Genomic DNA, 57,671 nt, shown 5'->3' with positions numbered 1-57,671 from the left:
TCGGCAGGATCGACCACCAGGTCAAGATCCGCGGCTTCCGCCTGGAGCTCGGCGAGATCGAGGCCACGCTCAGGCAGCACCCCGCCCTCGACGACGCCGTCGTCCTCGCGACGGACGACGCCCACGGCGACAGGCGCCTCGTCGCCTACGTGGTGCCGGGCAGCGGCGGGCAGCGCGCGGCGCACGACGCGGGCCTCCAGGCGGGCCACGTCACGGAGTGGCGCGCGCTGTACGACGATACCTACGCGAAGGACATCGCCGCCGCCGATCCGGATCTCGACACGACGGGCTGGAACAGCAGCTACACGGGCGCGCCCATCGAGGCGGCGGAGATGCGCGCGTGGCGCGATTTCACGGTCGAGCGGATCCTGTCCTTCCAGCCGAAGCGGGTCTGGGAGATCGGCTGCGGGACAGGCCTCCTGCTCCTGAAGACGGCGCCCCGCTGCGAAGCCTACCTGGGGACCGACTTCTCCGAGCAGGCCATCTCCCTGCTCCGCCCCAGGCTCGCCGCCAGGGGGTATACCCACGTGACGCTGGCGCGCCGCGAGGCCAACGACTTCAGCGACGTCGAGCCCGGGAGCTTCGACGCGATCGTCCTCAACTCGATCGTGCAGTACTTCCCCGGCGCCGACTACCTGCGATCGGTGATCGAAGGCGCCGTCCGCTCGGTCGCCCCCGGCGGGCTCGTGTTCATCGGCGACGTGCGGAGCCTCCCCCTGCTCGAGGCGTTCCACGCGTCGGTGCAGCTCCACCGTGCGGCGCCGGACACCGCGGCCGAGGAGCTGCGTGGCCGGGTGCGGCGGGCGATCTCGACCGAGGAAGAGCTCGTCGTCGCGCCCGACTACTTCCGCGCCCTGCGCGGCCAGATCCCGGGCGTGAGCCAGGTGGAGATCTGGCTCAAGCGCGGCCACGGCGCCGAGGAGATGACCCGCTACCGGTACGACGTCGTGCTGTTCGTGGGCGAGGCGACGGAGCCGGCCGCGATCGCTCGATCGATCGGCGGGCCGGCGCCGGCGGACATCGACGAGATCGAGCGATCGCTGCGGGAGGACCGCCCCGAGGCGCTGGAGGTGCTGGGCATCCCGAACGCGCGCGTGCACGCGGACGTCGCCCTGGCAGCGGCGCTCTCGACGGCGAGCGGGACCAAGGAGGACCTCTGCGCCGCGGGCCCCGAGCGCGCCGGCGCCGCGATCCAGCCGGAGGCGCTCTGGGAGCTCGGCGGCAGGCTGGGCTACGCGGTCCGCGTCACCTGGTCGCGGACCGGAGGCCCGGAGCGCATGGACGTCCTCTTCGAGCGCGACGGGGATCCGCGGAGGCCGCGCGCCCTCCTCGGCGCGAGCATCGCCGAGGGACAGGCGCGCTCGCCGCTTGTCAACGACCCGCTCCGCGCGAAGCAGGCGCGCGCGCTCCTCCCGGCCCTGCGGGCGTTCCTTGCGGCGAAGCTCCCCGAGTACATGGTCCCGGCGATCTTCGTGAAGCTCGACGCGCTGCCGCTCAACGCGAGCGGGAAGGTCGATCGGCGCGCGCTCCCCGCGCCCGAGCGCCCGACGCCGAGCGCCGAGCCCAGGACCGCCGCGCCGGCCTCGGACATCGAGGCCGTCCTGAGCGAGATCTGGCGCAAGGTGCTCGACCTCGACCGCGTGGGGCTCGATGATCGGTTCTTCGAGATCGGCGGCCACTCGCTCCTGCTCGTGCAGGTCCAGGCCGCGCTCCTGGCGCGCCTCGGCCGGAACGTGCCGATCGTGGAGCTGTTCCAGCACCCGACGATCCGCAGCCTGGCCGCTCACCTCGGGGCGGCCTCGCGGGCCGCGGAGGCAGACGAGACCGCGGCGCCGGCGCCGCCGACGCGCCCCTCGAGCCGCCGGGCCCCCGCGCCGGAGCGCAAGGCGGCGCCCGCGAACGCCGTCGCGATCGTCGGGATGTCCGGGCGCTACCCCAGGGCGCGCGACGTCGACACGCTCTGGTTCAACCTGCGCAACGGCGTCGAGGGCATCCGCTTCTTCACGCCCGAGGAGCTGGAGGCCTCGGGCGTAGATCTGGACCTGATCCGCGCGCCGAACCTCGTGCCGGCGTGCGGCGTGCTGGACGACGCGATGTGCTTCGACGCGCGGTTCTTCGGCTACAGCCCGAACGAGGCGATGCTCATGGACCCGCAGCACCGGATCTTCCTCGAGTGCGCCTGGGAGGCGATGGAGAGGGCCGGCTACGATCCGCTCTCGTGCGAGCAGTCGGTCGGCGTCTTCGCCGGGAGCGAGGCCCCGCTGTACTGGCTGGAGCGCGTCGGCATGCCCAAGGCGCCGCTGAGCGCCGATTACTACCGGATCGTCACCGGGAACGTCGCCGACGGCCTGACGACGCGGGTCGCGTACAAGCTGGGCCTCCGCGGCCCCGCCGTGACGGTGCTGACCGCGTGCTCGACGTCGCTCGTCGCGGTGCACCTGGCCTGCCAGAGCCTCGCCACGAAGGAGTGCGACATGGTCCTCGCGGGCGGCGTCGTTGTCCTGCCGCCGACGCGGCTCGGCCACGTCCACGAGGAGGGCTCGCTCGCGTCGCCGGACGGACACTGCCGGCCGTTCGACGTCGACGCGCAGGGGACGGTGGCCGGCAGCGGCGTGTCGGTGGTCGTGCTCAAGCGGCTGGAGGACGCGCTCCGCGACGGCGACCACATCCACGCCGTCATCCTCGGATCCGCGGTCACCAACGACGGCTCGCGCAAGGTCGGCTACGCCGCGCCGGGCACGGACGGACAGGCGCAGGCCATCCTCAGGGCGCACGCCGCCGCGGGGGTGGAGCCGGAGAGCATCACCTTCGTCGAGGGCCACGGGACGGGCACGAGGCTCGGCGATCCGATCGAGGTCGCCGCCCTGTCGCGCGCCTTCAGAAATGGCACTGACAAAGTCGGGTTCTGCGCGCTGGGCTCGCTGAAGAGCAACCTGGGGCACCTGGGGGCGGCCGCCGGGGTCACCGGGCTCATCAAGGCCGCGCTCTCGCTCGAGCACGAGCTGATCCCGCCCACGCTCCACTTCCGGCGCCCGAACCCCGAGCTCCACCTGGAGAGCAGCCCGTTCTTCGTCAACGCCGCGCCGCTCGCCTGGAAGCGCGGAGCGCGCCCGCGCCGCGCCGGGGTGAGCGCCTTCGGGATGGGGGGCACGAACGCCCACGTGGTCCTGGAGGAGGCGCCCGCGATGGAGCCGTCCGGCCCGTCGCGGGCTTGCCAGCTGCTGGTCCTGTCCGCGCAGACGAGCGAAGCGCTCGAGGGCATCACCGATCGGCTGGCCGGGCACCTGCGGCACGCGGCGCGCGTCCCCCTCCCCGACGTCGCCTTCACGCTCCAGCAGGGGCGGGCGCGGTTCGCGCATCGCCGCGCCGTCGTCTGCCGCGACCCGGTCTCGGCGGCCGCCCGCCTGCGAGCGCGCGATCCCGCCCACACCTTCAGCGACGTCGCCGAGGGCCGCTCGCCGAAGGTGGTGTTCCTCTTCCCCGGCGGAGGCTCCCAGCGGGTGGACATGGGGCGAGAGCTGTACGGGAGCGAGCGCGTCTTCCGGGAGAGCCTCGATCAGTGCGCCGCGCTGTTCCAGCGCGCGCTCTCCATGGATATCCGGGCGCTGCTCTTCCCGGGCCCCGAGGAGCGGGAGCGCGCGGCCGAGCAGCTGCGCGCCCCCTGCGCGAACATGGCGGCCATCTTCTCGACCGAGGTCGCGACGGCCCGGCTCCTCCTGTCGTGGGGCATCCGCCCGGCGGCGGTCAGCGGACACAGCCTGGGCGAGTACACAGCCGCCTGCGTCGCGGGCGTGCTGTCGCTCGAGGCCGCGGTGACGCTCATCGCGGCGCGCGGGCGCCTGTACGAGCAGCTGCCCAGGGACGTGGCGACGCTCGTCGTGCATCTCTCCGAGGACGCGCTGATCGATCGGCTCGGCGACGGGCTCTCGCTGGCCGCCGTCAACGGCCCGGAGGTGTGCGTCGTCTCCGGGACGCTGCCGGCGATCGAGCGCCTCGAGCGGGAGTGCGCGCGCGAGGGCCACGAGACCCGGCGCTTGCCGATCGCCACGGCGGCGCACTCCTCGCTCGTCGGCCCGCTCGCGGACCGCTTGACCCAGCTGGCGGCCTCGCTGGAGCGACGCGCGCCGGCCATCCCGATGCTCTCGAACCTCACCGGCGCGTGGATGACGGACGCCGATGCCCAGGATCCGTCCTACTGGGCTCGGCACCTCCGGGGGACCGTCCGCTTCGAGCGAGGGCTCGCAGCGCTGCTCCGCGACCCGGATCACGCCTTCGTCGAGGTCGGGCCCGGGCGGACGCTGGCCACGCTGGCGAGCCAGCACCCCGACGCCGGCGCGGGGCGGCTCATTGTCACCACGATGGCGAGCTCGGGCTCCGATCGGACGGACCTGGAGGCGCTGCTCGCCGCCGTCGGCCAGCTCTGGTGCGCCGGCGCCGACGTCGACTGGGCGGCGTTCTCCCGGGACGAGCGGCGCCGGCGCGTCCCGCTGCCGACGTACCCGTTCAAGCGCACGCCGTACATGCTCGGCGCCTCGCGCCCGGCGCCCGCGACGATGGCGGCGCCCTCGTCGGCGCTCGACAGCAGCGACGCGGCGTCGCTCCCGGCGCCTGCGACGGAGCGGGTCGCAGCGAGCTCCGAGCCGAGGGCGGGGGCGCCTGCGGATCACGTGGCGCGCGCGATCGCGGACATCTTCAGGGAGGTGCTCGGCGTGGCCAAGGTGCGGCCGCACGACAACTTCTTCGACCTCGGCGGGGACTCCTTGAGCGCGATCGCGGTGCGGACCCTGATCAAGGAGCGGCTGAAGGTCGAGCTCCCGGTGCACGCGCTGCTGGAGCTCCGCACCGTCGCGGCGCTCGCCGAGCACATCCACGAGAGCCAGCCTCCCAGCGCCTCCGCGCCGCCCACCTACAGGAGCGCCAGCGTCGCGTCGGGGCGCGGGCGCGGCCGGCTCATCGTCCCGCTCCACGTCGGGTCGCACCGCAGGGCGCCGCTGTTCCTCGTGCAGCCCATCGGCGGCACGATCTTCATCTACCGCGAGCTGGCGCGGCAGATGGGCGCCGACCTGTCCATCTACGGGATCCGGGCGTCGGGGATGGAGCCCGACGAGCCCGTCTTCACCGAGATCCCCGCCATGGCGGCGCGGTACGTTCAAGAGCTGCGCGCCGTCCAGCCGGAGGGCCCGTACCTCCTGGGCGGCCACTCGGCCGGCGGCGTGATCGCCTACGAGATGGCGCAGCAGCTCCTGGCGGAAGGGAAGAAGGCGCAGCTCCTCCTGCTGGACACCGGATCCCTGGCGTCCGTGCGGGGCGCGTCGATCGAGAGCGCCGACGACGTGCTCCGGCAGCTGATCGGGCTCAAGGACGCGGCCCCCAAGGCGTACCAGGGCTTCGTCGCCGCGCTCCGGGAGGACGCGCCGTTCCGCGCCATCGTGCTGAGCACCTGGCGCGCCATGACGCGCTACGAGCCGGGCCCGACGGAGGCCAGCGTCCTGTTCGTGCGCGCGCGCGATCAGCTCGGCGCGAGCGAGCCCGACGACGTCGACTACTGGAGGGATCTCACCCGCGGGCGGTTCGTCATGCACCAGGTCCCGGGCAACCATTTCACCATGATGGAGCCGCCTCAGGTCGCGTCCGTGGCCCGCGTCGTCCGGGCGCACATCACGGCGCGGAGCCGCGTGCGGGCCAGGATCCCCGAGAGCACCGCGCGTTCGGGGTTGAGCCGGTGGAGCTCCCGGAGAAGCGGCCCGGACAGCAGCCCCGACAGCGGACAGGCGAGGACCTGAGCCGGTCGAGCCGGCGCCGCGCTCAACGCGCGGCGCTCTTCACGAGGCCGTCGGTCCTCCCCGTCCTCTGCAGCGCGTACGCGATGCCGCTCTGGAGCGTCCCCCGCGTCACGATCTCTCGGAACTCGATCTCCAGGCCCGTGAGGGTCGTCGCGACCTCGGGGCGGATGCCGGTGAGCACCGCCTGCGCCCCGAGCATCCGGAGGGCCTTCGCCGTGGATATCAGCGTGCTCGCGACGTCGCTGTCGACGAGCTTCACGCCGGTGATGTCGATGATCACGACCTCGGCGCCGTTCGACTCGACCCCGTGCAGGGCGGTGCTGAGCGCCTGCTGGGCCCGGGCGCTGTCCATCATCCCGATCAGCGGCATGACCATGATCCGGTCGGTGATCGGGATGATGGGGGTGGACAGCTCCGCGAGCCGGTCGTTCTGCACCCGGATGATCTCTTCCTGCAAGGACAGGCGCTCCCGCTCGCTCCGCTCTCGCCCGGCGAACTCGACCCCGAGCCGCTGCTCGGCCTCCTGGAGCGCCGCCGTGCGGTGCTCCAGGTGCTCGTAGAGCAGCGCGTTCTCCACGGCCGTCCCGGCCTGCGTCAGAAGGAGCCTGACGAGCTCCTGCCGCGCCGGCTTGAAGGTGCTCGGGGCGAGCCGGTTCTCCAGGTAGATGATCCCCTTGGTCCGGCCCTGGTGGACCATGGCCAGGCACAGGATCGACCTCGGGGCGCACGCGGCGATGTACGGGTCGCCCGCGAACCGGGGCTCCTGGGTCGCGTCCGCCAGGATCACGGGCTCCTTCGTCCTCGCGACGTACTGCACGATGGAGACCGGCACGTCGGCGCTCCCCTCGAGCGGGGCGGCCAGGCCCGCCCGGAGCGAGCTCGGCTCCGCCGTGACGACCGCCTCGACGAGCAGGTGCTGTTCGCGCTCGAGGATGAGGGCGCCCTTCTGCGCGCCGGAGTTCTTGATGACGATCTCCATCAACCGGCTCACGACGCTCTCCAGGACGACCTCGCCCGCGAGCGCCTGCGCAGCCTGGATGACCGCTTCCACGTCGAGGATGCTGGTGCTGAGCCGCGTCGTCGACGTGGTCTGCGCCCTGCCGGAGCGCGATGAGGCGACGACGCTGCGCGGCCCGAGGAGCCCTCCGTCGGCAGGCACGAGGTGGGGAGCGACCCGCGCCAGGCTCTCCACCTTGGCCGTCGCCCCCCACACGAGGTACGCGTGGTAGGCGTCCGTCATGAAGGCCCGCGCGGACCGGAGCAGCCCCTCGGCCTCGTACAGCTTCGCCGCGATCTCGTTCGCGATCGCCTCGTCGCGCACGAACCGGCTCGCCTTCGCCCCTTCGATCGCCTTCTCGTAGAGCATCATCGCGTCCCGCGTCCTCCCCGAGAGGCGCGCCACCTCGGCCGCCACGAGGGTGCTCTTGTGGGCGTAGTTGGACGGGCTCAGCTCCGCCCAGTGGTTCAGCTTCGCCTCGAGCCTCGCGAGCGCCTCCATGTGCTCTACCCGCTCGCCGTCCGGCGCCCCGTCGCACGACGCCGCGAGCGTCAAGCAGCCGAAGAACACGATCTCCGTCGCCCAGGCGTGGCTCGACCACCCCACGCTCTGCTGCTCGGCCGTGGCCAGGAACGAGCGCGCGGACGCGTAGTCCCCGTGGAGGTAGCTCAGCTGAAGCTTGAAGGCGCTGTACCAGCTGACCACATAGGCGAGCTCCGACCCCTCGATCGACCTCGTGAACTCGGCCTCGTCGAACGAGCCGCCGCTCAGGGAGTGCCCCCCTTCGGTTCGACCCGTGAGGTTCGCGACCACCTGCTTCGCGCAGACCAGGGCGTGGATCGTGGTCAGGTCGCCGATCCGCCGCACGAGCGCGAGGTTCTGCTCGATCTCGTCCGCGAGCGCGTCCAGATCGTCGCCGAGGTTCAGCTTCGCCGCCGCGATGTGCATGCAGCAATACGACGCATAGACCAGGTCGCCGCTCGCCAGCCCGGCCTGGCGGGAACGCCCGAAGCAGTCGATCGTCGCCGAGAGATGCTCAAACAGATGGAGTATCGCCGCGAAGTAGATCAGCAGCTTGCAGGTGAGGCGAACGTTGTTGAACTTCTCGTTGAGCGCGATCCCGAGCTTCGCGAACTCGTACCCTTCCTCGTATCGCTGAGGGTTGTCCCGGAACAGGGGCAGCTCGTTCCCTAGCATGCTGCCGAACGAGACGTACCCCAGGGCGGACATGGCCGAGTTGCCGTGCTTTATCGACAGGTTGATCTGCTTGACCACCGCGAGCAGGCCGAGGGTGGGATCCACGGCGTTCGCCGGCGTCGCCAGCTCGCCGAGGAGGCCCAGGATCATCTGCGTCTCCGCGCTGGACGCCTGCGGCAGGTCGATGAGACTCGCTATTTCGCGCGTCTCCAGGCTCGCCCGCAGGGCGGCGAGCTCCTCGCGCAGCGTCGCCTCGCGCTCGTCGGCGGCCCGCGGGAGCTCGACCCCGAGCAGCCCGAGCGCCTCCAGCGCCTGGTCTATCACCCGGTTGATCTGGCCGAGCATCAGGTAGAAGGTCATGCGCAGCACGCAGACGTTCGCGCGATCCAGCGTGGTCCTCGCGTGGGTCGAGAGGACGTCGAACAGCGGCTCGGCCGCCTCGAAGCCGCCGCTCAGGCACCTGCACTCCGCGAGCTCGGCGTGGAGCCCGAACGCGAGCTCGTACTCGCTCTTCCAGCTCTCCGCGTCGAGCAGCGATGTCCCGATCTCGAGGTAATGGACGGCGGCGTCATAGGCCGCCCCCATCTTCGCCCGCTTGCCGGCGTCGAGGTTCAGCCGCGAGAGCGCCCGCTTCTCGCGCTCGTCCGTGATCAGGGCGACGCCCCTGTTCATGTGGCCCACGATGTCGAACAGCTCGGCCTCGGACTGATCTCGCTTGCTGTCCTCCAGCATCAGCCGCCCGATCTGGAGGTGCGCCGCCTGCTTGTCCGCGTCGTCCATGAGCGCGTAGGCGGCCTGCTGCACGCGATCGTGCAAGAACCTGTAAGAGACGTTGAGCTCCTCGCCGGAGCCGTCCTCGGCGACGGCGAGCTCACCGTCCATGGCGATATCGAAGAACCTGGACTCCGCGTCCACGGGGAGGATGAAGCCCTCGCGGAGCACGCCCCAGAGCTCGCGCGCCGCCTCCAGGCGCGACCGCCTCGTCACGATCGCCAGCGTCGTCAGATCGAACTGGTGGCCGACGCACGCAGCGAGGGAGAGGATACGCTGGGCGCGCTCGGGCAGCCGGCGCATCTTGCCCACCATGAGCTCGATCACGTTCTCCGAGGCCTTCGCCTCGCGGATGCGATCGAGATCCCATGTCCACGAGAAGCCGCCGGGGTCGAACGAGAGGAGCCTCTCGGCGTGCAGGCTCTTCATGAGCTGGCTCATGAAGAACGGGTTGCCCCGGGTCTTGTCGAAGATGAGCCGCGCGAGGGGCTCCGCGCGGTGAGGATCGCAGCTCAACGTGTCGGCGACGAGCTGGTTCACGTCGGAGAAGACGAGCGGCTTGAGCGTCAGCTCGGTCACCGCCGCCGCCCTCTTGCGGAGCTCCGCGAGGACCACGGAGAACAGGTGGCTCGCGTCGACCTCGTTGTCGCGGTACGCGCCGATCATGAGCATGCAGGCGATCCGCGCCTCGGCCGCGATGCTCTGGAGGAACTTGAGCGACGCCGCGTCCGCCCACTGCAGGTCATCGAAGAAGAGGACCAGGGGGCGCTCCTGGGAGGGGAAGGCGCGGCAGAAGTTCTGGAGCGTCAGCTGGAACCGCGCCTGCGACTCGGTGGGGCCGAGCGCCGGGGCGGCCGGCTGAGGGCCGATGAGGAGCTCGAGCTCCGGTATCAGATCGATGAGGAGCTGCCCGTTCGAGCCGACCGCCGCCGAGAGCCTGCGCTTCCACTGCCCCAGCGCCTCGGCAGACTCCGCCATGATGTTGCGGATGAGCTCCTGGTAGACGTGCGCGACGGCCGCGTACGGCGTCGTGCGGTTGAGCTGGTCGAACTTGCCGGTCGCGAAATACCCTCTCTCGCGAACGACGCTCTTCTGGAGCTCGTTCACGAGGACCGACTTGCCGATCCCGGAGTAGCCGGAGACCAGGACGAATTCGCTCCCGCCCTGCCTGGTGCGGCTCCACGCGTCGGAGAGGAGCGCGACCTCGGTCTCCCGGCCGTAGAGCTTCTGAGGCGCCCGCAGCTCATCGACGTAGTCGTATCGGCCGGCGGGGAACGGCTCGATCTTCCCCTTGGACGAGAGCTGCGACGAGCACTCTTCCAGGTCGAGCTTGAGCCCGTGGGCGCTCTGGTACCTGTCGTCGGGGCTCTTGGCGAGGAGCTTCATCACGATGTCGGAGACGGCGCTCGGCACCGCGGGCGACACGGTCTGCGGCGCCGGCGGGGTCCGCGCGATGTGGCTGTGCACGAGGTCCATGATGTCCGTCGTCCGGAAGGGGAGGACGCCCGTCACCATCTCGTACAGGGTGACGCCCAGGGAGTAGAGGTCCGTGCGACGATCGATGACGACGTTCAGCCGCCCGCTCTGCTCCGGCGACATGTAGGCCAGGGTCCCCTCGAAGGACGCGAAGCGGTTCGCTTTGTGGGCCTCCTGCGACAGGCGCGTCGCGCTGCCGAAATCCGTCAGCTTCGCCTCCAGCGTCTGCGCGTTGACGAGGATGTTGTGCGGCTTGACGTCCATGTGAGTGACGCCTCGTCGATGGATGGACTCCAGGGCGTCGGCGATCGAGATCGCGATACGGAGCGCGTCCTCGAGCTTCAGCTTGCTCGCGCCGATGATCTCGTTGAGCGGGCGCTCGCCCGCGTCCTCCATGACGAGCGCCAGGCCGCTGCCCACCTTCTCGATCCCATAGACCCTCACGACGCCAGGCAGCGCGAGGTCCCGGGCGATGGCGTACTCGTACTTGAGCTTCGCGATCTCGACCGGCAGCGGGCGCTCGTTCCTGAGCCGCTTGATCGCCACCGGGGAGCCGTCGCTCTCCCGAACTCCCCGGTAAACCGTCGTCGCCGAGGATTCGTGGATGACGCCCGTCAATGTGTAAGTAGCCCCACTTGCCATAAATACATTCTCGCGGGTTCGCGTCATCACAGCAAGGGGATCCCTGACAGCGTCGACACGCGGCACGCGGCGCACGCGGCAGTCGCCCAGGTGATCCACTGGGGTCGCACGTAGCAGCCCGCGGCAGGCGAGCGTCGGAGTCGCGCGCGCCGCCCGTCAGCCCCTCAGGCGCGCCGGCCCAGCAGGAACGCCGCCAGCGCCTCCGCCTTGGGGAGCAGCGTGCCCACCTCGATGAGCTCGTCCTTCGTGTGGAAGCCGCTCCCCCGCGGCCCCAGGCCGTCGATGGACGGGATCCCGATCTCGGCCGTCGAGCTGGCGTCCGATCCGCCGCCGAGGAGGGGCGCCTCGGCGTCGCCGAGCCCCGCCGCCCGCGCGCAGGCCGCGTACTCACGGCAGAGCGCCGCGCTCGCGTCGGTCCGCGCGAGCGGCGACCGCGCGATCTCGCCGTCGACCTGCACGGCGGTGCCGGGCACCTCGGCGGCCGCCTCGCGCGCCGCCGCGGCGAGCGCCGCCAGCATCGCCTCGCCGTCCGCGCGGCTCACGAAGCGGAGGTCGACCTGCGCCTCCGCCGCGTCGGGCACCGTGTTCCTGCCCTGCCCTCCGCTCACCTTGCCGACGTTGACGGTCACCCCTCGCCCGTAGTCGGTGAGCTGCTGCGCCCGGTCGACGAAGCGCGCGAGCGCCCAGATGGCGTTCGCGCCCTGCCGGTGCGCGTTGCCGGCGTGCGCCGCCTTGCCCGTGGCCCTCACCGTCGCGCCCCCCGTGCCCTTGCGCGCTGTGATGATCCGGTCCACCTCGCGCCCCGCCTCGAACACGAGCGCGCACGCGGCGCCCGCGAGCTCGCGCTGCAGCAGCGGGCGCCCCTCGGGCGACCCGACCTCCTCGTCCGCCACGATCGCGAACCGCACCGGGATCGCCGGCAGCGCGCCGATCCGCTCGAGCGCCCTGAGCGCCTCGATCACCACCACGAGCCCGCCCTTCATGTCGAGCACGCCGGGCCCGCGCGCGAGCTCCCCGTCCAGGCGGAAGCCCTCGAAGACCCCCGGGGGGAACACCGTGTCGAGGTGCCCGACGAGGGCGACGTGCCCCGCCGGCGACGCCTTGGCCGCCTCGCTCTCCGCCACCCAGTGCGCCGCGTAGCGCGCGCTCGCGAACCGCCGCACGCACAGGCCGGGGATCGTCGAGAGCTCGTTGGCAAGGACCTCGCCCACGGCGTCGCCGCCGCGCGGGTTGTCCGTGAACGAGTTGAGGTTCACCAGCCGCTCGAGGAGCGCGAGCATCGGCTCCGCGCGGCTGGACAGCGCCTGTCGGAGGGCCTGGATCACCGCGCCAGCATGCCACGGAAGCCACGGAGGGCCGAGCGCCGCCCCGCCCGAGGTCGCCGGCGCCCGCTCGCGCCGCCACCACGCTGCCACCACCTCGCGCGCGCCGGCGACCTCTGCCCTGGCCGCAGCAGAAGTGGTACGTGTGCCCTTCATGAAATGTCCCAGAGCAGCGCGGAGGCACCCGTGACCACGGCGACGGGCCCGCTCGTCATCAAGCTCGGCGGCGAGGTCGTGGGCGGCCCTGCCCTCGCCATCCTCTCCAGCGACCTCGCGGCGCTCACCCGCGCAGGCGCGCGCGCGATCGTCGTCCACGGCGGCGGCGCGCAGGCCACCCGGCTGCAGGAGCGCCTCGGCATCCCCGTCCGGCAGGTCGCCGGTCAGCGCGTCACCGACGCGGACACGCTCGACGTCATGAAGATGGTCGTCGCCGGCAAGCTCAACGTCGACCTCTGCGCCGCGCTCGTCGCCGCGGGCGCGAGGCCGGTGGGGCTCCACGGCGCGAGCGGGCCCGCCCTCTCGGCGGTCAAGCGGCCGCCGCAGGTCTACGCCGGCGCCGGGCCCGAGCCGGTGGACCTCGGCCTCGTCGGCGACATCACGGGCGTCGATCGCGGGCTGCTCGAGCTGCTCGGGAGCGGCGGCTACTTGCCCGTCCTCGCCTGCCTGGGGGCCGGCGCGGACGGGCAGGCGTACAACATCAACGCCGACACGGTCGCGAACCGGGTCGCCATCGAGCTCGGCGCGGCGGGGCTCTTCCTCGTCAGCGACGTGCCGGGCGTGCTGCGCGACGTCGCCGATCCCGCCTCGCGCATCCCGAGCCTCACGGTCGCCGAGGGGCGCGCCCTCATCGCGAGCGGCGCCGTCACCCGCGGGATGATCCCGAAGCTCGAGGAGTCGTTCGCCGCGCTCGCCGAAGGGGTCCGCCGCATCCACATCCTGGGGCGGCTCAAGCCGGGCGATCTCGCGCGTGAAGCGAGCGAGCCCGGCTCGATCGGCACCGTGCTCGTCCCCTGAGCCGCCCGGCCCGACTCGCCCGAGCCGGCCGCGCGCCGTATGCTCCCTGCCTCACCGCCGTATGCTCCCCGCCTCATCGATGACGGATGCCGCCCGAGCAGCGCGCGCGTTCGTCGACGCGCACCGCGAGCAGCTCGCCATCGGCGTGGGCGTGTGCATCGCCAGCTTCATCGCGGGCATGGCGCTCGTCACTGTCGTGCTCGTCCGGTTGCCCGAGGACTACCTGGAGAGGCAGGAGGAGGCGCCCTTCCTGGAAGGACGCCCGGCCTGGGTGCGCATGGCGGCGCGCGTCGGAAAGAACGTGCTCGGCGTCATGGCCGTCGCGCTCGGGATCCTGCTGTCGCTGCCCGGCATCCCCGGTCCGGGCGCGCTGGTGATCCTGATCGGCGTGATGCTCCTCGACGTCCCCGGCAAGCGGCGCCTGGAGCGGCGGCTCCTCGGTGCGCCGCGGGTGCGCGCCGTCGCCGACCGCGTGCGCGCCCGCTTCGGCCGCCCTCCGCTGCGCGTTCAGGCGGGCGCCCGGGGCTCTTCACCCGGCTCACCCGGCTCACCCGGCGCGCCCTGAGCGCCCTGCGCGAGCGCCGCCGGCCCTCCCTTCGGGGCCGCGGCGCGCCGCCGGAGGTGCCACCCGAAGAGCGCCGCAGCGAGCGCGAGCGAGAGCCCCGCCGAGATCCACTCGCGCGGCGCGAGCAGGATGCAGCCGGCCACGAAGGCGCAGCTCGCGAGCGCGAGGCGCTCTTCAGCGTCGGGCGCGTCGGGCGCGTCGGGCGCGTTGGGCATGGGGCGCACGTCGCCCTCCTCGTTACCGTCCCGCGCCGCGCGTATCAAGCGCGCCGTGCGGTCGCGATCCTGCCCACAGGGCGTGACGCGGCGCGCTCGCCCGTCGCGCCCCTGGTCGCCTCGTGCGGCGCCAGCGCGGTTGCGGTAGGTAGGGGATGGGAACGGCGAGCGCTCCGCTCGCGCAGCATCGATCTCGACGCCTTATGAACGCAAAAGACGATCGCGACGAGGGTGGGCCCGAGGGCGCGCCCCGGAACGAGGACCCCGGCGAGAGCCACGAAGCAGGCCCGGAGGCCGCCGCCGCCAGAGGCTCCGGCGACGGCGCGCGCGCGGGCGACGGCGCAGCGCGCGCGGCGCTGCGCGACGGGGCCGCCGGGGACGATGGCGCCGCGGAGGGCGAGCACGACGAGGAAGACGGCGCGGAGCCGGAGCCGCCTCCGCGGCCGCGCGGGCCCTCGATGTGGGACATCCTCCGGGACAGCTTCTTCACGTTCGACCGGCGGACGCTCGGCTTCACGCGCATCCTGCTCGGCTTCTTCCTGATCGGCGACCTGTTCCGCCGCAGCTGGGCGTGGTCCGACATGTTCGCGGACATCGGCGTCCTGCCGAACCACGTGAACCTCTGGCGCCCGCAGGGCGGCGGGAACTTCTCGCTCGTCAACGCCTTCTCCACGCCGGGCGAGCTCTGGGTCCTCTGGGCCGTGATCTTCGCCACCTACGTCTGCCTGCTCATCGGCTGGAAGACGAAGCTCATGCAGGTGCTCTCGCTCGTGTTCGTCACGAGCATGAACGGGCGCGTCCTGCTCATCGAGAACGGCGGCTACGTCGTCCACAACCTGCTGCTGCTCTGGACGTGCTTCCTGCCGCTGGGCGATCGCTTCTCCGTCGACGCGCTCCTCGCGTCGATGAAGCGGAGCCGCGAGCGGACCGCGGACGATCTGAACGACCGCTCCACGCTCGACGACCCCCGGAAGCCGGACGCCTACGTGACCGTCCTCGGGCCCGTCCTGCTGATCCAGCTCTCGGCGATCTACTTCTTCAACGTGGTGCACAAGACCGGCCCCGCCTGGAAGAACGGGACCGCTGTCCACTTCGTTCTCTACGTCGACCGGATGGTGACGCCGATCGTGGCGGACATCCGCGACTACGCGCCGAAGTTCCTCATCCTGTTCATGACGAGGATGGTGATCTCGTTCGAGGCGGCCATCCCGGTGTGCCTGCTGTCGCCCCTCGGCCGGGTGTGGGCGCGGCGGCTCACGCTCGTGATGATGAACCTGCTCCACGTCGGGTTCGGCACGACGTTCGTGCTGGGCCCGTTCGCGTGGGCGCTCTGCGTGTTCTCCACGCTCCTCATCAGCCGCGAGGACTGGGAGATCGCCGCGCGCACGATGCGGCGCGTGCACCGGGCCCGCGTTGTGCTGTTCGACCCGCGCTCGCCGGGCGCCGTGCTCGCCTGCCGCGTGCTGAAGCGGATGGACCGGTTCGGCCTGCTCACCTTCGAGGCGTCGAGCTCCGCGCCCCACGGGCTCGCGGCGCGGCGTCCTGGCGGCGAGGCGGCCGAGGGGGCGGCGGCGCTCGCCGACATCATCGCGGCGATCCCGCTCGGCCCCGCCGTGGCGTGGGCGCTCCGCCTGCCGCTCGTGCGCGACGCGGCGACCGCGGCGATGGCGGCGGCGCACCGCCGCAGCCTGGGCCGGGCGCTCGGCGCGCGGATCCCGGAGCGCTCGGAGATCGCGCCCCCGCCGGCGCCGCTCCGGCTGGCCGGCCGGAAGGTGCTCGCGACGTTTCGCGAGCTCGCCGTGCTCGTGATGTTCGTCGGCGCGGTCAACCAGGCGGCGGTCGAGCTCTGGGTCATCAAGAACCGCTGGAAGGTGCCTCACCCCGAGCCGACGCGTGTCCTCTCGCAGAAGCTCCGGTTCCTCCAGGGCTGGTTCATGTTCTCGCCGAACCCCGTGATGGACGACGGGACGATCGTCGTCGACGCCATCACGGTCGACGGCCGCCACATCAACCCCTTCACCGGCGAGCCGCCGAACTTCGACCTCCTGCACACGAAGAGCTTCGCGTACACCCAGATCTGGTGCGACTACTTCGCCCGCATCAAGCTGCCGGCGAACACCTCGTACCGGGACGCGATGAAGGAGTACATCTACCGCTACCCGGAGCGCACGGGCCGGCCCGAGGACGCGATCGTCTCCGGAGAGGTGTACTGGGTGAAGGACTGGAACCCGAAGTGGGGCAGCACGGAGAGCTACGGGGAGGAGCGCGAGAAGCTCTTCATCTTCCAGAACCCGAAGGCCCAGGCGCGCGCGCAGGCGGAGCCTCCGCCGGCGCCCGGCGCGCCCGGCGCGCCCGCAGCCCCGCCGAGCCCTGCCAACTGATCAGCGCTTCATGCCCGGGCTCTCCCCCGGCGCCGCGCCCGCGGCAGGCGTCCGGGGAAGGGAAATCCCTTGCGCCGTCGCGCCCCGAATACCGCGTTGCCCTGCTTCCTCGCCGCGGAGGTGTGGCGCCGAGCGCGGGGACACCGCTCAGGGGCAGCTCGACGCGGTGTAGAGCCCGTCGGCATCGAAGGGTCCGGCGTCCAGCTGGGTATGGGACCCGTACACCCTGCACGAGACCCCGCTCGCGTCGATGCTCAGGATCTCGATCGTGCCGCCGTCGAACACGCCGCTGACGAGCTCGGTCGCCGAGCAGTCCGTGCTCCACGAGTGGACGAAGGACGCGGCGATGGCCGGATCCGTGAGATCGAGGATGCCGGGCTTCTGGTAGGCCGGCGGGAGGCTCAACGTCACGCGCGTGGCGCCGGTGCACGCGATGGCCGACCAGGGATCCGCGCAGCTCTCGGCCCCGCTCCCGAGGAACAGATGGAGCGCGTCGGGATCCGGGCTCGGCCCGCCCGGCGGCGCGGCCAGCGCGGCGCCAGGGATCGCGCGCCCCGGTGAGGGCGGGATCGACGGCGGCGGAGCGCCGCAATAGGTGGCCGTGTAGTCGCCGCCGAGGTCCAGATCGGGCTTGTACGGTACGCCGTTGAGCTCGATCCGCCACGGCGGCGTCCGCCACTCGAGCTTCACCGAGACGGAGCTCGCGTCGCTGCTCACGATCTCGAGTGTCTTGTCCGCCTCCCCTCCCAGGGCCCCCCACGCCCCGTCGCCGAGGGCGGACCCTCCGCCGTACGAGGGGTGCCAGACGGCCAGGTACGTCGTGATGCGAAGGTCTCTGAGGTCGATGAGCCCGGGCCGATTGAGCTCTGGCGGGATGAAGAGCGCGATCTGCCAGAAGGCGTCCGTGGCCGAAATGGAGTCCAGCGGGCTCGGCCCCCGCCCGATCAGCGGCAGGCCGCAGCCCTGCACGGAATCACTGAAAAAGAGCGCGAGCGTGTCGGGGTGCAGCGGGTGAGTGAGCTGCATCCCGTTCATCAGCACCTCCCTGTTGAACGGGTCCGACAACAGGTCACCGAACCGCACGGCGATGGCGCTGCGCGAGGGCGGCCCCTCCTCCGGCTCCTCCTCCGCCGAGGTGAGCACCATGGGGACGCACCCGCCGTTCACGATCGTCACCGCGGCCGCGAGGGCCGTCATCCATCGCTTCATTCGATCACCTCCAAGGTGAGCTCCTCGAGTGAAGACCACAGGGGTGTCGGCCACGGCTCATCGAAACCAACGGAGATCGACGCCGGCCGAGGGGAGCACGATCGGCCTGCGCCAGGTCCCGGCCTCGCAGGCGGCGCGCACGGGCGACCACGGCGGCCCGAGGCGGCGGGTTGCCCCCGTCGCGGGCTCTCCACGCCGCCCGTGCGCGCCGCCGGTTGGCCCCCGAACAACGGACGGGCGGCGGAGAGAAAACCGCGATCCATGCTTGACAGCGGCGCCCCCGCGAGTAGAGTCCGCGCTCTCGAAAGCGAGGGCCTGTAGCTCAGTTGGGAGAGCGCTAGAATCGCACTCTAGAGGTCGCAGGTTCGATCCCTGTCAGGTCCACCCTCGAAGCAGTTTCATTCTCTTTCTTAGCCGTTCTTCTTCATCCTCCACGCCATCGCTGCTCCCTCGCGAGCGCATGGCCCCGCGAGACGCGGGCGCACGCTGAGCGTGCGAGCTCATGCGGTTGCGCAGTGACGCACACCGCTCGGGCGTCCGCAGAGGAGGGTCCCATCAGCACGGGGGCAGATCGCGGCGCGCTGCGCTGAGCGCCCACCGCGCGGCGCTCCTCGACGTCGCCTTTGCCTCGCTGCGGTGAGCGCCCGCGCGGCTGCTGCTGGCGCTCACCGTACCGCGTGCGTCAGGCCGATCCGCGGTGGATGGGGTGGAGAGCCCACGGGGACCGCGCGCGGCGCGATCCGAGGAGCACATCGGTGCGCGGAGACCTCGCAGCCGATGTGCTCACGCCGCCGGCGCCTCCGCGCTGTCCGCGGCGCTCGGCTCGCCGAGACGGCGCGGAGGCTCGGATCGCTCACTCGTCGATCGGCTCGAAATCGGCCTTGGTCGCGCCGCACTCCGGGCACATCCAGGAGTCGGGCAGGTCCTCGAACGAGGTCCCCGGCGCAATGCCGGTGTCGGGGTCACCGACCGCCGGGTCATAGACGAATCCGCAGACCAGACACCGATATTTCTTCATCCGTGGTTCTCCTCAGGAGCTCGACGAGAGGCGCCTGACGCTACCACGAGGGCGGACACTGCCGCAGATGAACCTTCTGGTCCGCAGCTCTCGCCGGGGCGCCCAGGTCCTGCGCCCCGGCGACCGTGGCCGCCAGGACGCGCGCCTCAGGGCGGCGCCGGCGCGCCGCGCACCGCGAGCTGCTTCTTCCGCAGCACGCGCGCGATCGGCCAGTAGGCGAGCCGGAGCAGCCACCGCGGGCAGAGGACGCCGAGATGGATGACGAGCCACGCCACCGCGCCGGGCACCACGAGCGCGCGGTCGCGGTCCACCGCGCGGACCAGCGCGCGCGCGCAGCGCTCCGGGGAGATCGACAGGAGCGCGGGGGGCTCGAGGCCCGTGAAGTTGCCGGCCACCTCGTTGAACTCGGTCCGCACGGGCCCCGGACAGACCTGCGTCACCCGCACGCCGGTGCCGGCGAGGTCGAGGCGGAGCGCTTCGGTAAAGCTCGTGACGAAGTGCTTCGTGCCGACGTACGAGGCCATCCCGGGCCCGAACGTCAGCCCGAAGCCGGAGCTCACGTTCGCGATCGCGCCGCGCCCGCGCGACACCATCGGGCCGACGAGCCGGTGCGTGAGGTACGCGAGGCTCGTCACGTTCAACGCGATCATCTGCTCGGTGCGCGACCACGCGGAGAGATCGAACACGCCGATGTCGCCGAAGCCCGCGTTGTTGACGAGGACGTCGACCCCCCCGACCTCGGCGTCGACGGCGAGCAGCATCGCGTCGACCGCCGCCCGATCGGTGACATCGCAGCCGAAGGCGAGCACGGCGAGCGCCGGGCGCGCCGCGGCGAGCTCGGCGCGCAGCGCCTCCAGGCGGTCCTTGCGGCGCGCGACCAGCACGAGCGCCCGGGCGCGCTGGGCGATCTCGTGCGCCAGCGCGCGGCCGATGCCCGACGACGCGCCGGTGATGAGCACGACCCCGCTGTCGATCGGCGATTGCACGGCCGAAAGGGTTGCCCGGCGCCCCCCGGGCGCGCAAGGGCCCCCTCGCCGGTCGGCCTCGCATCGTCCACGCTCCCGCGCTCCCGCGCTTCCACCCTCCGGCGTTTCCGCGCTCCCGCGCTTCCACCCTCCGGCGTTTCCGCGCTTCCACCCTCCGGCGTTTCCGCGCCTCCACGCTTCCGCTCTACCGCAGCTCGCCCGCTACACCCCGCGGGCCGCGCGAGCGCGCTGCGCAACACCTCGGAGAAATCGGGCGAAACGGAGGAGCGCACCTCGGAGGAGATAGGCGCGCAGGAGGCACCTCGACATCCATCGCGCTACCTTCGAGACCACGAGTCGCAACCGGCCGGTAACACGCATCACCCCGGGGCACCCCCGCCACCGCCGCCAGCACCGCGCCTTGGCCGGCGAGCACGGCGACGGTGCGGCCGCGGCGCGCGTTGACGTCCGCGGCGGCTCTCTCATACCGTGGACGGCGTCCTCACGAGCCAGGAGACCTCATGCGTTGGCCCTCATCTCTCATCAGTGTGCTCTTCATCGCCGCCGGGCTGGGCGCCTGCGAACGATCCGCGGAGTACGAGCACAAGGCCCCCCCGGCCTCGAACACGGCGAAGCCCGCCGCGACCGCCGCGGCGACGAGCGACGTGAAGCCGCTCGTCTTCGATCCGAAGGACGTCAAGTCCTTCAAGGTCCTGCCCGCAAAATTCGAGACTGACAAGAACACGATCACCGATGACAAGGTGACCCTTGGAAGGATGCTGTGGTACGAGACGCGCCTCTCGAAGAACCACGATATCTCCTGTAACTCGTGTCATGGCCTCTCGAGCTACGGCGTCGACAACAAGCAGTTCTCCTCCGGGCACAAGGGCCAGCTCGGCGGCCGCAACTCGCCCTCTGCGTACAACGCGGGCCCCCACGTCGCCCAGTTCTGGGACGGCCGCGCGGCCACGCTCGAGGACCAGGCCAAAGGGCCTATCCTGAACCCCGTCGAGATGGCCATGCCGGACGAGAAGCGGGTCATCACGACGCTCAAGTCGATCCCCGAGTACGTGAAGCTCTTCAAGACGGCCTTCCCCGACGACAAGGAGCCGATCACCTACGACAACATGGCCAAGGCGATCGGCGCGTTCGAGCGCGGCCTGGTCACGCCGTCGCGCTTCGACAAGTTCCTGGGCGGCGACGACAAGGCCCTCAGCGCCGAGGAGAAGGCCGGGTTCCACAAGTTCATCTCGCTCGGGTGCCCGACCTGCCACACGGGCGTCGCCGTCGGCGGCTCGACGTTCCAGAAGCTCGGCCTCGTGAAGGAGTTCCCCGGCCTCAAGGACAACGGGCGCTTCGACCACACGAAGGACGAGAAGGACAAGTTCTTCTTCCGCGTCCCGAGCCTCCGGAACGTCGAGAAGACCTTCCCGTACTTCCACGACGGCTCGATCGCGACGCTCGACGAGACGGTGACCAAGATGGCGTGGCACCAGCTCGGCGTGGAGGCCAAGCCCGAAGAGGTGAAGGCGATCGTCGCGTTCCTCAAGTCGCTCACCGGCGATCTCCCGACCGACTACATCAAGCAGCCCGAGCTGCCCCCGAGCGGACCGACCACGCCCAAGGCCGACCCGACGTGAGCGGATCACGCTGATCGCGCTGTTCACCTGATTGCGCCGGGAGGGCGGATCGGCTCTGCTCCGCCCTCTCGGATGAGCACGAGCTCCAGCGACGACGGGCGATCCGCGCCCGATCCAGAGGACGGAGCGGGCGCGTCCGCGGAAGGGGCTCGCGACGCGAGCGACGGGCGCACCGCGAGGGCGCTCGTCTTCGTGCGCGAGCGCTTCGACGGCGCGTGCCTCGCCTTCCCCGTCGCGGCGCCGGGCGTCGCGAGCTTCGGCCGCGACGAGGACGTCCTCGTCGAGCAGCAGCTCTTCCTGCGCGAGCACGCCGCGCGCGCCCGGCCCGAGGCGGTCTCCCGGCTCTCGTTCCCGCGAGGGACAGGGCTCCTCTCCGTGAGCGTCCCCGTCCCGCGCGACGACCTGCCGCGCAAGCTGCGGAACGAGGTGCCGGTGAGCTTCCCCTGCGTCGTCGTGCCGGCCGGCGAGCTCCACGCGCGCGGGCAGAGGGAGGCGCCGGCGGCGGAGCGCGGCGAGAGCGACGCGTGGGTGCTCGTACCGAGCCTCGGGCACGCGTTCTACGTGGAGGCGGGCGAGCCGATCGAGGCGGCGATCCGGCACGAGGTGCGCCGGCTGCTCGCGTCGCAGGTCCTGTCGACCTGGGAGCACCTGGGGCTCCTGCCCGGGAGCGCGCACCGCCTCGAGGTGCTCCACGCGCCGCTGCCCGAGCCCGAGCGCGCGGGCGGGCACGGGCCGCGCGGCGCCTCGATCGTGGAGCGCGCGCGGCGGAAGAAGGCCGTGGAGACGCTCGTCGCGGTGGCGACGCCGCTCCACGTGGCGGCGCAGCGGAGCCCGCTCGCGACGCCGCCGCTCGCCTGCCGCGACGCGGAGCTCGCGCGCCTCGCCGCGCTGCTCGACGGCGAGGAGCGCCTCGGCGTGCTGCTCGTGGGCCCGGAGCACGCCGGGAAGACCGCGCTCGCGCTGGCGTATGTCGCCCGCCAGACGCGGCTCGTCTACGCGACGTCGGGCGCGCAGCTCATCGCGGGCATGAGCGGGCTCGGGCAGTGGCAGGAGCGCATCCACGGCGTGATGGAGGCCGCCGCCGCGCTCGACGCGGTGCTCTACTTCGAGAACCTCGACGATCTCCTGGCCGAGCGCGTCGACGGGGGACACGTGGACCTGGCCGGCGCGATGCGGCCCTACCTCGACGAGGGGCGGGTGCGCGTCCTGTGCGAGCTCCGGGACGACCGGCTCGACGCGCTCGAGGGGCAGCACTGGGCGTTCTTCGCGGGCCTGAGCCGCATCCGGATCGATCCGCTCTCGGCCGCCGATACCCGGAAGGCGCTCGCCGCGCGCGCCGAGCGCGACGGCCGCGTCGAGCCGCACCGCCCCGCGGTCGCGGGCGACGCGCTGACGGCGCTCGTCGATCTCGCGGAGCGCTACCTGCCCTACAGCGCCTTCCCGGGCAAGGCGGTCCGCCTCTACGAGGACCTGCGCGCCGTGCACGAGCGGGAGCGGACCGCGCAGGGGGAGCCGGTCACGCTCGGGCGGAGCGATCTCCACGAGCTGTTCTCGATGCGCACGGGGATGCCGGCGTTCCTGCTGCGCGACGATCTCCCGCTCCGCGTCGACCGCGTGGCGCGCGACCTCGGCGCGAGCGTCGTCGGGCAGGAGCGCGCGGTGCGCGCGCTCGCCGAGACGATCGCCGTTGTGAAGGCGGGGCTCTCGCCGCCGGACAAGCCGCTCGCGGCGTTCCTCTTCGTGGGGCCGACGGGCGTCGGCAAGACCGAGCTCGCCCGCGCGCTCGCCGGGCTGCTCTTCGGCTCGCCCGATCGGCTCTCGCGGTTCGACATGAGCGAGTTCTCGAGCGAGGGCGCGGCCGATCGCCTGATCCGCGGGACCGACGGCGCGGGCGGGCTGCTCACGCAGCGCGTGCGAGAGCAGCCGTTCTGCGTGCTCCTGCTCGACGAGATCGAGAAGGCCCACCGGGCCGTGTTCGACCTCCTGCTGCAGGTGCTCGGCGAGGGGCGCCTGTCGGACGCGCGCGGCAGGACGGCGTACTTTCACAACGCGATCGTGATCATGACGTCGAACCTCGGCGCGGCGGAGCGGCGCGCGCGGGCGGGGTTCGCCGGCGAGCGAGGCGCCGAGGCCCCGGAGGAGCAGGCCGCGCTGGACGAGGCGCACTACCAGCGCGTCGTCGCGGGCGCGTTCCGGCAGGAGTTCGTGAACCGCATCGATCGCGTGGTGCCGTTCCGGGCGCTGACCCGGGCGGAGCTCGCCGAGGTCGCGCGCCTCACGGCGCAGCGCCTCGCCCAGCGCCGCGGGCTGTCCGAGGCGGGCGTCGCGCTCGAGGTGTCGGAGCGGGCGCTCGCGCGGCTCGCCGAGGACGGCCACGCGCCGGCGTACGGGGCGCGGGCGCTGCGCCGCCACGTCGAGGAGCACCTCGCGGCGCCGCTCGCGCGGCTGCTGGCGAGGCTCGGTGGCGAGGCGCGGGATCTCACGGTGTGGGTGACCGAGGCGGGCGAGCCTGAAGCGGCGGCGCCCGCCGACGGCGCCGTCGTCGCCCGCGCCGAGACGCCCGCGCTCCGCCTCGCGGCGCGGCGGCGGCGCGCGGCGAAGGCCGCGCAGCAGGCGTTCGGCGTCGAGCAGGTCGGCGAGCTGCGGCGCGAGGTGGACCGGTGGATGAACCTCGGGCCGCTCGAGCAGCTCAAGGAGCAGCTCGACTTCCTGCTGACCCAGCTGAGCCTCGCGAGCGGGCCGTCGCGCGATCGGCGCAAGGAGATCGACGCCGCGGCGCTGCAGGCCGAGCACCACCGGCTGAGCGAGCTCTGGGGGCAGCTCGAGCGCGCGCAGGAGGAGATGCACGGCGTCGAGGAGCTCGCCCTGATGGCGCTGCTCGAAAGCGAGGAGGTGCGCGGGCTCGCGGGTGAGGCGCGCGCGGCGTGGGAGGGCGTGCGCAAGGTGCTGCCCCGCGCGCTCGTCGCGACCGAGTCGCGGCGCGACGCGATCACGCTGATCCTGGAGGAGCTCGACGCGGGGGCGTTCGAGCGGTGGCTCGCGCCGCTCCTCAAGGAGCTCCCGCGGCGCGGGTGGGGCGCGACGCTGCACATCGACGGCGACCGGGCTGGGCCGGGCGACGGCGCGTGGCCGGCGAGCCGGCGGTGGGGCCCGCCGCGCGCTGCGGGCGACGTGCTGGACGCGCTCGACAAGCCGAAGCGCGGGTTCCGGAGCGTGCTCCTCCGCTGCACCGGCGCGTACGCGGGGGCGTTCCTCTCGCTGGAGCGGGGGCTCCACCGGGTGGTCGCGCACAAGCGGGACGCGGGCGAGGCGCCTGGCGATGATCGGCTGCACGTGTTCGTGCACTTCGTCGCGCACGCGGCCGACATCGCCGAGGACCAGTGGGAGCACAGGTCGCTCGCCCCGCCGCCCGCGGGCTCGGCCGCGGCGCGGCGGCGCGGGGCGGCCGCGCGCGAGCTCGACGAGGTCGAGGGCGCGGCGCTGATCGCGGGGCGCAGGGCGCGGATCGCGATGGATCCGGCCTGGTACTGGGAGCGGCTCGACGAGGTCGCGCTGACGCACCTGCTCCTGTTCGAGGACGAGGGGAGCGGGCTGGATCGGAGCGAGTACTTCAACGCCGAGCCACAGGCGGATTAGCGCGGATACAGCACGGACCGATGTTCCTGGTATACCCTCGGCCTTGACATTGCCGGTCGGGCACCATTGCCATGACGCATCCTCCTCACAACCCCTATATCGCCGGCAACCCGGTCGGGGACGGCCCGGCGTTCGTGGGCCGGAGCGACGTCCTTCGCGCCGTCTATCGCGTGCTCAACGATCCGCAGCACCACGGCGTGGTGCTCTATGGTCAGCGCCGCATCGGTAAAACGTCGATCCTGCAGCACCTCGTGGCGTCGCTGGCGGAGCAGGGTCCGTACCGGCCCGTGTACTTCGACCTCCAGGACAAGGCCAAGCGGGGACGCCTTCGCCGCGGAGCTCGATCTGCTCCGCGAGCAGGGCCTCCTCACGCCGGATCCCGTCACGCCCTCGAAATAGCGCGTCAGACCGCTCATTTTCCTCGCCTGGTGTGCGGTGGAGCTCAGGAAGGCCGCTTCCTCTACCGAGCGCTGGGAGACATGGCTCCGGGAGCAGGAGTGGGGAGCGGCCCTCTCCCCGCACGAGCGACACACGTGGATCGACCTCGTGCGGCCAGGTCTCTTGCAGGCGCGTATTCACCTCGATCTGTTAGCAGCCGTCGACGCGACCGCCGCGCCACCTCAGTCTGCCGCCACGAAGGACGCTCGCATGCATCGACGACGCGCGATCGCGCATCCGGGTGTACTTGAGCTACGCGTCTGAGGACGACGAGCTCCGCTCTCGCCTCGAGACACACCTCGCGACCCTGAAGCGCGAGGGCCTCCTGGAGACAGATCGCAGCCCGCGAGCGGCCAGCGCCGACAGCAAGGCCCGCTGACGCCCGGGCGGTGCCCCCGCATGCCGCACCCATGGCCCGCAGGCGACGGGTGCTTCCGCCACGGGCCGGGCCAGCGTCCGCTCCCGTGGTAGCATCAGGCTCCTCATGAAGCCCAGGCTGTACCTCGAAACCACGATCGTCAGCTACTTGACCGCGCGGCCGTCACGCGATCTGGTTCAGGCTGCGCATCAGCAGGTCACTCGTGAGTGGTGGGCTTCGCGCGACGATTTTACGCTTTTCATCTCGCAGTTCGTGCTTGACGAGGCTGGGGCCGGCGATGGGGATGCTGCGGCCCGACGCCTCGACGCGCTTCGCGGTGCCACGCTCCTGGACATCACCGAGGAAGCCATTCTGCTCGCTAGCAACCTGGTCGTGGGGGGCGGATTGCCCGCGAAGGCCCGCGTGGACGCGCTTCACGTTGCGATGGCCGCGGTGCACGGGATGGACTTCTTGCTCACGTGGAACTGCAAGCACATTGCAAACGCAGCGACGCGTGAGAGGATTGAAGAGCTGTGCCGTGTCGACGGCTTCGAGCCCCCCGTCATCTGCACGCCGCTCGAGCTGCCAAAGGAGTAACCGCGATGCCGACTGATCCGATCGTCGAAGAGGTCCACGCAATCCGCGAAGCTCTGTCGCGAGCGGCCGGGGATGATATCCGGAAGATCGCCGAAGCCGCGAAGGCTCGGCAGGCACAGAGTGCCCGGAAAGCTGAAAGGCTTCCTCCGCGAAAAGTTCGCCTTACGAAGAAAGCTTCATGAGGCGGGGAACTCCCCCGGCGGCTTCGCTCGACGTCGGCGGGGCATGGCGGCGCGCCCAGGTAGGCGAGCTGGCGTAGCAACGACGCCGACCAGGCAGGTCCGCACGTACAGCTTCGCGGCTCCGCAGAGCCGTGCGACGGGCGGCGGCCACCGCTCGCGCGTTCTCTTGGAGCTCTTGGACAGCCCGCCTGGCCCAGTACACTCGCTGCCGTGCACTTCACGATCCCGCTCTTCGAACGGCGGACCACGAACGTCGAGTGCGTGACGCTCGGCCTCGGCCCGAGCACGCGCTCGCGGGAGGGGCGGCACGCGGAGCGCGTCCGGCGCCTGCTCACCGAGGAGCTCAGGGCCGTCTTCGAGAAGGCGCGCGCGGCCGAGCTCGCGCGCTTCGAGTTCCCCCGCGGCATCCGGATCGAGAAGGTGCGCCTCGAGCTCACGCTCTCCGGCGCCGCCGAGCGGCGCAAGGTGAGCGGGCTCTGCCCCGTCGTGATCGAGCCGCGCTGGGCCTCGGAGCACGAGCGCGTCGTCTTCGCCTACCACCCCGCCCGCCAGGGCGAGGCCGCGCCGATCCGCGAGGATCTCCCGCTGGACGATCAGCTCCGCGCGCTGTTCCAGGTCGCGTGGGCCGCGCTCGACGACGACGAGATCGCGCGGCTCTGGAGCCGGGGCAAGGAGCGCATCACGGCGCTGTCGTTCTCGTGCGCCCCGCGCTCGGCGCTCGCGGACCTGCCGGAGCGACCGGGCGACGACGACACCGGCGCCGATCCGGCGTTCCGCTGGAAGAAGCGCCGGGGCCTCAAGGTCCTGCCGAGCCTCGGCGTGAGCCTCACGCAGCGCGCGGCCCAGGGCAACCTCGACGCGGGCGTGCCGCGATCGCCGCAGCGCGAGCAGCTCGCCTTGCTGCTCGGCGCGGGCAGGGCGCAGCCCGTCGTCGTCGTCGGCCCGCCGGGGTGCGGCAAGACGACCTTGATCCACCGGGCGGTGCTCGACCTCCTCGCGGCCGACGGGTACGGCGCGCACAAGAACCTCGACCGCGTCCGCGACGTCGTCGCCGTGAGCGGCCGCAGGCTCATCGCCGGGATGAGCCACCTCGGCGACTGGGAGAAGCGGTGCGTCGAGCTCGTCGAGGACGCGCGCAGCCGCGGCGCGATCCTCGTGATCGACGACCTCCACCACTTCGGCCGGATCGGCAGGTCGCGCGAGAGCGAACGCTCGCTCGCCGACTTCTTCCGCGGCCCGCTCTCCCGCCGCGAGATCGTGATGGTCGGCGAGTGCTCCCCCGAGGCGTTCCGCCTCCTCGAGCAGGAGTCCCCGTCGTTCGCGGCCCTGTTCACGCCGCTCTTCCTCCCCGAGGCGACGCCCTCCGAGACGTTCCGCCTCATGGTGCGGGAGGTCCGCGCGCTCGAGCAGCGCCACGCCGCCCGCGTGAGCCCGTACGTGCTGCGGACGATCCTCGACCTCGGCGGATCGCTCCTCTCGGCGCAGGCGCTGCCGGGCAAGGCCATCGACCTCCTGCGCGAGGTCGTCCGCGCGGGCGTGACGCCCTCGCCCTCCGGCGAGCCGTGGCCGGCGCGCGGCCACGCTCCGCGCCCGATCGGCTCGCAGGACGTGCTGCGGCTCCTGTCGCAGAAGACCGGCGTACCGCGGCTCCTCCTCGGTGGCGACGAGCCGCTCGACGCCGGCGCGCTGGAGGAGGAGCTCGGCCGGCGGGTGATCGGCCAGCCGGAGGCCGTGCGCGCGGCGGCGGACCTCGTTTCGCGCATCAAGGCGGGCCTCGTGGATCCGCGGCGCCCGTACGGCGTGTACCTCTTCACCGGGCCGACGGGGACGGGCAAGACCGAGCTCGCCAGGTGCATGGCGGAGCTCATCTACGGCAGCGCGTCGCGCCTGCTCCGCTTCGACATGAGCGAGCAGAGCGGCCCGGACGCGCCGGCGCGGCTCGTCGGCGATCGCTACGCGCCCGACGGGCTCCTGACGCAGCGGGTGCGGGAGCAGCCGTTCTCGCTTGTGCTGCTCGACGAGATCGAGAAGGCGCACCCGTCGGTGCACGGCCTCTTGCTCCAGCTCTTCGAGGACGGGCGGCTCACGGACGCCGCGGCGAGGCCCGCGCACTTCCACCACGCGGTGGTGGTGATGACGTCCAACCTGGGCGCGCGGTCGCGGGCGCTCGTCGGCTTCGGCGGCGCGGGGCTCTCCGAGGCGCGGGCGCTCGCGATCGCGGAGGAGTCGGCCCAGGAGGTCGCGCGGGCGGTGCGCGACTTCTTCCCGCCCGAGCTGTTCAACCGGATCGATCGCGTCGTGCCGTTCCGCCCGCTGACGCCCGAGGTGGCGGTGCGGGTGGCCGAGAAGGAGCTCGACCGGCTGCTCGGCCGGCGCGGGCTCGCCGAGCGGAGCGTCTTCGTGCGCCGGGGCGCCGGCGTGGCCGAGCGGATCGCGCGCGAGGCGTTCGTGGCCGAGGACGGCGCCCGCTCGGTGAAGCGGTTCATCGAGGACGAGATCGGATCGCTGCTGAGCGACGCGCTCACCCGCGGCGCGCCCGCCGCGATGCAGGTGATCCGCATCTTCACGACCGCGCGCGGCGACGGCGCCGCCGCGGCGGGCGAGGGCGCCGCGTCCCGCGGGTCGCCCGAGTCGCCCGGGTCCCCAGCGTTTGCGCTGCACCGCGAGGCGCTCGCGGAGGCCGAGCCCGCGGCCGCGGCGTGGGCCCTCGCGCCGCTCATGGCGAGGCCGCTCGGCGCGCTCACGGCGGAGCTCTCGCCGCTGCTCGAGTTCGTCGACGCGCTCGAGCGGAGCGACGGCCTCGCGCGCCTCTCCGAGCGGATCCGCTACCACCTCGCGGAGCACGGCCGGACCGCCGCGGAGGGGCCCGAGGCGCACGAGCATGCCGAGGCGGTCTACAACCTCGACGCCATGCGCGGCGCGATCCGGGCGTTCCGCGAGCGGATCGACCTCGTCCGGCGGCGGAGCGGCGACGACGACGAGCAGCAGCACCTCGACCTGGAGGTGCGGCGGTTCGGCTACGTGACGGTCGAGGACGAGTGGAGCCGCTCCCGGGTGCGCCTGTTCCACCGGCGCCAGCTGCCGGGCCCGCTGCGCCGGCCGGCGAAGCAGGAGGTCCTGGAGTGCATCGCGGAGGGCCACGCGCTCCGGCGCGCGCTCCGCAAGGTGGACGAGCCGGGCCAGCACGCGGTCCTCATCGAGCTGCTCCGCGCGGCGCGCTTCGACGAGAGGCCGGCCGGCGGGCGCGACGAGCCCGAGGAGGGGCTCTTCGAGGCGCTCGCGCGCGCCTACGGCGAGGCAGGGGGCGAGGTGGAGGGGTGGGCGTGCGCGCCGCTCGGCAGCGCGTCCGACGGCGACGGGCGCGCGCGCGTGGTCGAGCAGGGCCGCGGGGCGGCGGGGCTCGAGGCGATGCTCGCCGCCCCCGGGCGCGGGGCGGAGCTCCTCGTCCTGAGCGTCGTGGGCCTGTGCGTGATGGACTTCTTCGAGCTCGAGACGGGCGCGCACGTCTGGACGTCGCTCTCGCGCGGCCCCGAGGTGGTGCGGGTGCGCGTCCTGCCGGCCCGGCCGGGCCTCTCGCCGGCGGGCGCGGTCCGGGAGCACCTCGACCAGCAGGCGGCGTTCGACGAGGCGGCGCGGCGCGGGCGCGCGCTCCCGCCGAACCCGGCCGAGCTCCTCCCGGTGGTGCGGCGGGTCCGGTTCGACCCGCCGCGCCGCCCGGGCGCGACGTCGCCGATCGAGATCGAGGACTACGTGATGGGGTATGCCGAGTCGGCGCTGGTGCGCAGCCTGTCGCAGGCGCTGGCGCCGCTGTGGCTGCTCCGGATGAGCCGGGAGGACGTGGCGTGAGCCTGCGCCCCGGGCAGCTGCTCGGGGAATGCGCAGGCGACGATGGGCGGCCTCTCAGGGCAGCCGGAAGAGCGGCCGACCGTAGACCATGGAGGGCCAGGGGATGGCCGCGAGGATCACGAGCAGCGTGATGACGACGCCGATCGCCAGGCGCCGGTGCTGCGCGGTGGGGTCCGGGGCTCGCTTCGCTCGGGCCCAGGCGACATGGGCGACCACCACCGCCACGATCATGGCGAAGATGTGCTCGACGGCGAAGAAGCGCAGCGCCGCGATGGGCATGGCGGCCTTCAGCGCGGCCAGCGACGTGGGCCTGAGCGGGCTGAGCGCGGTGTAGAGCAGGATGCCGAGGAGGAACTGGGCGTCGAGCGAGCCCACGAACGCCGCGCCGACCTTGCGATCCGCCGCCGTCCACGGCCCCCGCTGGGCCCAGCCGCGGACCGACCGCGCGAGCGCCAGGAGCCCGAGCAGCAGGACGACCCAGCGCAGCCACGAGTGCGCGACGAGGACGAACGAATAGATCATGGACCTTGCTTTCCGGCCGCGGTGCCGGCCTCGATGATGTACTGCGCGATGTCGGCGAGATCCGACTCCCGGACGCCGCGGAAGCTGGGCATCGGGGGGACGTCGGCGCGCTTTCGCCCCGGGGTCACGGCCCAGCGGACGATGCCCGCGGGATCGTCCTTGTAGAGCCCTGCGAGCTCGCTGAGCGGAGGGCCGACCAGCTTGGCGCTGGGGGCGTGGCACGCCGCGCAGAGGGTGGAGAACATGGCCTTGCCCTTCGCGGCCTGCGGCGAGAGCGCGACCGCCTCGGCGGGGTCGGGCCTCTTGCACGCGGCCGCGAGCAGGAGCAGGGCGGCGAGGATCGGTGACCACTTCATGCGGGCGCGCCGGAACATAGCGCGCGGCGGCCCGCGTGGGGCCGGCGTCTCGCCGCGAGGATCACCAGGGCGCCGCGCGCCCGGCCAGCCCGAGCTGGAGGTCGCGGCGTAGGGGGGCCGGGGAAGCGCGGTCGCCTCGCGACGATCACTGCGTCTTGAAGAGGTCCAGGATCCCCTGCCCGATCGCGGCCGGGTCCGGCACCGCGACGCCGGTCGGCTCGGTGCCCTCGAGGAACACCTCTTCCACGGCGCCCTCCTGGCCCGGGAACGCCTCCATCCCGCTCGCCGGATCGATCGGGAGGCGCACGATCCCGAGCGGCTCCGGGAAGTCGGTCGCCGGCCGCCCCGCGTGCGCCTTCTCCATGAACGCGATGAAGGCCGGCAGGGCGGCGCTGCTGCCCACCTCGCGCGCGCCGAGCGTCGTGGCGTCGTCGAAGCCGGTCCACACGGCGCACGCGATGTCGGTCGAGTAGCCGACGAACCACGCGTCCCTCGCGTCGTTCGTCGTCCCGGTCTTGCCGGCGATCGGCCGGCGCAGCGAGAGCGCCTGCTTCGCCGTGCCGACCTTCACGACCGAGGTGAGCAGGTCCGTCGTGAGGTACGCCTCCGCCGCGGTCATCACAGGGCGCGGCGGGGGCCGCGCCGGCAGGGGCAGCGCCTCGCCGCGCGGGCCCGTGATCTTCGTCACGAGGACGGGCTCCTGGTACGCGCCGCCCGCGGCGAACGTCGCGTAGGCGGCCGCCATCTCGCGCGGGGTCACCTCGTAGGAGCCGAGCGCGAGGGACAGGTCGGCGCCGAGCTTCGACGTGATCCCGAGCTCGCGCGCCCACGCGACGACGGCCTCGGGGCCGACGTCCCGGAGCGCCGACACAGCGGCCACGTTCACGCTGTGGGCGAGCGCCTCGCGCAGGCGCTTCGGGCTCTGCCCCTCGCTCTCGTCGTAGTTGCCGGGCCGATAGCCATCGAGCGCCGCCGGATCGGTCTCGAGCATCGAGGCCGCCGTGAGCTTGCGCGAATGGATGCCGTAGCCGTAGACGATCGCCTTGAAGGTCGATCCCGGCTGGCGGAGCGCGCGGCTCGCCCGATCGAGGCCGCCGCGCGCGCCCTCGTAGCCGCCCGCGAGCGCGACGATCTCGCGCGTGCGCGCGTCGATCGCGATGAGCGCGCCCTGCGGGCCGAGGTCGAGCCGGAGCTTGCCGGCCTCGGGGTCGCCCTCGAAGCGCACGCGCAGCACCTTGCCGACCTCGGCGAAGCGGCTCGGCGGGAGCCCGCGCGGGTTGTACCGGCGCTCCTTGCGCAGATCGACGCTGCCCTGCGCCGCGCCGACGCGGACGGCCAGGGTGCCGCGCGCGTCGTCGGCGCCGGTCACCGCGCCCAGGTAGACGCGGCCCGCGTCCTTGGGCGCGCCCTGGAAGGGCGCCGGATCCCCCTTGGCGCGCGTGAACGGCGCGACGAGCCCGTGCCGCGCGGCGTAGGCGTCGAGGTTCTGGCGCACCGCCGCGCGCGCCGCCGCCTGCATCTTCGGGTCGATCGAGGTCACGACCGTGTAGCCGCCGTACCTGGCGTCGGGCCCGACGGCCTTCCGCAGCGCGCGCTCGGCCTCGGCGAGGACCTCGGGCGCGAGCTCGTCCAGGTGCTCCGGCTCGGGCGCGAGGCGGATCGGCTCCGCGAGCGCGGCGTCGATCTGCGCCGCGGGCAGGAAGCGCTTCTCGCGCATCTGGCCGAGCACGAAGGCGCGGCGCTTCTCTGCGCGCTCCTTGTTGACGCGCGGCGAGTAAATGGAGGGCCCCTTCACGATGCCCGCGAGGAGCGCCGCCTCGGCCAGCGTGACCTGCCGGACGCTCTTGCCGAAGTAGAACCGCGCCGCCTCCTCGACCCCGTAGCGCCCGTGCCCGAAGTAGATGTGGTTCAGGTAGAGCTCGAGGATCTGGTCCTTCGTGAGCTCCTGCTCGATGCGGCGCGCGAGGAGGAGCTCGCGCATCTTCCGGTCGATCGTGCGCTCGTGCGTGAGCAGCACGTTCTTCACGACCTGCTGGGTGATCGTGCTGCCGCCCTGGCGCGCCTCCGCCGAGCGCAGATTGACGATCAGCGCGCGGAGCATGCCCAGGTAATTGAGGCCGTCGTGTTTGTAGAACCTGGCGTCCTCGGCCGCGAGCGCCGCGAGGCTCATCACCGGCGGGATCTCGGTGACCGGCACGAGCGTGCGGCGCTCGACGAAGAGCTCGCCGATCACCGTGCCGTCGCGCGCGAGGAACCGCGTCACCTGCGGCGGGCTGTAATTCTTCAGCTCCGCCGTGGTCGGCAGGTCGCGCTCGTAGTGGCGGACGATGAGGAAGAACGCGATCACGGCGGCGGCGAGGAGGCACGCGAGGGCGATCGCGAGCCCCTTGCCCCAGCGGGCGAGCTGGGCGCGGAGCGGCGGCCTGGGCCCGGCGCCCCGGGGCTGCCGCTGGAAGGCCGCGCGGAGCGCCGCGCCCGCGCGCTTCCACAGCGGGTGCTGCCATAGCGGGTGATCGAGCGCCGCCCTGACGAGGGCGCGCGCTCTTCCCGGCGTGCCCTCCTGCGCGCGGCGGCCCGGTGGCGCCGGCGGGTGCGGCCCGGGCGACCACGGGACGGTCGCGCCCGGCCCGTCGGGCGGAGGCCCAGGGGGCGGCGCCTGCGCCGGGCCTCGAGGCGACCAGAGCCGCGTCGGCGCGCGATCGCTCGGCGGCGGGTCGGAGCCCGCCGCGCCCGCGTCGTGCGGGTAACTGGGCTCCGCCGGCGCGGATCGTGGGCCGGGTCCTTCAGGTGGCGCGGCGGGTTTTCGTGGGAGATCCGAGGCCATGCATCCGCGCGCTGGAGCCAGCGGCGCCACCGCGGCGCCCGGATGGGGTGTTCCAGCCGCGCCACGGTATCACGAGGACGGGCGCCGCGGAGGGCGCCGGCCAGCCGCCGATCCATCGATGTTCCGCGCCAGCTCATCCGCTTTTCCTCGAAGGAATTGCCCGCGAGCAGCCGCGGAGATGGTGGGGCGTGATAGCGTCGGTGGCGCCCGCCATGACCGACCAGGAAATCGACGCCTTCATCGCCGAGAACCAGTTCCATCCGAACGTCGTGTGGCGCCGCATCCCCGGGAAGGGCCGGGGCGTCTTCGCCCGCCGGTTCCTGCCGAAGGGCGCCGTCGTCGAGTGGGCCGCTGTCAGCTGTTTCCCGGCCTCGGATCTGAAGACCGAGGAGCACCGCGGCTGCCAGGCGCTCCATCACGTGTTCACGTGGGGGAAGGAGCCCGGGCGGGAGAAGGCGTATGCGTGGGGGTTGCTCGCGCTCTACAACCACTCGACGACACCCAACGTCGAGATGGATGACGGTCCGGTGCCGGACTCGATGGCTGCCATCGCGCTCCGCGACATCCAGGCGGGCGAGGAGCTCTGCTTCGACTACGGCTACACCTGGTTCGATCCTCGCTGAGGCGAGGGCGCCAGCGCCGCGGCGACGGCCGTATCGCTCCGGCTCACGTCGACGATACAGGCGCGCTGGCGACCGCCAGGCACCCGCACCGGCGCTCCGCGCTCGCCTCTTGCGGCAGCGGCATCCAGGTCAACGCCTGGGCATCACACAGGCCGGACTGTCGTCGTTGCGGAGGTGAGGACGGGATTCGAACCCGCGTATAACGGTTTTGCAAACCGTTGCCTAACCACTTGGCTACCTCACCGACTGTTCGAAGCGGCGGGAGGTCATGCCTCATCTCTGCCCGGCTGTCAACGCCTTTATACCGCCGTCTACATTCACGCGGCCGAGCCGTCCCTTCAGCCGGGCGCTCCGCCGCGCTCGTTCTGTCGTCGTTCTGGCGTCGTTCTGGCGTCGTTCCGGCTTCCAGCTCCCTCCGCCCCGATCCCGGAGCCGGCGGAGGGGGGCTCCGGCGCGTTCCCGCCGCAGCCCTCCAGGACACCCGCGCTGCTTACTGTTCGCGCCCGCCGCGCCGCGCCCCTCCCGCGCGCGGCACCCTCTCCCGCCCCCCCAGGGCTCGCCCGATGTAGCTGGCCGTGTAGACCGCCCGTCGCGTCGCCTGGATCAACCCGCGCGGCACGATCCCCTTCCCCGTCTGGAACGGGTTGAAGCGGAGGGCGCGCTGGTCGATGTCCACCGGCTCGTACAGCTCCATATCGGCCACTGCCATCCACCGCGCGCGCGAGCCCCCTCGCCTCACCTCGAGGCGCAGCAGCGCGAGCCCCGCCGCAGCGGCGCGCTCCAGCTTCTCCAGGCGGTTGCCTTTCACCGCCGCCGCGCGCAGCGGCACCAGGCGGAACTCCGCGCGACCGAAGCCGGCCACGTCGAACCGCGCCAGCGCGTAGTAGTCGTTGTCCAGGAAGTCGTGCCTCTTCGTCGTGAACAGGGCGAACGGGAGCAGCAAGAGTCGGCGCGCGCTCACGAAGAGGAGGTCCTGATCGCCGGCGCTCGCGGCCGGCGTCACCTCTTCGCTGGTCCGGAAGCGCACCGCGACCCCCAGCACATCCGGACGGCGCTCGCCCTTGCCGCCCCGCCACCGCCACATCCCGCCCGAGAGCCGCACGAGCGCCGGCCCCGCCAGCCGCTGGGCCAGCGCGCCGACCTCGCCCTCCACCGCGAGCGCCTTCACCCCCGCGCAGTAGACCACGCCGTCGGGATGGAACAGCCTCGCTCTCCGGATGAAGCTGCCCCCCCCGGCGATAGGAGACAGCGCTCCCCCGATCACACGCCCAACCGCTTCGAAGAACCGCATGGTGACCCCTCCCTCGAACCTGGAGCGCCGGGGGCCAATCGCAAGTTGGGCGCGCCCCGACAGCGCACCTCCCGCGGCGCTCACCCGCGTCGGAGCGTCGAGATCTGCTGTTCTCCGCGCGCCATCCGTTCTCCCGCGCAACGGCGATTCCAGGGAAGCGCCGAGTCTCCGGCGCTCCCTCTCGTACCGCTCGCGCCGAGTCCTCCGGCGGCCCTCGCTTCATCGCGCGCTCCGTCCCGCGCGCGCGCTCTATCGCGAGCGCGTCACCCCGCGCCGGCCTTCGCCGCCGGGTCGATCTCCGGAGCGGCGTCTCGCTGCGCCCGGCCTTCGATAAGGCGCTTCGCCACGAGCGTCAGGAGCGCGAGCAGGACGAGCAACGAGGCGACCGCGAACGCCGCCGAGAAGTGGAACTCGTTGTAGAGCACCTCGACGTGCAGCGGCATGGTGTTGGTCTGCCCCCGGATATGCCCCGAGACGACCGACACCGCGCCGAACTCGCCCATCGCCCGCGCGTTGCAGAGCACCACGCCGTAGAGCAGGCCCCACTTGGCGTTGGGGAGGGTGATGCGGAAGAACATGCTCCACCCGCTCGCGCCGAGCGACAGCGCCGCGTGCTCCTCGTCGGCCCCCTGGCTCTCCAGGAACGGGATGAGCTCGCGCGCGACGAACGGGAACGTCACGAACGTCGTCGCGAGGATGATCCCCGGACGATCGAAGATGACCCGGAGGTCGTGCTCGATGAGCCAGGGGCCGACCACCCCTTGCGCCCCGAAGAGCAGGACGAAGATCATGCCGGAGATCACCGGCGAGACCGCGAACGGCAGATCGATGAGCGTGACGAGCAGGCTCTTTCCCGTGAACTCGAAGCGCGCGATCGCCCAGGCCGCGGCCACGCCGAAGACGAGGTTGAGCGGCACGGCGATGACCGCGGTCGTGAGCGTCAGCTCGATGGCGGCGATGGCGTCCGGCGCGGTGATCGCCCGCCAGTACCCCGAGAGGCCGTCCTTCAACGCCTCGATGAACACCGCCACGACCGGCAGGAAGAGGAAGAACCCGAGGAACGCGAGCGCCGCCGCCGTCAGCGCCCAGCGCACCAGCGGGGGCTCGGACGTCGCGCCGCGCACCGCCCCGCGCGACCTGACCCGCAGCTTGCCCGCCGCGCCAGCCACTACGACGCGACCCCGGGCGTGGCCCCCGCGGGCCGCTCGGACGCAGGCTTGGGCGCTTCGACAGCGCTCCGCGACGACCCGCGCGCGCCGCTCCAGGACTGGAGTCGGTTGATCAGGAAGAGGAGCACGAAGGAGCAGAGAAGCATCACCATCGCGAGCGCCGTCGCGCCCGCGTAGTCGTACTGCTCGAGCTTGGTCATGATGACGAGCGGCGCGATCTCCGTCTTGAGGGGCATGTTCCCGGAGATGAACACGACCGACCCGTACTCACCGAACGCCCTCGCGAACGACATCGCGAACCCGGTGAGGATCGATGGCCAGAGCGCGGGCAGGAGGATGCGACGGAAGATCTCGAAGCGGCCCGCGCCGAGCGACGCCGCCGCCTCTTCCTGGTCGACCTCGAGCTCCTCCATCACCGGCTGGACGGTCCGCACGACGAACGGGAGCCCCACGAAGGTGAGCGCAATGACGACGCCCAGGCGGCTGAAGGCGCTCTGGATCCCGAGCGGGTACAGGAACCGACCGACCCACCCCTGCTGCGCATAGATGGCCGTGAGCGCGATGCCGCCGACCGCCGTCGGGAGCGCGAAGGGCAGGTCGACGAGCGCGTCGACGATCGACTTGCCCGGAAAGCTGTAGCGGACGAGCACCCACGCCACGAGGACGCCGAAGACCGCGTTGATGCCCGCCGCGATGAGCGACGCGGCAAAGCTCATCTTCAGCGAGGCGACGGCGCGCGGCGAGGTCACCACCGCCCAGATCTCGGCGGGCTGGAGCGTCGCCGTCTTGAGGAAGATCATCGACAGCGGGACGAGCACCAGCAGCGACAGGTACGTTACCGTAATCCCCATCGCCAGCCCGAAGCCGGGCAAAACGCTCTGTCGCCGCCAGAGGAGAGCCACGAAGTCTACTTACCGGCCTGGTAGATCTGGTCGAAGACGCCGCCGTCGGAGAAGTGCGCCTTCTGGGCTTTTTGCCACCCCCCGAAGACCTCGTCAATCGAGAAGAGCGCGACCTTCTGGAAGACACCCTCCGACTCGGCCGCCGCGAGGATCGCCGGGTTGCGCGGGCGGTAGAAGTGCTTCACCGCGATGCGCTGGCCGTCCTCCGTGGAGAGGAAGGCGAGGTACGCCTCCGCCGCCGCCCTCGTCCCGCGCCTGTCGACCACCTTGTCGACCACCGCGACAGGCGGCTCGGCGAGGATGCTGATCGACGGCACGATCACCTCGAATTTGTCCTTACCGCTATGCTTCACCGCGAGCAGCGCCTCGTTCTCCCAGGCGATCAGCACGTCGCCGAGCCCACGCTCGACGAACGTCGTGGTCGAGCCGCGCGCCCCCGTGTCGAGGACGGGCACGTTCTTGAAGAGGCGGCCGACGAAATCCTTCGCCTTCGCCTCGTCGCCGCCCGCCCGCTTCAGCTCGTAGCCCCACGCAGCGAGGTAGTTCCACCGCGCCCCGCCGGAGGTCTTCGGGTTCGGGGTGATGACCGCCACGCCCTCCTTCACGAGATCGTCCCAGTCCTTGATGCCCTTGGGGTTGCCCTTGCGCACAAGGAAGACAATGGTCGACGTGTAAGGAGCGCTGTTGTCCTTGAGGCGCGCCTGCCATCCCTCCTTGATCAGCCCGGCGGACGCGACCGCATCGACGTCGTAGGCGAGCGCGAGCGTGACCACGTCCGCCTCGAGCCCGTCGATCACCGACCGGGCCTGCTTGCCCGAGCCGCCGTGCGATTGCTTGATGGTGACGTCCTGTCCGCTCTGCTCCTTCCAGCGCTTCGCGAAGGCGGCGTTCACCTCTTCATAGAGCTCGCGCGTGGGGTCGTAGGAGACGTTCAGTATCTGCACCGACCCCGACTTCGAGGCGCCGGCCGCGTCGCCCTTCGAGCACGCCGGGAGCGCCAGCGCCAGCACACACCAAAGCATCGTCATCAAGCATCGCATCGATCGTCCCTACTCCCTTAGCCAGCCGCGAGATAACGCGATTCCCGCTGCGCGAGCGCGTCGAGCAGCTGCTGGAAGCGCGAGGCGCCGATGCGCCGGGCCATGAACGCCGCGCGGCCGAGCTTCTGGCAGAGCTTCTTGGCGAGGAGCACGCCGCCGTGGCTGTTCACGTCGGTCAGCACGATCACGAGATCGGCCCGCTCGATGGCCGCCCGCAGCTCGGACGCCCCGCGGCCGCCCGTGTTGCCCGTGTGAAACTCCAGATGGTGCCCCGCCTGCAGCGCCATCCGCTCCAGCTGAGCCTGGTTGCGATCCAACCCACCAATCCAGGTGATCCGCATCGCTCCGCCTCCTTGCTCCTCGCAGCGGGTGACCGCCGCTATAACGGACATATCTCACGCTAAAGCAGAGGACGCAAGGGAGATCTGCCAAAATAACGGATGACACGTCTTGGATACCGGAGGGTCACGAGGCCGGCGGGGTCCGGAAATGGGGCGGGGGCTACCCGCGCGAGCCGTAGGTCATGACGAGGTACATGACGGCCTCGGCGCTGCCCGGGTTGCGGTAGCTGTGCGGGCTGTCGGCCTCGAACAGGATGGCGTCGCCGGTCTCGAGCAGGCGCCGCTCGCCGGACACGGTGATCTCCACCGAGCCCTCGGTGACGATCAGGTTCTCCGCGGTGCCCGGGGCGTGCGCGTCGGCGTGCTCGACCGAGCGCGGCGCGAGGCGGAGCTCGTAGAACTCCACGTTGCGCGGCCGGTCCATCGGGAAGAGCGCCCGGGAAGAGAAGTCGCCGTTGCGAGACCGCAGGATGCGCGCGTGCGAGGCCTGCATGACGGTCGTGACGGGCGAGGTCGCCTGGCTCATCAGCGCCGAGAAGGGGACCCCGAGGGCGCGCGCGATCTTCCAGAGGACGTTGATGGTCGGCGTGCTCTGGCCCAGCTCGATCTGCCCCAGCATCGCCCGGCTCACCCCGGACGCCTTCGCCAGGCGCTCGAGCGACAGGCCCCGCTCGGCCCGGAACCGCTTCAGGTTGGAGGCGACGACCGGCGTGAGGTCCGACGCGTCGTCCAACGCCGGGTCGCCCCCGCCAGGCTCGCTCGCCGGGGGCGGGGGTGGGGACGGCGGCTCGGCGGCCGCCGATCGCGCGGGGGTCTGGGCTCTGCGTGCCTTCACTGGACGCGTATCCGCCATGGTGGAGGGCGCGCGTCAAGCGAGCGGGGGGAAGGGCGCGCTCAGGGGCCGCCGGAGACCGCCTCCGCGACCGGGCTCGCGGGCGACGGACGACGCACCGAAGGCGCGGGCGCGGCCAGGAGCACCGGCGAGGTATGGCCGGTGATGAGGCGGGCGCCGCGCTTGAAGGTGATGTACTGCCACATCCACGCGAACATGACGGTGAAGCGGTTCCTGAAGCCGATAAGGAACAGCACGTGGACGGCCAGCCAGGCGAGCCACGCGAGCGTGCCCGACATCTGCAGGCGCCCGACCTTCGCGATGGCGCGCGAGCGGCCGATGGTCGCCATCGTCCCCTTGTCGCGGTAGGCGAACTGCCCGCGCGGGCGGCGCTCGAGATCGTCGAGGATGCAGCGCGCGACGAAGCGCCCCTCCTGGATCGCGGCCGGGCTGAGGCCGGGCACGTCGACGCCGTTCCGGTCGCGGAGCGTGGCCATGTCGCCGATCGCGAAGACGCTCGGGTGCCCGGGGAGGGAGCAGTCTGGCCCGACCTTCACGCGGCCGACGCGATCGAGCTCGACGCCGAGCGCGCGCGCGAGCGGGGTGCCGCGGACCCCCGCGGCCCAGATGACGGTCGCGGCGGGGAGGCGCTCGCCGTCCTCGAACTGCACGCCGTACTCGTCGATGCTTCGGAAGCGGCGCCCCTTGATGACCTCGACCCCGAGGGACGTGAGCTGCTCCTCGGCGCTCGCCGAGAGGCTCTCCGGGAAGGCCTGGAGGATGCGGGCGCCGATCTCGACGAGCAGCACCCGAGAGAGCGAAGGGTCGAGGGCGCGGAAGTCGCGCGCGAGGATGTAGCGCGCGAGCTCGGCGAAGGCGCCGGCCATCTCGACGCCCGTGGCGCCGCCGCCGATGACGACGAACGTGAGCAGCCGCCGCCGCGCCGCGGGGTCCTCCTCGCGCTCGGCGGCCTCGAAGGCGAGCAGCATGCGCTCGCGGATGGTGAGCGCCTCGTCGAGGTTCTTGAGCGCCGGCGCGAACCGGGCCCACTCCTCGTGGCCAAAGTAGTTGTTCGTCGCGCCGACCGCGAGGATCAGGAAGTCGTAGTCCAGCGGGTCGCCGTCGACGGTGACCCGCCGGCCGGCGAGGTCCACGCCCGTCACTTCGCCGAGCAGGACCCGGACGTTGCGCTGGCGCGACAGGACCGATCGGATCGGGACCGCGATGTCGGCCGGCGAGAGGCTGGCCGTCGCCACCTGATAGAGCAGCGGCTGGAACAGGTGGTGATTGGTCCTGTCGACGAGGGTGACCCTGACGGGCGCGTCGCGGAGCGCCTTTGCCGCGTTCAGGCCGCCGAACCCTCCGCCGACGATCACGACGTGAGGCTCTCTCGCGGTCGTTGCCATGGTGCCTCCTGGCGAGGAACGCTTCCTCGGTGGCACGACGATGGTAGGGGGCGCGGATCACCGCGGCAAGCAGGCGCAGCGCGCGGGCGCGGCGCCGCGATCGCTCATGCTGCCGCGGCCTTCACGTCGCTCCTCGCCTCGGTCTTGCTGTCCGGCGCCTCGCCCCGCAGCACCTCGGCGAGCAGCTTCCGGCCGCGGTGCAGGCGGCTCATGACGGTGCCGACCGGGACGCCCAGCCGCGTCGCTGCGTCCTTGTAAGACATCTCCTCGAGGTCCACGAGCACCAGGGTGTCACGGAAGGTCGGCGGGAGCGTCGCGAGCGCGCGCCGCACGCCGGGCGAGAGCGCGTGCATGTCGGCGCAGCGCTCCGGCGCCGTCCACGCGCACGGGTCGGTCGCGAGCACGTCGAGGGCGTTGCGCTCGCGGCGGCTGCGCCGGCAGCGGGTGATGAAGACGCTGAAGAGGATCTGGTGCACCCACGCCCGCAGGTTGGTCCCGGGCTCGTAGCTCCCCGCGAACCGGATCGCGCGCTCCACCGTGTCCTGCACGAGGTCCTCGGCCGTCGCGGGCGTCCGGGAGAGCCGCAGCGCGCGGCCGAACAGCTCCGGTGTCATTTCGACAAGGCCCCGGAGCAGCTCGTCGACCGCTCCCCGCGAGCCCTCTCCCGGCGCCGTCCGCGCCGCGCGCGCCACGCCGAAGGACGGCCCGCGCCCGAGCGCGCGCGTCGCGCCGGGCGGCGGCGCTAGTTTCGAGGACCGGGCGGGGGCATGAGCGGCGTGGACGAGCATGACGGGACCTCCTGCGTAACCGGCACTGGCAAGGCAGGTGCCACCGCGCGGACCTCGCGAAGGCCGCGGATCACGCCGAACGGCGCGGGCGGAGACACGCGGGCGCGTGTCAAATCGACAGCAGGGAGAACGGGCGCGCCAGGGTGGCGAGCCGCCCCGCGGCGCGCCAGGCCCGGCGGCCCCACCCGCGCCGGGCGAAGCGGCCCCACCCGCGCGAGCGCCGGGCGAGGCGTCCAGCAGAGCGAGCGCCGGGCGGGGGCGTCCGGCGGAGCAGGCGCTCGCGTCACGTCGAGAGCGGGTCGCTCCCGGCGGCCAGCGCGGCGATCAGGCCCGGGACCAGCTCGGCGATCTCGCCCGCGAGGAGCCCCCGATCGCTGCCCGTCTGCGCGCGCCACACGTCGCCGGCGAGCGCGTGGATCAGCACCCCGGCGCTCGCCGCGGCGGTGGGATCCATCGAGCACAGGAGGGCCGCGATCATCCCGGTCAGGACGTCGCCCGAGCCGGCGGTGGCGAGCGCAGGGTTGCCCGCCATGCAGATGAACATGCGGCCGTCCGGGAGCGCGATGATCGTGCGCGCCCCCTTGAGCACGACGATCGCCCGGGTGAGCGCCACGGCCTCGCGCACGGCGCCGAAGCGGTCCTCCTCGACGGCCCGGGCGCTCCGGCCCAGGAGCCGCCCGAGCTCGCCCGAGTGCGGCGTCATGATGAGGCTCCCGCGCGCGGTCGCGAGCGCCTCCGGGCGGCCCACGAAGTGCGTCAGGGCGTCCGCGTCGACGACCTTCAGGCCGTCCCAGCCGAGCACGACGTGATCCACCGCGGCCCGCGCCCGCTCGTCGAGGCCGAGGCCCGGGCCGATGGCGACCGCCCGCCGCCCGGCGAGCGCGTCGTCGAGCGACGCCGCGATGCGGGCCGGATCGATCGAGGTCGTCATCAGCTCCACGACGCGCGACTCCATCGCGCGCGCGGTGTCGGCCCAGGTGCAGATCGTCACGAGGCCCGCGCCCGTCCGCATCGCCGCGCGCGCGGTCAGCAGCGCGGCGCCGAGCTTGCCCGACGAGCCGGCGATGACGAGCACGTTGCCCGCCTGGTGCTTGTAGACGCTCGCCTCGCGCGGGCGCAGCGACGAGCCGATCGTCTCCTTGCGGAGGACCTCCGCGACGTGGCCCACGTGGGCGAGGATCGGCCGGTCCGGGACCCCGAGATCGACGACGTGCACGTTGCCCGCGAGCCGCGCGCCCTCGGGCGTGAGCAGGCCGATCTTGAGGTGGCCGAAGGTGACGGTCTCGTCGGCCTGCACCGCGGCGCCGAGCGGCGCGCCGCTGTCGGCGTCGAGGCCCGAGGGCACGTCGAGCGCGATGCACAGGCAGGTCGCCGTGTTGAGGACGCCGATGACGTCGGCGAGGTGGCCCTCGATGGGGCGGTCGAGGCCCGTGCCGAAGATCGCGTCGACGAGGAGGTCGGCCCCCGTGAGCGCGACCTCGAGCGGGGCGAGGGGCGCGCCCGGGGGGAGCTCGGTCAGCGCGCCGCCGAGATCCACGTACGCGTCGTGGTTGATGCGGCTATCGCCGGTGACCTTCTCGGACCGGGCGGCCAGGAAGACCTGGACCTCCGCGCCGCGGGCGAGGAGGTGGCGCGCCACGACGAAGCCGTCGCCGCCGTTGTTGCCGGCCCCGCAGACGACGACGACGCGGGCGTGGAGGGGGTACGTCGCGGGCTGCCCCGGGCTCGGGACGTGCCGCACCGGGAACGATCGGATGCGCGCGGCGCGGGCCTCCTCGGCGTCGCGGCGGCCGTTCGGCGGCGGCGGGACGCTCCCGGGGCGGCCCCGGAGACCCGCCCCGGAGGGCAACGTCGCCGGCCAGAACGCCCGCGCGGGCGAAAGGCCCGACGCGAGCGGGTGCGGCGCGCTGTGCGCGGCGTCGCCGGGCTGCCCGGCGCTGCGCCCCTCGATGATCGCCGAGATCACGTCGGCGGCGCCGCGGCCGGCGTTCTCCATGAGGACGACGCCGGGGACGTGGCACTGGTGGATCGCGTGTTTGTCGAAGGCGCGCATCTGCGCGCGCGATAGGACCGGAATCACGAGCGCTCTTTCCCTTCGTCCAGGCTGGATCGGCTCTCGCCGTCCTCGTCCGCTTCGGTCGGGGATCGGCTCTCGCCGTCCTCGTCCGCTTCGGTCGGGGATCGGCTCTCGCCGTCCCCTTCCAGGATAGCCACCGCCGCCGCCACGCCTGCATCATGCGTGATCGACAGGTGGACCCGCTGGACGCCCATGCGCTCGGCGAGCGCGCGCGCCGGGCCGTGGAGCGCCATCGTCGGCGGCATGCGCGGCGCGCCGCGCACCTCCAGGTGGTGCCAGCTGACGCCCGGCGCGCCGGCCATCGCCTTCACCACGGCCTCCTTCGCGGCGAAGCGGCCCGCGAGCGCCGTCGCCCGGTCCACGCGGTGCGCGAGCGAGCGGCGCTCCGGCTCGGACAGCACCCGCTCCCAGAACCGCTCCCCCCACCGCGCGAGCGCCTCCTCCATGCGTCCGATGCCGCAGACGTCGATGCCGATGCCGAGGATCACGCGCCCCCCTCGCTCGACCGAGCGTCCGGACCGGCGGCCGGCGGTTGCACGGCGCCTCCGCGGGCGACGCTCGCCGCGATGCGATTGGCGGGACGGACAGACACGGGGAAGGCCATGTGGCGACTCTACCCCATTCGATGGCGACGCCTCCTGAAACGCGATCCGCGCCTCGCCCCGAGCGCGGAAGCAGACGCAGACGCAGACGCAGACGCAGAAGCGCGCCTCGACGGCGGCACGCGAGCGGGGAAGAGGCGCGGCGCGAGGCGGCCGGCCGCGGCCTCGGGCGCCGCGAGCGCGCGGCGAGCGCGGCCGTGGAGCGTCGCCCGCGCGCGCCGATCGCGGCTACCATGCTCGCGGCGCCAATGCAGACAGCCCTCGATCTGACGGTCATGCTCCCGCAGAGCGCCTACGATTACGGCGAGCGCTCGTCGGGCGAGGCCCACGGCGTGGTGCTGACCAAACCCCACGTCGTGAATCTCATCCTCGATCTCGCGGGCTACACCGCGGACCGGGATCTCGCGTCGCTGTCGCTGCTCGAGCCCGCCTGCGGCCATGGCGCGTTCCTGGTCCCCGCCGCCGAGCGGCTGATCCAGTCGGCGCGCCGCCACGATCGCGACCTCCTCGAGATCGAGCCGGCGATCCGCTCGTACGACGTCGAGCGAGCTCACGTCGACCGCGCGCGCCTCGCGGTCGCCGGCGCCCTCGCGCGGCTCGGGCTGCCGCAGGGCGACGCGACGCGCCTCTCCGAAGCCTGGATCGCCCACGGCGACTTCCTGCTCACCAGCCAGGGACGTCTGTTCGACGCGGTGGTCGGCAACCCGCCCTATGTCAGGATCGAACAGCTCTCGCCCGAGCTCCAGGAGGAGTATCGACACCGGTACAGGTCGCTCTACGACCGCGCGGATCTCTACGTCGCGTTCATCGAGCGCGGCCTCGAGCTCCTCGCGCCCGGCGGGGTCCTCTCCTTCATCTGCGCCGACCGGTGGACCCTCAACCGGTACGGCGCGCCGCTCCGCCGGATGCTGTCGAGGTGGTTCCGGGTGCGGTGCTACGTCGATCTGCGCGGCGCGTCTCCCTTCGAGTCCGAGGTCGTCGCCTACCCGTCGATATTCGCCGTGTCGCCCGGCAAGACGGGGAGCGTCCCTGTCGCGACGCTGCGCACCGCCTCGCCGGAGGAGTGCGAGGCCGCCTCCGCCGCTCTTCAACGCGCGGAGGAACGCGCGGAGGCGGGCGCGGCGGAGCGCGGCTCCGGCGTCGCCGTGTCGGAGTATGCTTCCTGGTTCGAGGGCGACGACCCGTGGGTGCTCGGCTCGCCGGAGCACCTCGAGGCCCTGCGCGCGCTCGAGGCGCGGTTCGCGCCGATCGAGGAGGTCGGCGGGACGCGCGTCGGCATCGGCGTCGCCACCGGGAACGACAGGATCTACATCGTCGGTGAAGAGGTGGATATCGAGCGCGATCGCCTCGTGCCGCTCGTCATGCGAGGCGATATCGAGGACGGCCGCATCCGCGACGCCAGGCGGTTCGTCATCAATCCCTTCGGATCCGACGGCAAGGTGGTCAATCTCGAGGAGTACCCCAGGCTCTCCGGGTACCTGCACGCGCACGAGGCCGAGATCAGGAGGCGCTACATCGCCCGGCGGGGCGGCGCCGGCTGGTTCCGCACCATCGATCGCGTGGTTCCGGGGCTGACCAGCGCCCCGAAGCTGCTCGTCCCCGACATCGCGGGCTCCAACGAGGTGGTCTATGACGAGGGCAGGTTCTATCCGCACCACAATCTCTATTTCATCACCTCGGAGGGCTGGGACATGGAGGCACTCGGCGGGCTGCTCGGCTCCAGGGTCGCCCTCTTCTTCGTGTGGTCCTATGCGGTCAAGATGCGCGGAGGCTACCTGCGCTTCCAGGCCCAGTACCTGCGGCGGATCCGCCTGCCCCCGCCGGAGAGCGTCGCGGAAGAGCTGATGAGCGATCTCCGCAGCTCCTTCCGGCAGCGCGACTTCGGCAGGCTCGACGAGCTCGCGCTGCGCGCCTACGGCATCGACGCGCTGCCCGGGTTCGGCTTCCTCGACACGAGGAGATAGCCCGCTATCCGGGCCCACGCGCGGCGTGGTACCGTCGCGCTCTCACGGGGCGTTCGCGGGCGAGGGGACGAGCGATGACGGCCGAGAAGATCGAGTGCGCTAGCCGTATCGAGGGGGTCGTCGTGTACGCGCGCGGGGCGATCGTCACCCGCCGCGTCGAGCTCGCGGCGCCGCTCCCCCGGGAGGCGGTCGAGATCTCGGTGCCGGGGATCACGCCGCTCGCCGAGCCGGGGAGCTTCCGCGCGCTCATCGACGCCGCCGCAGGCGCCTCGGCGGGCGCGGCGGCGGCCTCCGGGCCCGCGCGCGACGTGCGCGACGTGCGCGACGTGATCGGCGTGCGCGCGCGGCTCGTCGTGCCCCCGGCGCCCGTCTCGAGGACGGCGCTCTCCGCCGAGCTCCGCGAGCTCGAGCTCGCGATCGCGCGCCTGTCGGCGGAGCGCGACCACCTCCGCATCTGGCGCGACCAGCTCGGCGCCGTCGCGCTCGATCCGGAGCTCGCGCGGCGCTTCCGGCCGGGCGACCCGGCGGCCCGCATCCGCGACGCGCTCGCGGTGAGCCGCCTGCTCTCGGACGAGCTCGCCGCGCTCGACGCCCGCGCCGCCGCGCTCGACGCGGAGCTCGAGCGCGCTCGGAAGGAGCTCCTGGCCGCCCAGATCGACGCCGCCCAGGCCACGAGCGGCGAGGTCGAGGAGCGCGATCCGACGCGCCTCGACGTCGTCGTGCGGCTCGCGCCGGAGCGCGGCGGCGCGGCCGGGGAGCCCGCGCTCCGGCTCGAGTACGCCGTGTCCGCCGCGCGCTGGTGGCCCGCCTACGCGGCGCGGTTCTCGCGCGGCGCGACCGAGGTCGCCTTGCAGCTCGACGCCCTCGTCGCGCAGGCCTCCGGCGAGGACTGGAAGGACGTGCGCCTCGCGCTCGCCACCGCCGATCTCGTGCAGGACACGCGGCTGCCGGAGCTCGCCTCGCTGCGGCTCAGCCGCGCGCAGCGCCCACCGCGCCGCGGCTACCGCCCCGCGCCGGAGGGGCTCGACGCCATGTTCGAGGGGTTCGACAGCTTCGTCGCCGCCCTCCCCGAGCCGGCCGCGCGGACCACCGCCGCGCCTGGAAAGCTCCCGCGCACGCGTGGGGGCGACGAGGCCGCGCGGAACCGGGCCAGCCCGGAGCCCCTCGCGGCGATGAAGAGGCTAGCGCCGCCTGCGCCGTCCGTCGCGGGCGCGCTGCCGCCCCCGGTGCAGGCCGCCGCGCCGATGGCGTTCGCCCCGCCGCCCCCGATGCCGGCGGCCGCGTCGATGCCGCTCGCCGCGCCGGCGCGCAAGTCGCGCGGGCTGTCGCTCCCGTCGTTCGGCGGCTCCGGGGCGCCGCCCCCGCCGGCCCCCCAGGCGAGCGCGCCCGCGGCCCCCCGGAGCGCCCTGGGCTCCGTGGCGAGCGTCGAGGCGGCGGCCAGCCTCGAGGAGGAATGGCTCGCGCCCGAGCAGGCGCAGGAGGGCGCCGGGGCCGCCCCGGCGCCGCTCGAGCCCGCGCAGGTCGAGGAGTGGCTCGACTTCGACGCGCTGCACCTCCCTGGCGCGGGCAAACAGCGCGGCCGGCTCGCGCGCGACGAGCCCGGGCCCTCGCGGCGCGACGCGCGTCGGGCGGAGCAGGACATCGCGGACCTCGACGCCCCGCCCCGGGCCGTGGATCCGCGCGACTCGCGCGGGCAGTTCGACCACCTCTACGTCGGCGAGAGCGCCGCCGACGTGCCGTCGAACGGCAGGCTCCACCGCGTCGCGCTGGGCGCCGCGCGCGCCCCCGCCGCGCCCCGGTTCGTGACCGCGCCCCGCGAGGCCGCCGAGGTCTACCGCGAGGCGCGCGTCGAGAACCCGTTCGACGCCCCGCTGCTCGCGGGGCCTGTCGACATCTTCGTCGACGGCGCCCTCGCGGCGCAGTCCGCGCTCGGCCGCGTGGACCGGGGCGGCCTCCTCCGCGCCGGCCTCGGCGTCGAGGAGCGGATCCGGGTCGCCAGGAACGCGCGCGTGGACGAGTCGAGCGCCGGCCTGCTCGGCGGCTCGCTCGCCGTCGAGCACGCGGTCGTCATCGACCTCTCCTCGTCGCTCGGGATGGGCGTCGAGGTCGAGGTCCTCGACCGCATCCCGGTGACGGACGACAAGGACGTCGAGATCAAGCTCCTCTCGTCGCAGCCGAAGGCCGAGCCGTACACGCAGGAAGAGCTCGGCGAGCCGGTGCGCGGCGGGCTGCGCTGGCGCGTCCCGATCGCGCCGGGCGGCAAGGCCTCCGTCGCCTTCACCTACCGCGTGGTGCTCTCGTCCAAGAACGAGATCGTCGGCGGTAACCGTCGGGAATAGCAAAGGAAACGAGCGCACCATGGCAACGGATGCGAGCGGTTCGGACCGGGCTGGGCGGAGCGCCAGCGGAGGCGGAGGGAGCGACGGGAGCGGCGGCCACGAAGGCGCCCGCGCGCCGCACCCGAGCGTGGCGCGCGCGGTGACGCTGTTCGAGGATCGCGCCGAGGTCGTGCGCGCGGCGCGCGTCGAGGTCCAGGCCGGGGCGCAGTGGATCGCGATCGGCGGCGTCTCGGTGTTCGTCGACGAGCGCACCGTGCAGGCGCGCATCGCGGGCGCTGGCGCGGACGAGGTGCGCGTGACGGCGGCGCGCGTACGCTGGAGGGCGCACAGGGAGGCGGCGCTCGGCCGCGAGGCGATCGACGCGCTGGAGCGCGAGGAGCGCGAGGCGTCGCTGCGGGCCGGCGCCGCGGAGCGCGCGCGGGACCGGGCGTCGCGCCGCGAGGCCCACCTCGACCAGCTCCTCGCGAAGTGGGCGCGGGCGATGAGCGAGGTCCCGAAGGACGCCGGCGAGCCCGCGCGCCTCGCCTCGTGGCGCGGCGGCGCCGAGGCGCTGCACGCCGCGCTCGCCGAGGCGCTCGGCGCGTCGGCGGACGCGCGCGCGGCGCGGACGCGCGCCGAGGAGGACGCCCGGCGCGCCGCGGCGCGGCTGCGCGAGGGGTCGGTCGAGCAGCCGCGCTATGAAGCGGTGATCGAGGTCGAGGTGCACGCCCCCGCGCCGCAGCCCGTCGACATCGAGCTGACGTACCGCGTCGCGTGCGCGATCTGGCGCCCCGAGCACCTGGCGCGGCTCGCCGCCGGCGCCGCGGGCGCGAGCGCGGGCGGCGCGGCAGCGCAGGGGCCAGGCGGCTCGATCGAGCTCACCACCTGGGCGGCCGCGTGGCAGGCGACGGGCGAGGTCTGGGAGAACGTCACCGCGCGCTTCTCGACAGCGCGGCCGTCGAGGAACGCCGAGGCGCCGCTGCTCGAGGACGACGTGCTCCGGGCGCGGCGCAAGACGGAGATCGAGCGCCGCCGCGTGATCGTCGAGGCGCGCGATCAGGCGATCGCGGCGGCCGGGCTCGACCGCGGGGCGCGGGCCGTCGACGAGATGCCCGGGGTGGACGACGGCGGCGAGCCGCTGATCTTCGAGGCGGCGGAGCCGGTGACCCTCCCCTCCGACGGCCGCCCGACGCGCATCGAGATCGCGCGGCGCTCGCTCCCCACCGAGCTCGCGCTTGTGCTGTACCCCGAGGTCCACCCTGCGGCCCACCTGCGCGCCACGGTGACGCTGGACGGCGGCGGCGCCGGCGGACGGCCGCGCCCGCTGCTGGCGGGCCCGGTGCGCGTCGCGCGGGGCGGCAGCCTCATCGGCCGCGCCCGGCTCGATTTCGTGGGCGCCGGCGAGCCGTTCGAGCTCGGCTTCGGCGTGGACGACGCCGTGCGCGTGCGGCGCACCGTCGACGAGGAGCAGGACACCGCCGCGATCACGGGGAGCCGCAAGATCCGCCGGCGTGTGAAGCTCTCCGTGTCCAACCTCTCCAGCAACGTGAAGCGGGTGCTGGTCACCGAGCGGATCCCTGTCAGCGAGGTGGCCGAGGTCGAGGTCGCGCTCGGCGAGGCCCCCGGCTGGACGCTTGACGAAAAGGATGGATTTCTCCGTGGCCACGTCGAGCTCCCTCCGAAGGGGTTGAAGACGCTGTCGTTCAGCTACGAGCTCCGCGCCGCAGCGAGCGTGGTGTTGCCTTTTTGAAGCCAGGAAACGCAGAGAGCGGGAACGTGGAAGGAGAGAGGGAGAGAAGCACGGAAGCCGAGACGCCGACGGCCGCCGTCGCACGGTTCGCGCGGAGCGCCGTTGACAGGACGCAGTGCGCTTCGGTAACGGATCGATCTCCCAGCGGCTTCACTCGTGAAGGAGGAGGATCGCCATGAGGCAGCAGATCGACGGGGCCGTGGTGCTGACCGCAGCCGACGAAGACGTGATGGAGTATTTGCCCAACCGAGGCGTCTTCATGGCGCAGCTGCTGGGAAGAGGCCGCGGGAACGCCTTCGGCTTCTACAGGGGCACGATGGGCCCCGGCTGTGAGATCTCGCGCGAGCTCCACACGGAGACCACCGAGACCATCTACATCCTGGCCGGGCAGGCGCTCGGCATCGTCGGCGATCGCGAGGTGCCCCTCGGCCCCGGCCAGATGATGCACGTCGAGACGAACGTACACCACGGGCTGCGCAACGCGGGCACTGGGCCGCTCGAGTTCCTCGTCATCGGCCACCCCGATTTCTGATCGCGCGGTCCGCTCCTTGAGGTGCGCCGCGCCCCTCTGGTTCGCCTCCAGCGCGCTCGCCGTGACGGCGCTGCTCGGCGCTGCAGCGGCGCGAGCCGAGCCGCCTGCTGCGGCGCGAGCCGAGCCGCCTGCTGCGGCGCGAGCCGAGCCGCTCGCGGCGCCGTCCGGCGCGGCGACACGGGGAGCCGGCGACACCACCGCCCTCCGCTCCGGGGCGGCGCTGCCGAGCGCGCCGCGCCGTGCCGCGCCGGAGGCTCGCTCTCGCGCGCGGCCCGAGGTCGCGTGGGATCCGGCCTGGCCGCGCTTCCGCGTGAGCGAGTATGTGGCCACGGGGCTCCTGGCCGCGACCGCGTTCGGCACGCTCGCCATCCCGCCGTCGGAGGGCCGGTGGACGACGGTGAACGGCTTCGACGGCTCGGCGCGCGGCGCCCTGCGCATCCGCAGCGATCGCCAGCGCGAGATGGCGCGGGACGCGAGCGATCTCCTGCTCACGCTGATGACCAACCACCTCGCGGTGGACGCCCTGCTCGTGACCTGGTGGGGGCACGGCCGCGGCAGCGTCGCCTGGGAGATCGCGATGATCGACGTCGAGGCGCTCGCGCTGAACGCGGCCCTGAACGGCGTCGTCGCGGGGCTCACGAGCCGCGAGCGCCCCTACCGCGCCGGGTGCGCCGGGCCGGAGGAGCAGCAGGACCGCGACTGCCGGGGGAGCAAGCGGTACAGGAGCTTCTTCAGCGGCCACAGCTCGACCGCCTTCACGGCGGCGGGGCTCGTGTGCTCGCACCACGCGCGCCTGCCCCTGTACGGCGGCGGCGCCCCCGACGCGCTCGCGTGCGCCGCGTCGCTCGGGACGGCGGCGGCCGTGGCGACGCTCCGGGTCGTCTCCGACCAGCACTTCGCGACCGACGCGCTCACGGGCGCGGCGGTCGGCGCCCTGACCGGCCTCGGGCTCCCGTGGCTCCTGCATTACCGCGGCGGCGCCCCCGCCTCGGACGCGCCGCGCGGGGACGGCATCACGCTCAGCTTCGCGCCCGCGCCGCTCGGCGGGTATTTGGTGGGCAGGTTCTAGCGATGGCGCTCCGCCACGCGCTGGCCGCCGCCGCGGCGCTCGCCGCGCTCACCCTGCTGCCCGCCGGGGCCGGCGCCCAGGATCCGGCCGACCTGCCGTCGACCGCCGGCGAGCCGCCGCCGGTGCCCTCGGGCATCGACCTCCTGCAGAAGCGCTCTTACTGGGCGCGGAGCGCCGCCGCGCGCCCGTTCGTCTCCGCGCTGATGGATCTCGGCGTGATCTATTTCAGGCCGAGCCTGGCGCTCGGCGTGGGCAAGCCGCACTGGTCCTGGCTCGGGATCGAGGCCTACACGAGCGTATCTCCGAACGGCGGCGCCGAGTACCTGGGCCTCCGCGCCGCGCTGCCCGGCGTGGAGATCCGCGGAGGCGCGCGGTACGCCTTCTCGACGACCCAGTACTTCCTCGAGCCTCGGGCGTCGTACACGCGCAGGGACACCGAGCTCATGCAGGGCCCCCCGTCGCGGTACGTCGCGGCGGAGATCGAGGTGTCGGGCTCGATACCCTTGCTCGGAGGCAGCCTGTTCGGCGTCGCGACCGGCTATGCGGTGCTGGGGACGCCGGAGGGGTTCTACCTTTACGAGGAGGCGCTCCACGCGGTGATGAAGCCGCCGTACCTCTACCGGGCCCGGCTCGGCTACATGGCGGAGATGGACCGGTTCGGCGAGCTCCGCCTGGGCGCCGCCGCCGAGGTGCTCGGCAACCCTGGCCGCGACAGCCTCGTCGTGCGCATTGGCCCCGTGCTGGCCGTATCGTTGACGCACCACCTGGACGCGGTGGGGACGGTGATGGTGGTGGCCGCGACGCCCGATCAGCTCGGCCTGCTGGGCGCGGATCTCGGCCAGCTCGGCCTTCGGTACCGGTGGGCGACCGGCGATCACTGGCCGGAGTTCCCGTGACGCATGCGCCTGCCGCGACGCGTGGTAAGCGTCCCCGTATGAACAAGCTCATTTCCCTGACGTTCCTCGCCGCGGCCCTCGCGGCGTGCACGCAGCCCGGCGAGGCGAGCGCGCCCGCGGCCACCGGCGCCGCCGCGCCGCAGCCCGAAAAGGCCGACGCCCCGAAGGCGAAGGCCGCGGACGCGCCGGCGGCTCAGGCGAAGGCGGCCCAGGCCAAGATCGGCCAGCCCGCGCCCGATTTCACGCTGCCGGACCTCGACGGCAAGCCCGTCAAGCTGGCCGATCACAAGGGCAAGACGGTCGTCCTCGAGTGGTTCAACCCCGGTTGCCCGTTCGTGCAGCTCGCGCACCGCCAGGGCGGCCTGAAGGACGTGCCGGCGCAGCAGACCCAGAAGGGGGTCGTGTGGCTCGCCATCAACTCGGGCGCTCCAGGCAAGCAGGGCACCGCCAAGGAAGAGAACGTGAAGGCAAAGGGCGAGTTCGGGATGAGCTACCCGGTCCTCATCGACGAGAAGGGCGATGTGGGGCGCGCGTACGGCGCCCAGCGTACACCGCACATGGTCGTCATCGATCCGCAGGGTACGGTCGTCTACGCCGGCGCCATCGACAGCACGAAGGGCGGTGAGCCCGAGCCGGGCGAGCAGGTCACCAACTACGTCGATGCCGCGCTGACCGAGCTCGCCGCCGGCAAGGCGATCTCCACGAAAGAGACCGAGGCGTTCGGCTGCACCGTCAAGTACTGACCAGCCCGCCGGCGGGCCCATGAGCAGCGGAGCAGCTGAACCCACCTCGGCATCATGTCGCGCGCCCCACAAATAGCGTCGCGGACGGCGTCCGCTCCTCGCTGCTCTCTCGTTGGATCGTCATTGGCGCTGTCGTCGGCGCGGCGCTGAACGTCGCAAAACGTCGCAAAACGCCGCTGAACGCCGCGCCCGCCGCCTGTTCCCGCCCCACGCCCATCGCCGCGTCGAGCGCATCGCACCCTGGCCCCCTCGCGGCGACAGGCCCAGTCCGGGGTGTTGACATGGACGTAAACTCAGGTTTACCGTTGGGCGACAGTTTTGTCATATCGCTCGTAGCTCACGCCTGAAGCGAGGCGCTCACTGGCACGCGGCCGGGCGGTCCGGGATGATGGCGATTCGAGGCCATGCGCTGGGGGGCTCCACCTTCGCTGTTGAAAAGGGTCCGAGTCATGAGCCGAATGGGAGGAGCGGGCCCGGAGAGTGCGAACGCCGCGTGGCCGGCGAGCGAGGAGCCCACGTCCCGCCCCGTCTCGATCGCGCCCCAGAGCAGGCCGCCCCGCTCCGCCCCGCCGGGGAGCTCGGGCGCCGGGCAGGAGACGGTGTTCCAGTGCGTCGAGCCGCCCTCGTCGCGCGTGCCGAGCAGGTTTCCCATCCGCAACTGGGATCGGTATGAGTGCGAGTCGCTCATCGGGAAAGGGGGAATGGGCACGGTCTACAAGGCCAGAGACCCGCGACTCCACAGGTACGTGGCGCTCAAGCTGATACGGGGCAACGATCCCGAGCTCGCCCAGCGCTTCATCTGGGAAGCGCGGGCCCAGGCCCGGGTCGAGCACCCGAACATCTGCAAGGTGTACGAGGTGGGCGAGGCGCAGGGCCAGCCGTTCATCGCCATGCAGTACATCGACGGCCAGCCGCTCCACCGGGTGGCGCAGCAGCTGTCCCTCGAGCAGCGGGTGAAGATCGTGGCCGACGTCGCGGACGGCCTGCACGCCGCCCACCGGCTCGGGTTGATCCACCGCGACATCAAGCCGGCGAACATCCTGGTGGAGCGGACCGCCGAGGGCGCCTTCCGCCCCTACCTCCTCGATTTCGGGCTCGCGAGGGACACCGCGGCGGACGCCCGAGCGACGGCGAGCGGCGAGGGCACGCCGGCGTACATGGCGCCCGAGCAGGTGTCCGGGGGCCAGCGCCAGCTCGACCGCCGCACGGACGTCTACTGCCTCGGCTCCACGCTCTACGAGGTCCTCGCCGGACGCCCGCCGTTCGTCGACCCCTCGGTGACGAGCCTCATCGCCCGCGTGGCGCGCGAGCTGCCGGCGCCGGTGCGAAAGATCGACAAGCGGATCCCGGTCGATCTCGAGACCATCGTGATGAAGTGCCTCGAGAAGGAGCCCCAGCGGCGGTACGACTCCGCGAAGATGCTCGCGCTCGATCTCGAGCGCTACCTCGAGGGGGAGCCGATCGACGCGCGGCCGATGGGCATCGGCTACCGCGCCCTGAAGCGCGCCAGGAAGCACAGGCTCGCGGTCGCGGCGGCCGCCGTGGCGCTCGTCGTGCTCGCGCTCTCGGGCGCCGTCGCCCTCCGCGCGAAGCTCGCCGCCGCGCGGCAGGCCGAGCTCGCCGCGCGCGTGGCGTCCCTGGCCGAGGGCTTCGGTCAGGACGTCAAGGAGATGGAGCTGTTCATGCGCTACGCCTACGCGCTCCCCCTCCACGAGGTGTCGCGGGAGAAGGAGGTCATCCGGGCGCGCCTGGGCGAGATCGACCGGAAGATGCAGGGCATGCGCGAGACGACGGGCGATCTCGTCGAGGGCCCTGGCCGCTACGCGCTCGGGCGCGGGCACCTCGCGCTGCACGAGCCCGAGGAGGCGCTCGCGCACCTCGAGGCGGCGCTCGCGAGCGGGTATGCCACGCGCGAGGCGAAGTTCGCGGCGGGCCTCGTGCACGGCGTGCTCTACCTGAAGGGGCTCGATCGGGCGCGGCGCCTCGCCGACAAGGGGGAGCGGTCCGCGCATCAGCTCGAGCTCGAGGAGCGGCACAAGCAGCCGGCGCTCAGGTACCTGAGGGACAGCGTGAGATCGGCCGCGGAGCCGCCATCGTACGCCGTGGCGCTCATCGCGCTCTACGAGGGGCGGTTCGACGAGGCGCTCGCCGACGCGCGGCTGGCGTTCGCGCGGTCGCCCTGGGAATACGAGGCGAAGAAGCTCGAGGGCGACGTCCTGCTCGCGAAGGGCACGGCGGCGCGCGATCTCGGGGAGCACGCGGCGGCGCTCGTCGAGTTCTGGGGCGCCGTCGCCTCGTACGAGGCCGCGGCGGAGATGGCCGAGAGCGATCCCGACGTCCACGAGGCGGCCGCGCGCGCCCTGAGCGAGATCATGCTGATCGAGGCGCAGCGCGGCGGAGACGCGGAGGAGGTCGTCGCGCAGATCATCGCCCGGTGCGACAGGGCGCTCGGGGCCAACCCGCGGGCGAGCGGCGCGCTCGCCAAGAAGGCCTGGGCGCTCGTGCACCGCGCCAGGCGCGACCTGTCGCGCGGCTCGGACCCGAGGTCGGACCTCGTCGAGGCGGTCGCGGCCAGCGAGCAAGCGGTCCAGGGCGACCCGTCGGACGCGACCGCGTACGGCGCGATGGGGGCGAGCTTCTTCCTCCTCGCGTCGCACGAGAGCGCCGTGGGGCTCGACGCGTGGCCCTCGCTCGGCCGCGCCGTCGACAGCGCGCAGCGATCGCTCGCGCTCGACCCGAACTCCTTCTGGGCGTGGAACGACGCCGCCATCGCCTACGGCATGATGGCCGAGTACGCCGCGTCCCGCGGCGCCGATCCCCTCCCCCTCTTCGAGATCGGCGCGTCGTACGCCGAGCGGGCGATCGAGATCGCGCCGAACGACATGCCGCCGCTCCTCAACCAGGGCTGGCTCTACGCGCGGCGCGCGCAGTACGAGCTCGACCACGGAGCGTCGCCCGAAGAGTCGCTCGACGTGGCCAAGGACAGCCTCGAGGCGGCCCTGCGGCGGCGCCCGGACAGCTACCGCGCCTACAACAACCTGGCCCTGACGTACCTGATCCAGGGCCGGCACGAGCGGCTCATCGGGGGGAGCCCGGAGGTCTCGCTCGCGCGGTCGATCGAGGCATACGGCGCGGCGGCGCACCTCAACCCGGACGATCTCGAGGCGAAGCAGGGGGCGGGCCTCGCGCGCATCGAGGCGGCGCACGGGGCGCTCCTCCGGGGAGGCGATCCGACGGCCGCGCTCCGCGCGGCGAGGGGCGCGATCGAGCCCATCGTGGCCGCGAGGCCGCAGCACGCGGGGGCGCTCCTCGCGCTCGGGCACATCGAGCTGCTCTCGGCGCGGTGGGCCGCGTCGCGCGGCGGGAGCCCTGCG

Annotated in this window: 36 protein-coding genes and 2 tRNA genes (2 of these 38 running past the window's edge); 18 read left to right on the top strand and 20 right to left on the bottom strand. The window is 72.9% G+C overall.

The features are described 5' to 3' along the window. A protein-coding gene (locus WME95_RS01920; RefSeq protein ID WP_437906755.1) for an amino acid adenylation domain-containing protein crosses the window boundary here: on the top strand, positions 1-5,783 show its 3' portion. It extends 5,782 nt beyond the left edge of the window; 5,783 of the gene's 11,565 nt are visible here — the last part of the coding sequence; the start codon falls outside the window, past its left edge; it ends in the stop codon at positions 5,781-5,783. Between the two features lie 22 nt (positions 5,784-5,805). Here the strand turns inward: WME95_RS01920 and WME95_RS01915 are convergent, their stop codons facing one another. Both WME95_RS01915 and WME95_RS01910 read right to left on the bottom strand, forming a co-directional pair. Beyond that, on the bottom strand, positions 5,806-10,866 hold the full coding sequence (locus tag WME95_RS01915) for a protein kinase domain-containing protein (protein WP_437906754.1): 5,061 nt from the start codon (positions 10,864-10,866) through the stop codon (positions 5,806-5,808). A 164-nt stretch (positions 10,867-11,030) separates the two neighbouring features. Beyond that, the gene (locus tag WME95_RS01910; RefSeq protein WP_437906753.1) at positions 11,031-12,344 is read right to left on the bottom strand and encodes a M20/M25/M40 family metallo-hydrolase; all 1,314 of its coding nucleotides are present in this window, start codon (positions 12,342-12,344) and stop codon (positions 11,031-11,033) included. 3 nt (positions 12,345-12,347) lie between these two features. On the opposite strand from WME95_RS01910, the gene argB reads away from it, so the two are divergent. Continuing rightward, on the top strand, positions 12,348-13,202 hold the full coding sequence (argB, locus tag WME95_RS01905) for an acetylglutamate kinase (RefSeq protein ID WP_012232977.1): 855 nt from the start codon (positions 12,348-12,350) through the stop codon (positions 13,200-13,202). A 79-nt stretch (positions 13,203-13,281) separates the two neighbouring features. Beyond that, entirely contained in the window at positions 13,282-13,767 is a 486-nt protein-coding gene (locus tag WME95_RS01900; protein WP_437906752.1) for a hypothetical protein, read from the top strand. Here the strand turns inward: WME95_RS01900 and WME95_RS01895 are convergent. Then, positions 13,710-13,982: a hypothetical protein gene (locus WME95_RS01895; RefSeq protein ID WP_437906751.1), complete on the bottom strand. Its 273-nt coding sequence runs from the start codon at positions 13,980-13,982 to the stop codon at positions 13,710-13,712. The two genes, WME95_RS01900 and WME95_RS01895, sit on opposite strands and share 58 nt — an antisense overlap. Before the next feature lie 203 nt (positions 13,983-14,185). On the opposite strand from WME95_RS01895, the gene WME95_RS01890 reads away from it, so the two are divergent. After that, the gene (locus tag WME95_RS01890) at positions 14,186-16,363 is read left to right on the top strand and encodes a hypothetical protein (protein WP_437906750.1); all 2,178 of its coding nucleotides are present in this window, start codon (positions 14,186-14,188) and stop codon (positions 16,361-16,363) included. Positions 16,364-16,510: 147 nt separating this feature from the next. Here WME95_RS01890 and WME95_RS01885 read toward each other — a convergent pair whose 3' ends face one another. Next, positions 16,511-17,572: a hypothetical protein gene (locus WME95_RS01885; RefSeq protein WP_437906749.1), complete on the bottom strand. Its 1,062-nt coding sequence runs from the start codon at positions 17,570-17,572 to the stop codon at positions 16,511-16,513. Between the two features lie 311 nt (positions 17,573-17,883). On the opposite strand from WME95_RS01885, the gene WME95_RS01880 reads away from it, so the two are divergent. Next, positions 17,884-17,956, top strand: a tRNA-Ala gene (locus WME95_RS01880). A gap of 469 nt (positions 17,957-18,425) precedes the next feature. On the opposite strand, the gene rd is transcribed toward WME95_RS01880, so the two are convergent. Both rd and WME95_RS01870 read right to left on the bottom strand, forming a co-directional pair. Next, a complete protein-coding gene (gene rd / locus WME95_RS01875) occupies positions 18,426-18,590 on the bottom strand; it encodes a rubredoxin (RefSeq protein WP_437548991.1) in 165 nt (54 codons plus the stop codon). Positions 18,591-18,736: 146 nt separating this feature from the next. Then, entirely contained in the window at positions 18,737-19,576 is an 840-nt protein-coding gene (locus tag WME95_RS01870; RefSeq protein ID WP_437906748.1) for an SDR family NAD(P)-dependent oxidoreductase, read from the bottom strand. Positions 19,577-20,076: 500 nt separating this feature from the next. On the opposite strand from WME95_RS01870, the gene WME95_RS01865 reads away from it, so the two are divergent. From WME95_RS01865 to WME95_RS01850, 4 genes are all read left to right on the top strand, one after another. Further along, on the top strand, positions 20,077-21,195 hold the full coding sequence (locus tag WME95_RS01865) for a cytochrome-c peroxidase (RefSeq protein ID WP_437548989.1): 1,119 nt from the start codon (positions 20,077-20,079) through the stop codon (positions 21,193-21,195). Positions 21,196-21,267: 72 nt separating this feature from the next. Further along, complete coding sequence (locus tag WME95_RS01860; RefSeq protein WP_437906747.1) at positions 21,268-24,831, top strand: AAA family ATPase; 3,564 nt, start codon at positions 21,268-21,270, stop codon at positions 24,829-24,831. Positions 24,832-25,753: 922 nt separating this feature from the next. Then, a complete protein-coding gene (locus WME95_RS01855) occupies positions 25,754-26,224 on the top strand; it encodes a type II toxin-antitoxin system VapC family toxin (protein ID WP_437906746.1) in 471 nt (156 codons plus the stop codon). A gap of 392 nt (positions 26,225-26,616) precedes the next feature. After that, positions 26,617-30,252 (top strand): AAA family ATPase, encoded by a 3,636-nt coding sequence (locus WME95_RS01850; protein ID WP_437906745.1) that lies wholly within the window; start codon positions 26,617-26,619, stop codon positions 30,250-30,252. A gap of 54 nt (positions 30,253-30,306) precedes the next feature. On the opposite strand, the gene WME95_RS01845 is transcribed toward WME95_RS01850, so the two are convergent. The 3 genes from WME95_RS01845 to WME95_RS01835 form a co-directional block, all read right to left on the bottom strand. Further along, positions 30,307-30,774 (bottom strand): hypothetical protein, encoded by a 468-nt coding sequence (locus WME95_RS01845; protein ID WP_437906744.1) that lies wholly within the window; start codon positions 30,772-30,774, stop codon positions 30,307-30,309. Continuing rightward, complete coding sequence (locus WME95_RS01840) at positions 30,771-31,130, bottom strand: c-type cytochrome (RefSeq protein WP_437906743.1); 360 nt, start codon at positions 31,128-31,130, stop codon at positions 30,771-30,773. Before WME95_RS01840 ends, WME95_RS01845 begins: the two co-directional genes overlap by 4 nt. Before the next feature lie 145 nt (positions 31,131-31,275). After that, complete coding sequence (locus WME95_RS01835; RefSeq protein ID WP_437906742.1) at positions 31,276-33,954, bottom strand: penicillin-binding protein 1A; 2,679 nt, start codon at positions 33,952-33,954, stop codon at positions 31,276-31,278. A 212-nt stretch (positions 33,955-34,166) separates the two neighbouring features. Here WME95_RS01835 and WME95_RS01830 point away from each other — a divergent pair, with 212 nt between their 5' ends. After that, the gene (locus tag WME95_RS01830; RefSeq protein WP_437548980.1) at positions 34,167-34,577 is read left to right on the top strand and encodes an SET domain-containing protein; all 411 of its coding nucleotides are present in this window, start codon (positions 34,167-34,169) and stop codon (positions 34,575-34,577) included. 172 nt (positions 34,578-34,749) lie between these two features. On the opposite strand, the gene WME95_RS01825 is transcribed toward WME95_RS01830, so the two are convergent. The 11 genes from WME95_RS01825 to acpS all read right to left on the bottom strand — a co-directional run bounded on the left by WME95_RS01825 (position 34,750) and on the right by acpS (position 44,911). Then, positions 34,750-34,821 (bottom strand) — tRNA-Cys (locus WME95_RS01825). Between the two features lie 246 nt (positions 34,822-35,067). Then, positions 35,068-35,868: a hypothetical protein gene (locus WME95_RS01820; RefSeq protein WP_437906741.1), complete on the bottom strand. Its 801-nt coding sequence runs from the start codon at positions 35,866-35,868 to the stop codon at positions 35,068-35,070. Between the two features lie 263 nt (positions 35,869-36,131). Then, entirely contained in the window at positions 36,132-37,037 is a 906-nt protein-coding gene (gene cysW / locus WME95_RS01815; protein ID WP_437906740.1) for a sulfate ABC transporter permease subunit CysW, read from the bottom strand. Continuing rightward, positions 37,037-37,939, bottom strand: a complete 903-nt coding sequence (cysT, locus tag WME95_RS01810) for a sulfate ABC transporter permease subunit CysT (protein WP_437906739.1) — start codon at positions 37,937-37,939, stop codon at positions 37,037-37,039. The genes cysW and cysT overlap by 1 nt, the downstream gene beginning before the upstream one ends. A gap of 5 nt (positions 37,940-37,944) precedes the next feature. Next, positions 37,945-38,967, bottom strand: coding sequence for a sulfate ABC transporter substrate-binding protein (locus WME95_RS01805; protein WP_437906738.1), 1,023 nt, complete (start codon positions 38,965-38,967; stop codon positions 37,945-37,947). Between the two features lie 29 nt (positions 38,968-38,996). Further along, the gene (locus WME95_RS01800; protein ID WP_437906737.1) at positions 38,997-39,320 is read right to left on the bottom strand and encodes a DUF2325 domain-containing protein; all 324 of its coding nucleotides are present in this window, start codon (positions 39,318-39,320) and stop codon (positions 38,997-38,999) included. Between the two features lie 160 nt (positions 39,321-39,480). Beyond that, a complete protein-coding gene (locus WME95_RS01795) occupies positions 39,481-40,155 on the bottom strand; it encodes a helix-turn-helix domain-containing protein (protein ID WP_437906736.1) in 675 nt (224 codons plus the stop codon). 59 nt (positions 40,156-40,214) lie between these two features. Continuing rightward, positions 40,215-41,558 carry an NAD(P)/FAD-dependent oxidoreductase gene (locus WME95_RS01790; protein ID WP_437906735.1) on the bottom strand — a complete coding sequence of 448 codons (1,344 nt, stop codon included), beginning with the start codon at positions 41,556-41,558 and terminating at the stop codon, positions 40,215-40,217. A gap of 104 nt (positions 41,559-41,662) precedes the next feature. After that, positions 41,663-42,346, bottom strand: coding sequence for an RNA polymerase sigma factor (locus tag WME95_RS01785; protein ID WP_437906734.1), 684 nt, complete (start codon positions 42,344-42,346; stop codon positions 41,663-41,665). A 283-nt stretch (positions 42,347-42,629) separates the two neighbouring features. Beyond that, positions 42,630-44,426, bottom strand: a complete 1,797-nt coding sequence (locus WME95_RS01780) for an NAD(P)H-hydrate dehydratase (protein ID WP_437548963.1) — start codon at positions 44,424-44,426, stop codon at positions 42,630-42,632. Then, positions 44,423-44,911: a holo-ACP synthase gene (gene acpS, locus WME95_RS01775; RefSeq protein WP_437548961.1), complete on the bottom strand. Its 489-nt coding sequence runs from the start codon at positions 44,909-44,911 to the stop codon at positions 44,423-44,425. Before acpS ends, WME95_RS01780 begins: the two co-directional genes overlap by 4 nt. A gap of 362 nt (positions 44,912-45,273) precedes the next feature. On the opposite strand from acpS, the gene WME95_RS01770 reads away from it, so the two are divergent. From WME95_RS01770 to WME95_RS01735, 8 genes are all read left to right on the top strand, one after another. Beyond that, entirely contained in the window at positions 45,274-46,989 is a 1,716-nt protein-coding gene (locus tag WME95_RS01770; RefSeq protein ID WP_437906733.1) for an Eco57I restriction-modification methylase domain-containing protein, read from the top strand. 74 nt (positions 46,990-47,063) lie between these two features. Next, complete coding sequence (locus WME95_RS01765; protein WP_437906732.1) at positions 47,064-49,328, top strand: DUF4139 domain-containing protein; 2,265 nt, start codon at positions 47,064-47,066, stop codon at positions 49,326-49,328. A gap of 19 nt (positions 49,329-49,347) precedes the next feature. After that, on the top strand, positions 49,348-51,057 hold the full coding sequence (locus tag WME95_RS01760; protein ID WP_437906731.1) for a DUF4139 domain-containing protein: 1,710 nt from the start codon (positions 49,348-49,350) through the stop codon (positions 51,055-51,057). A 175-nt stretch (positions 51,058-51,232) separates the two neighbouring features. Further along, the gene (locus WME95_RS01755; protein ID WP_437906730.1) at positions 51,233-51,589 is read left to right on the top strand and encodes a cupin domain-containing protein; all 357 of its coding nucleotides are present in this window, start codon (positions 51,233-51,235) and stop codon (positions 51,587-51,589) included. A gap of 16 nt (positions 51,590-51,605) precedes the next feature. Then, positions 51,606-52,658 (top strand): phosphatase PAP2 family protein, encoded by a 1,053-nt coding sequence (locus tag WME95_RS01750; protein ID WP_437906728.1) that lies wholly within the window; start codon positions 51,606-51,608, stop codon positions 52,656-52,658. A gap of 2 nt (positions 52,659-52,660) precedes the next feature. Then, positions 52,661-53,554 (top strand): hypothetical protein, encoded by an 894-nt coding sequence (locus WME95_RS01745; RefSeq protein WP_437906726.1) that lies wholly within the window; start codon positions 52,661-52,663, stop codon positions 53,552-53,554. Between the two features lie 38 nt (positions 53,555-53,592). Next, a complete protein-coding gene (locus WME95_RS01740; protein ID WP_437906724.1) occupies positions 53,593-54,297 on the top strand; it encodes a thioredoxin family protein in 705 nt (234 codons plus the stop codon). 449 nt (positions 54,298-54,746) lie between these two features. Next, positions 54,747-57,671 carry the 5' portion of a protein kinase domain-containing protein gene (locus WME95_RS01735; RefSeq protein ID WP_437906722.1) on the top strand. It continues 396 nt past the right edge of the window, so the window shows 2,925 of its 3,321 coding nt (coding positions 1-2,925); it begins with the start codon at positions 54,747-54,749; its stop codon lies beyond the right edge, outside the window.

This window comes from Sorangium sp. So ce327 (assembly GCF_051530205.1).
Lineage (GTDB): Bacteria > Myxococcota_A > Polyangia > Polyangiales > Polyangiaceae > Sorangium > Sorangium cellulosum_B.
Note: the sequence above shows the minus strand (reverse complement) of the source record. Positions and strands in the feature narration are given on the sequence as shown.

Coding starts and splice junctions, on each gene's coding strand:
- WME95_RS01835 (WP_437906742.1), bottom strand. CDS start 33,954: ATGGCCTCGGATCTCCCACGAAAACCCGCCGCGCCACCTGAAGGACCC.
- WME95_RS01865 (WP_437548989.1), top strand. CDS start 20,077: ATGCGTTGGCCCTCATCTCTCATCAGTGTGCTCTTCATCGCCGCCGGG.
- WME95_RS01855 (WP_437906746.1), top strand. CDS start 25,754: ATGAAGCCCAGGCTGTACCTCGAAACCACGATCGTCAGCTACTTGACC.
- WME95_RS01770 (WP_437906733.1), top strand. CDS start 45,274: ATGCAGACAGCCCTCGATCTGACGGTCATGCTCCCGCAGAGCGCCTAC.
- WME95_RS01860 (WP_437906747.1), top strand. CDS start 21,268: ATGAGCACGAGCTCCAGCGACGACGGGCGATCCGCGCCCGATCCAGAG.
- WME95_RS01885 (WP_437906749.1), bottom strand. CDS start 17,572: ATGAAGCGATGGATGACGGCCCTCGCGGCCGCGGTGACGATCGTGAAC.
- WME95_RS01840 (WP_437906743.1), bottom strand. CDS start 31,130: ATGAAGTGGTCACCGATCCTCGCCGCCCTGCTCCTGCTCGCGGCCGCG.
- WME95_RS01760 (WP_437906731.1), top strand. CDS start 49,348: ATGGCAACGGATGCGAGCGGTTCGGACCGGGCTGGGCGGAGCGCCAGC.
- WME95_RS01765 (WP_437906732.1), top strand. CDS start 47,064: ATGACGGCCGAGAAGATCGAGTGCGCTAGCCGTATCGAGGGGGTCGTC.
- WME95_RS01900 (WP_437906752.1), top strand. CDS start 13,282: ATGACGGATGCCGCCCGAGCAGCGCGCGCGTTCGTCGACGCGCACCGC.
- WME95_RS01895 (WP_437906751.1), bottom strand. CDS start 13,982: ATGCCCAACGCGCCCGACGCGCCCGACGCGCCCGACGCTGAAGAGCGC.
- WME95_RS01755 (WP_437906730.1), top strand. CDS start 51,233: ATGAGGCAGCAGATCGACGGGGCCGTGGTGCTGACCGCAGCCGACGAA.
- WME95_RS01805 (WP_437906738.1), bottom strand. CDS start 38,967: ATGACGATGCTTTGGTGTGTGCTGGCGCTGGCGCTCCCGGCGTGCTCG.
- WME95_RS01740 (WP_437906724.1), top strand. CDS start 53,593: ATGAACAAGCTCATTTCCCTGACGTTCCTCGCCGCGGCCCTCGCGGCG.
- rd (WP_437548991.1), bottom strand. CDS start 18,590: ATGAAGAAATATCGGTGTCTGGTCTGCGGATTCGTCTATGACCCGGCG.
- WME95_RS01745 (WP_437906726.1), top strand. CDS start 52,661: ATGGCGCTCCGCCACGCGCTGGCCGCCGCCGCGGCGCTCGCCGCGCTC.
- WME95_RS01845 (WP_437906744.1), bottom strand. CDS start 30,774: ATGATCTATTCGTTCGTCCTCGTCGCGCACTCGTGGCTGCGCTGGGTC.
- WME95_RS01910 (WP_437906753.1), bottom strand. CDS start 12,344: ATGAAGGGCACACGTACCACTTCTGCTGCGGCCAGGGCAGAGGTCGCC.
- argB (WP_012232977.1), top strand. CDS start 12,348: ATGTCCCAGAGCAGCGCGGAGGCACCCGTGACCACGGCGACGGGCCCG.
- WME95_RS01915 (WP_437906754.1), bottom strand. CDS start 10,866: ATGGCAAGTGGGGCTACTTACACATTGACGGGCGTCATCCACGAATCC.
- WME95_RS01890 (WP_437906750.1), top strand. CDS start 14,186: ATGAACGCAAAAGACGATCGCGACGAGGGTGGGCCCGAGGGCGCGCCC.
- WME95_RS01820 (WP_437906741.1), bottom strand. CDS start 35,868: ATGCGGTTCTTCGAAGCGGTTGGGCGTGTGATCGGGGGAGCGCTGTCT.
- WME95_RS01830 (WP_437548980.1), top strand. CDS start 34,167: ATGACCGACCAGGAAATCGACGCCTTCATCGCCGAGAACCAGTTCCAT.
- WME95_RS01800 (WP_437906737.1), bottom strand. CDS start 39,320: ATGCGGATCACCTGGATTGGTGGGTTGGATCGCAACCAGGCTCAGCTG.
- WME95_RS01785 (WP_437906734.1), bottom strand. CDS start 42,346: ATGCTCGTCCACGCCGCTCATGCCCCCGCCCGGTCCTCGAAACTAGCG.
- WME95_RS01790 (WP_437906735.1), bottom strand. CDS start 41,558: ATGGCAACGACCGCGAGAGAGCCTCACGTCGTGATCGTCGGCGGAGGG.